The 57,671-nt window shown below is 63.6% G+C and carries 31 protein-coding genes and 1 tRNA gene (1 of these 32 running past the window's edge); 13 read left to right on the top strand and 19 right to left on the bottom strand.

Annotated elements, in window-relative coordinates:
* The 3 genes in view from DSM100688_RS08610 to DSM100688_RS08600 are tightly spaced (each overlapping or abutting the next) and all read right to left on the bottom strand, a layout consistent with a single transcriptional unit that may run on beyond the window.
* Positions 1 to 3,345 carry the 5' portion of a murein biosynthesis integral membrane protein MurJ gene (locus tag DSM100688_RS08610; RefSeq protein WP_239519421.1) on the bottom strand. It extends 624 nt beyond the left edge of the window, so 3,345 of the gene's 3,969 nt are visible here — the first part of the coding sequence; the start codon lies at positions 3,343 to 3,345; its stop codon lies off the left edge, out of view.
* Positions 3,342 to 5,576 (bottom strand): DUF6049 family protein, encoded by a 2,235-nt coding sequence (locus DSM100688_RS08605; protein ID WP_152358692.1) that lies wholly within the window; start codon positions 5,574 to 5,576, stop codon positions 3,342 to 3,344. The genes DSM100688_RS08610 and DSM100688_RS08605 overlap by 4 nt, the downstream gene beginning before the upstream one ends.
* The gene (locus DSM100688_RS08600; protein ID WP_163146933.1) at positions 5,540 to 6,250 is read right to left on the bottom strand and encodes an NUDIX hydrolase; all 711 of its coding nucleotides are present in this window, start codon (positions 6,248 to 6,250) and stop codon (positions 5,540 to 5,542) included. The genes DSM100688_RS08605 and DSM100688_RS08600 overlap by 37 nt, the downstream gene beginning before the upstream one ends.
* An 87-nt stretch (positions 6,251 to 6,337) precedes the next feature.
* On the opposite strand from DSM100688_RS08600, the gene DSM100688_RS08595 reads away from it, so the two are divergent.
* Positions 6,338 to 7,753 carry a CCA tRNA nucleotidyltransferase gene (locus tag DSM100688_RS08595; protein WP_152358691.1) on the top strand — a complete coding sequence of 472 codons (1,416 nt, stop codon included), beginning with the start codon at positions 6,338 to 6,340 and terminating at the stop codon, positions 7,751 to 7,753.
* 212 nt (positions 7,754 to 7,965) lie between these two features.
* On the opposite strand, the gene DSM100688_RS08590 is transcribed toward DSM100688_RS08595, so the two are convergent.
* From DSM100688_RS08590 to DSM100688_RS08560, 7 genes are all read right to left on the bottom strand, one after another.
* Positions 7,966 to 8,619, bottom strand: coding sequence for a LytR C-terminal domain-containing protein (locus DSM100688_RS08590; RefSeq protein ID WP_152358690.1), 654 nt, complete (start codon positions 8,617 to 8,619; stop codon positions 7,966 to 7,968).
* Positions 8,620 to 8,659: 40 nt separating this feature from the next.
* Positions 8,660 to 9,628: a 4-(cytidine 5'-diphospho)-2-C-methyl-D-erythritol kinase gene (locus tag DSM100688_RS08585; protein ID WP_152358689.1), complete on the bottom strand. Its 969-nt coding sequence runs from the start codon at positions 9,626 to 9,628 to the stop codon at positions 8,660 to 8,662.
* Positions 9,625 to 10,506, bottom strand: coding sequence for a 16S rRNA (adenine(1518)-N(6)/adenine(1519)-N(6))-dimethyltransferase RsmA (rsmA, locus tag DSM100688_RS08580; RefSeq protein WP_152358688.1), 882 nt, complete (start codon positions 10,504 to 10,506; stop codon positions 9,625 to 9,627). Before rsmA ends, DSM100688_RS08585 begins: the two co-directional genes overlap by 4 nt.
* 125 nt (positions 10,507 to 10,631) lie before the next feature.
* Positions 10,632 to 12,377: an aggregation-promoting factor C-terminal-like domain-containing protein gene (locus tag DSM100688_RS08575; RefSeq protein ID WP_338070089.1), complete on the bottom strand. Its 1,746-nt coding sequence runs from the start codon at positions 12,375 to 12,377 to the stop codon at positions 10,632 to 10,634.
* Between the two features lie 557 nt (positions 12,378 to 12,934).
* A tRNA-Thr gene (locus tag DSM100688_RS08570) sits at positions 12,935 to 13,008 on the bottom strand.
* Between the two features lie 180 nt (positions 13,009 to 13,188).
* Positions 13,189 to 14,169 carry a DsbA family protein gene (locus DSM100688_RS08565; protein ID WP_152358686.1) on the bottom strand — a complete coding sequence of 327 codons (981 nt, stop codon included), beginning with the start codon at positions 14,167 to 14,169 and terminating at the stop codon, positions 13,189 to 13,191.
* A gap of 141 nt (positions 14,170 to 14,310) precedes the next feature.
* Complete coding sequence (locus DSM100688_RS08560; protein WP_152358685.1) at positions 14,311 to 16,617, bottom strand: serine/threonine-protein kinase; 2,307 nt, start codon at positions 16,615 to 16,617, stop codon at positions 14,311 to 14,313.
* Positions 16,618 to 17,070: 453 nt separating this feature from the next.
* Here DSM100688_RS08560 and DSM100688_RS08555 point away from each other — a divergent pair, with 453 nt between their 5' ends.
* The 3 genes from DSM100688_RS08555 (at position 17,071) to DSM100688_RS08545 (ending at position 21,725) form a co-directional block, all read left to right on the top strand.
* Positions 17,071 to 18,225, top strand: a complete 1,155-nt coding sequence (locus tag DSM100688_RS08555) for a CTP synthase (protein ID WP_239519422.1) — start codon at positions 17,071 to 17,073, stop codon at positions 18,223 to 18,225.
* 379 nt (positions 18,226 to 18,604) lie between these two features.
* Entirely contained in the window at positions 18,605 to 21,133 is a 2,529-nt protein-coding gene (locus tag DSM100688_RS08550) for a glycoside hydrolase family 3 C-terminal domain-containing protein (RefSeq protein ID WP_152358684.1), read from the top strand.
* A gap of 94 nt (positions 21,134 to 21,227) precedes the next feature.
* Complete coding sequence (locus DSM100688_RS08545) at positions 21,228 to 21,725, top strand: GtrA family protein (protein WP_152358748.1); 498 nt, start codon at positions 21,228 to 21,230, stop codon at positions 21,723 to 21,725.
* A gap of 725 nt (positions 21,726 to 22,450) precedes the next feature.
* Here DSM100688_RS08545 and DSM100688_RS08540 read toward each other — a convergent pair.
* Together DSM100688_RS08540 and DSM100688_RS08535 are read right to left on the bottom strand one after the other, a co-directional pair.
* A complete protein-coding gene (locus tag DSM100688_RS08540) occupies positions 22,451 to 23,821 on the bottom strand; it encodes a sensor histidine kinase (RefSeq protein WP_152358683.1) in 1,371 nt (456 codons plus the stop codon).
* Entirely contained in the window at positions 23,821 to 24,534 is a 714-nt protein-coding gene (locus DSM100688_RS08535; protein ID WP_152358682.1) for a LytR/AlgR family response regulator transcription factor, read from the bottom strand. The genes DSM100688_RS08540 and DSM100688_RS08535 overlap by 1 nt, the downstream gene beginning before the upstream one ends.
* An 885-nt stretch (positions 24,535 to 25,419) precedes the next feature.
* Here DSM100688_RS08535 and DSM100688_RS08525 point away from each other — a divergent pair.
* On the top strand, positions 25,420 to 26,547 hold the full coding sequence (locus tag DSM100688_RS08525) for an ABC transporter ATP-binding protein (protein WP_152358680.1): 1,128 nt from the start codon (positions 25,420 to 25,422) through the stop codon (positions 26,545 to 26,547).
* A gap of 357 nt (positions 26,548 to 26,904) precedes the next feature.
* Positions 26,905 to 28,329 carry a DUF4032 domain-containing protein gene (locus tag DSM100688_RS08520; RefSeq protein ID WP_152358679.1) on the top strand — a complete coding sequence of 475 codons (1,425 nt, stop codon included), beginning with the start codon at positions 26,905 to 26,907 and terminating at the stop codon, positions 28,327 to 28,329.
* Between the two features lie 212 nt (positions 28,330 to 28,541).
* Here the strand turns inward: DSM100688_RS08520 and DSM100688_RS08515 are convergent, their stop codons facing one another.
* Positions 28,542 to 29,687 (bottom strand): ATP-binding protein, encoded by a 1,146-nt coding sequence (locus DSM100688_RS08515; RefSeq protein ID WP_152358678.1) that lies wholly within the window; start codon positions 29,685 to 29,687, stop codon positions 28,542 to 28,544.
* 895 nt (positions 29,688 to 30,582) lie between these two features.
* Between DSM100688_RS08515 and DSM100688_RS08510 the strand changes: the two genes are divergently transcribed.
* Both DSM100688_RS08510 and DSM100688_RS08505 read left to right on the top strand, forming a co-directional pair.
* Entirely contained in the window at positions 30,583 to 37,638 is a 7,056-nt protein-coding gene (locus DSM100688_RS08510; protein ID WP_163146935.1) for a Cna B-type domain-containing protein, read from the top strand.
* Positions 37,635 to 41,939 carry an InlB B-repeat-containing protein gene (locus DSM100688_RS08505; protein WP_152358676.1) on the top strand — a complete coding sequence of 1,435 codons (4,305 nt, stop codon included), beginning with the start codon at positions 37,635 to 37,637 and terminating at the stop codon, positions 41,937 to 41,939. The genes DSM100688_RS08510 and DSM100688_RS08505 overlap by 4 nt, the downstream gene beginning before the upstream one ends.
* Before the next feature lie 253 nt (positions 41,940 to 42,192).
* Here DSM100688_RS08505 and DSM100688_RS08500 read toward each other — a convergent pair whose 3' ends face one another.
* Positions 42,193 to 43,263 (bottom strand): helix-turn-helix domain-containing protein, encoded by a 1,071-nt coding sequence (locus tag DSM100688_RS08500; protein ID WP_152358675.1) that lies wholly within the window; start codon positions 43,261 to 43,263, stop codon positions 42,193 to 42,195.
* A 309-nt stretch (positions 43,264 to 43,572) separates the two neighbouring features.
* Between DSM100688_RS08500 and DSM100688_RS08495 the strand changes: the two genes are divergently transcribed.
* A complete protein-coding gene (locus DSM100688_RS08495) occupies positions 43,573 to 44,697 on the top strand; it encodes a phosphotransferase enzyme family protein (protein ID WP_152358674.1) in 1,125 nt (374 codons plus the stop codon).
* On the top strand, positions 44,690 to 46,429 hold the full coding sequence (locus tag DSM100688_RS08490; protein WP_152358673.1) for a UDP-glucose--hexose-1-phosphate uridylyltransferase: 1,740 nt from the start codon (positions 44,690 to 44,692) through the stop codon (positions 46,427 to 46,429). Before DSM100688_RS08495 ends, DSM100688_RS08490 begins: the two co-directional genes overlap by 8 nt.
* A gap of 248 nt (positions 46,430 to 46,677) precedes the next feature.
* On the opposite strand, the gene rlmB is transcribed toward DSM100688_RS08490, so the two are convergent.
* Positions 46,678 to 47,676, bottom strand: a complete 999-nt coding sequence (gene rlmB, locus DSM100688_RS08485; RefSeq protein ID WP_152358672.1) for a 23S rRNA (guanosine(2251)-2'-O)-methyltransferase RlmB — start codon at positions 47,674 to 47,676, stop codon at positions 46,678 to 46,680.
* A 158-nt stretch (positions 47,677 to 47,834) separates the two neighbouring features.
* On the opposite strand from rlmB, the gene DSM100688_RS08480 reads away from it, so the two are divergent.
* Positions 47,835 to 49,145, top strand: coding sequence for an MDR family MFS transporter (locus DSM100688_RS08480; RefSeq protein ID WP_163146936.1), 1,311 nt, complete (start codon positions 47,835 to 47,837; stop codon positions 49,143 to 49,145).
* 87 nt (positions 49,146 to 49,232) lie between these two features.
* Here the strand turns inward: DSM100688_RS08480 and DSM100688_RS08475 are convergent, their stop codons facing one another.
* Complete coding sequence (locus DSM100688_RS08475; protein ID WP_152358670.1) at positions 49,233 to 49,568, bottom strand: type II toxin-antitoxin system PemK/MazF family toxin; 336 nt, start codon at positions 49,566 to 49,568, stop codon at positions 49,233 to 49,235.
* Positions 49,565 to 49,906: an AbrB/MazE/SpoVT family DNA-binding domain-containing protein gene (locus DSM100688_RS11805; RefSeq protein ID WP_163146937.1), complete on the bottom strand. Its 342-nt coding sequence runs from the start codon at positions 49,904 to 49,906 to the stop codon at positions 49,565 to 49,567. Before DSM100688_RS11805 ends, DSM100688_RS08475 begins: the two co-directional genes overlap by 4 nt.
* 446 nt (positions 49,907 to 50,352) lie before the next feature.
* On the opposite strand from DSM100688_RS11805, the gene DSM100688_RS08465 reads away from it, so the two are divergent.
* Complete coding sequence (locus DSM100688_RS08465) at positions 50,353 to 53,349, top strand: cation-translocating P-type ATPase (protein WP_152358668.1); 2,997 nt, start codon at positions 50,353 to 50,355, stop codon at positions 53,347 to 53,349.
* A 70-nt stretch (positions 53,350 to 53,419) separates the two neighbouring features.
* Here DSM100688_RS08465 and dcd read toward each other — a convergent pair whose 3' ends face one another.
* Positions 53,420 to 54,001: a dCTP deaminase gene (gene dcd / locus DSM100688_RS08460; protein ID WP_152358667.1), complete on the bottom strand. Its 582-nt coding sequence runs from the start codon at positions 53,999 to 54,001 to the stop codon at positions 53,420 to 53,422.
* Between the two features lie 507 nt (positions 54,002 to 54,508).
* Between dcd and DSM100688_RS08455 the strand changes: the two genes are divergently transcribed.
* The gene (locus DSM100688_RS08455; protein WP_420837498.1) at positions 54,509 to 55,294 is read left to right on the top strand and encodes an alpha/beta hydrolase; all 786 of its coding nucleotides are present in this window, start codon (positions 54,509 to 54,511) and stop codon (positions 55,292 to 55,294) included.
* A gap of 148 nt (positions 55,295 to 55,442) precedes the next feature.
* Here the strand turns inward: DSM100688_RS08455 and DSM100688_RS08450 are convergent, their stop codons facing one another.
* Positions 55,443 to 57,563 carry a cation:proton antiporter gene (locus DSM100688_RS08450; RefSeq protein ID WP_152358665.1) on the bottom strand — a complete coding sequence of 707 codons (2,121 nt, stop codon included), beginning with the start codon at positions 57,561 to 57,563 and terminating at the stop codon, positions 55,443 to 55,445.
* Between the last annotated feature and the right edge of the window lie 108 nt (positions 57,564 to 57,671).

Raw genomic sequence — 57,671 nt, 5'->3', positions numbered from 1 at the left:
GCTGCCACCGATGTTCGGCTGGCTGTTGTTCAGGAAGTTGATGGCGAGGAACCCGGCGCCGACCACCGCGATGATGCCCACCAGCACGGTGATGATCTTCGTCGGCAGGTTGCCGAGCAGCGACTCGTTTGCGAAGTCCTCCTCCTCGGCGGCCTTGTACGCCTTCACCATGTTGGAGGTCTTGATGGACGGCGGCACGCTGATCGGCGCCTCCTGCTCGGCCTCGGCCTTGAGCGGTGGGATAATCTGCGTCTCCTCGAGCGACGACTCCTGCGGCTTGGCCGCCGCAGCCGCCACGGGCTGCACCACGGCGGTGCGCTCGCCCGCGGTCTCCTCGGGGTGCGGGTTGCGCACGGCCGACACGTTGATCGCCAGCGTCGTGTTGTTGCCGTTGTTCGGTTTCGATCCGTCGAATGCGCGGAACAGATCGCCGGTCATCGGCGTCACATCCACCACGTCGTCGGAGGTCAGTGCGGACGAATACTGCGGCATGCTCATCGACAGCGGCGGCAGCGGTCCGGAGCTGACGATCGCGGACGGCACCGGCACGATGTCGTCCATGTTCGATCGGCGCATCGGCACGGTGATGATCGACTCGAGGCTGTTGATGCCGGGCAGCGCGATGTCGCGGCCGGTCAGCTGCGTGAGCGGCGTCCACGGGCCGAGCAGCGCCTCGATCTCGGCCATCGACGACATCGGCAGGTTCACGTCGCTGTCGTTCACCTTCATGCCGAGGCCACGCTTGCAGATCAGGCGGAATTCGCCAGGCATGTCGCCGGACAGGCGGTCGAACGAATAGTCGGGCATGGTGTTCGACGGCGTGCGCGTGAGCATCGAGTACAGCAGCGACGCCAGCTGACGCACGTCGCGCTGTTCGACGTTGAGGTTGCGGCCGTCGTTGTCGGCCGTGTCCATGAGCATCGTGCTGATCGGCACGGCGGTGAGCTGGATGCCGCTGGCGGTGACGCGCACGGTGTCGGTGCTGATCATGTAGTGGTCGATGCCTCGCGACTGCAGCAGATGGATGATGTCGATGAGTTCGCCGATGACGGATCGCATCGCGTCGTAGGTGAGCACGTGGCGTTCGGAGCCGAGCAGGTAGTCGGTCATCGACATGCCGGCGTCGTCCTGCATGACCACGACGACGATCTGGTCGTCGTGGTGCAGCTGTAGCACCTGCGTCAGGCGTGGATCGCGCAACGACGCCATGAACGACGCGGTCGCGGTGACCTGGGAGAACGCCTTGCGGTCGGTGACGATGAACAGCTGGCAGTCGCGCGACAGCACACGATCGCTGGCCTTCCACGCCAGCAGGCCCGGTTCGTCGCGCAGCGGCGACACCAGCGTGTAGCGATTGAGAATCGTATCTCCCAGCTGAGGATTCATGCGGACTCCGTATTGCAAAGATGGTGATGCCGGTGGTTCCGGCGGTTTCGGTGTCATTCTAGCCGTCGGTGTGGTCGTGGCGGCGGCGTTGGAATCGTTGTCATGACGGCTATCGTATGCAGTCGGTACGGTCGGCGGCGCGGGCGGCTCGGACGTCGGCGTGGGCCGGTCGGCGGCTGATTCGTTGCCGTTGGCGGTGTTGGTCGAGTCGTCCGCATCGGCAGTGTCGGTCGCGTCGGTCGCCGCGACCGGTTTGCGTATGAATCGTGCGATCAGCGGCCGCGACAGTTCGAGCAGTTCCTGCGATCGCAGCAGCCACAGCATGCCAACGTACGCAACCGTGATCACGATCGTCAGCAGCACACACACGCCGACCGCCTGCAGCCAGTTCATCGACACGGCCCGCACCGCCGCGGCTGCGTGGCTGCCGTTGTCTGTGGCCGCGCCCATGACGGTCCGCACGCCCAGCAGCGCATACACCGGCCCACGCAGCAGCAGTCCGGCGACCGTCGCGACGAACGCCGCGAACAGCGCCTTGCCGTACGCCACCGCGATACGCCGCCCGTCCATCGACCCTTCGAACCGTCGCTTCAACGACGGAATCAGGAACGGAAACGCCACCAGATGCGAGATCGGCGAGCCGATCGCGACCAACGTGATCCAGTGCGTCGGCGGCACGAACCGCATGCCCACGAGCAGGAACACCACCAGCAGGGTGTTGTACAGCACCATGAACATGAACGGCGTACGGCCGTCCTCGAACGCGTAGAACGTGCGCTGGATGATGAGATACGCGCTGGCCACCGGCAGCCCGATGCCGAGCATCATCAGCGGCGTGGCGATGAGCGCGGCCTCCTTCGCGCTGATCGACGGCAGCAGGGCGAGGATGATCGGCGCCGGCATCACGATGAACGCGACGGAGAAGAAGATCATGAGCACGCCGACGTTGCGCAGTGACTGGCTCAGCGTGCCGCGCGCATCGGCCACGTCATGCTCCGCGATCGCGCGTGAGATCTTCGGGAACAACGCGGTCGCCACCGACACGGCGATCAGCGAATACGGCAGCATGTACAGCGTGAACGCATTCTGATACGTCGCGTTGCCGGCCACGTCCAGCGTGCTGATGCCGAGCATCTCATGCGCACTGTCCGGCGCGGACGTGTTGATGCGTGTGACGACGATGTTGATGAGCTGGTCGACGATCACGATGGCGATGCTCCAGCCGGCCACCGAACCCATCGACCGCAGTCCGATGCCGGACACCCCCCATCGTGGCCGGTAGCGAATGCCGCAGCGTGCCAACGGCAGGAACAGCACCAGCGCCTGGAAGGCCACGCCCAATGTCCACGTGCCGGCCGTGAGCGCGAGCTTGCCCGGCGTCCAGAACTCCGGCGGCTGGCCCGCGGCCCGCCCGAACAGCAGAATGAACGAAATGAATCCCGCGCAGCTGATGAGGTTCGCCCCCACCGAACTCCACGCGTACGTGCCGAAATGGTCCTTCGCCGCGAGAATCTGCCCGAGCACCGTGTACAGACCGTAGAAGAAGATCTGCGGCATGCACCACAACGTGAACGCGTTGGTGAGCGCCATGAGCTCCGGGCTGCCGCCTACATATAGCATAGTGAGCAGCGGCGTGGCCACGGCCATGATGACCGTCACGCCGAGCAGCATCGTGATCGCCAGCGTGATGAGCTTGTTGAGCCGGTCCTCGGCGTCCTTCTCCTGCAACGTGCGCACGATCTGCGGCACGAGCACGGCATTGAAGATGCCACCGGACACCAGCGAGAACACGGCCTGAGGAATCATCGCGCCGGCCTGATACGCGTTCGCGGCGAGACCGGTCGTGCCGAGCGCCGCGGCGAGCAGGATCGTGCGCACCTGGCCGGTCACGCGCGAGGCCGCCGTGCCGGACGCCATGATCATCGAATTGCGGCCAAGCGAGGAACTGGTGGAACTCATTCGTCGGGATCCTTCTTGCGGTTGAACTGACGCCACAGGCCGAGTATGCCGAGCAGGAACGCGAATCCGATGATCACGAAGCCGCTCATGTCACTGATGCGCAGCACGCTCGTGATCGCGGTGGTCTGCGTGTCGCCGAACTGCGTGCCGTTGCGGTCGAGCAGCGTGATGCGCGCGTTTGTCGAACCGGACGTGGAGACGCGGATGGTGAACGTGACCTGCGCCTCGCCGTGCGCCGGCACTTCGGTCTCGACCTGCCGCGACGTCACGATCTCCATGGAGTCGGTGACCGACTGCACCTTCACGTGTACCGGATACGGGTAGCTGTTGCTGATGGTGACCGGCATCTTCGCGGTTTCGCTGACGACCGTCACCGATTCGGACGGGGTGATGACCACGCCGCCCATCAGCTCGTCGACCATCGACGTCGCCCCGACGTTCATGCGTTCGGCGACTTTCATGTCGCCGCCCAGCGCGTGCAGGGCGATCGTGGACTGCGTGTCGAGCAGTTCCTTGATCCACGGGTCGGCGCGGCCGTCGCCGTTGAGCAGCACGGACGAGGCGAAGCGGGTGATGCCGTTGCGACCGTTCGCAAGCGTTGACAGCGTTTGCTGCTGGAAGCTGGATTGCGCGGCCGTGAGCGACGCGTCGTCCTGCACGAGCTGCAGCGCGTCGTCGCCGGAAACGTACGGATCGGTCGCCGCGAGCGTCGACAGGTCGGTCAGGTTGAGCCACGGCGACTGTTCGACGGCGCGCATGAGCGCGTCGATCGTGGCCGCGTCGGCGGTGGCGCTCAGGCAGACGAGCAGGTTGCGGGACGTGTACGGCTGCTCCATCTGGTAGAACGCGCTCTGCGCGACGAATCGGGCGAGTCGGCCCGCCGCGCTGGTTTCGGCGTCCGCGTCGTCGCTGGTCGCCTTGCCCTGCGCGAGACGGCTGAGTTCGCGCTGCTGCGTGAGCACGGTCACATCGCCCTCGTCGGTCGTGACCGACATGTTGCCGGTGTGCACGGTCGAATCGTCGCCGGTGTCGAATTCGTGGTTCGCGATGACGACCGAATAGCCCTGCTTCTTCGCCTCGGTGAGCGAGGCGAGCGACCAGTTGGCCTTGCCCTGCCACGCATAGACGCCGGTGGACAGGCTTTGGTCGCCCTTGGCCGTGCGGTATTCGCCGAGCGCGGTTTCGGCGTTCCAGTCGTCGCGTTCGACGCCGGCGGCCACGTATGCGCCGTCGTTGTCGTGCGCGTTGTAGGCGGAGATGTCGAAGCCGGCGGGCTGCATGACGCCGCTGAGCGCGATGGATGAGAGGTTGCGCGCCGTCTCCTGCTGGTCCTTGGCCTGATCCTTGGCGGTGTCGTCCTGTTGGGATTGGCTGTGCGACTGCGACGCCTGCTTGGCTTCGCTCGTCAGCAGCGTCGGATCGGCCACGACCTGCAGTTTCGGATGCTTGGCGATCGCCTCGCGGCGCGCGTCGTCCAGTACGGACGCGTCGCCGGCCGTGACGACCTGATCGTCGTCGCTGCTGTTCGTCAGCAGATCGTGCATTGCGTTCTCGTCGATGCTCCACGCCGACGACGTCAGCGGCAGTGCGACCGTCAGGTTGAGCGCCGGCGTCTCGACGAGGTTCAGTCCGTCCGTCGAACGGGTGAGGAACGTGTGCGACCGCGCGCGGGAGACGCCGTCCACGACGTACGTGACGGCCACCGGCTTCGGACCCCAGGTGATGATGCGCGCCAGCGTGTCCTTGTCGGCGGTGAGCGTGACCGACGCGCTGGCGCCGGCGTCGAGCGCGGGCACGTCCGCTTCGGCCAGTCCGTCGAGCATGGGGATGTTTTCGGCGCCGTCCGACCAGTCCTGAATGTCAGTGCGCGAGTAGAACGAATGCTGCACGTTGGTGGCCAGGTTCAGCTTGCCGGCGGGCAGCCTGCCGCCGGTCGGGTTGGTGACGGTGGCGCGCAGCTGGTAGCCGGAGGATGCGGTGACGACCGGCGTGGCCGCGTCGATCGTGATGGTGACGCGCTGCTTGTCGTCGGTGTTCGTGGTGCCGGTCGTGTCCGTGGCGGTGGCGTCGTCGGCCGACGCGGACGGTGCCATGACGGTGCCGGCCGGTGTGAGCCAGCATGTCGTCAGGGCGAATACGATCGCCAGCAGGGCGCATACGGCGCGTGTGATGCGAGCTGGGGGAAGGTTCAACGTCATGCCTGCCTGTTCAGTTTCCGTGCGTAAAGCCATGCGATCTTGCGTTCATTAGGATAGCTGAGCACGCCGTCCAGATCGTCGAAGTCCACCCAGATCGCGTCCTCGGCCTCATGGTCCGGGTCGCCTTCGACGGTGAGCTCGCCGCCGATCTGCCGCAACGCGAAATGATGCACGAGCTTGTGCACGCGCTGGCTGGTGCCGGTGAACCAGTAGTCGATCGTGGCGATCGAATCGACCACCTCGCCGAGGATGCCCGTCTCCTCGTGCACCTCGCGCACGGCGGTCTGCTGCGGCGTCTCGCCCTTCTCGATATGGCCCTTCGGCAGGCACCATTCCAGATGGCCGCTACGCGAATGGCGGGCGATGATCGCGACACGCCCCCGTTCGTCGAACACGAGTCCGCCGGCGGAGTATTCGCGCACCACCGGCAGTTCCTGCGCGTCCAGCGACGCGAACGTGGTGGGGCCGTCCGATGACCGTCGTTGCGGCATGTTCGCAGGCGACGGGCGTGACGGTACGCGCTGCGCCGACTCGTCGTCCTCCGTCTCCAACGTCAGCGAGGCCAAGGAATCCAACGGTTTGATGGTGGTGCTCACCTTCGTCACCGTTTCGGAGGTGTACATCAGTTCGTCCGGCGCCAGCGGATCCAAGGCATGACGATTCGACGCATGGTCGAGCATGCGTGCGAGGTCCGCTGGCGTAATCATGCTAACCACCTTACTCATACTTTGCGCAGGTGGGGTAACGCTATGCTGAGAAGAACAAAAGTTTCCCAAGTCGCGGAAAGGGTACGCGTGAATTTCGAAGTCTGGCCCGAGGCCATTGAACTGGGTCGCATGTTTGCCGAGCAGGGGTATGAGCTGGCGTTGGTGGGCGGTCCGGTGCGCGACCTGCTGCTGCACCGCAAGTCTCACGATTTGGATTTCTGCTCGTCGGCGCGTCCCGAGCAGTTCGAGCCGATCCTGCGGCGCTGGGGGCATGACGGATTCTGGGACATGGGCCGCAAGTTCGGCACGCTCGGCGCGATGCGCCGGCGTCCGGACGGCACCGAGGTCAAGGTCGAGATCACCACGTACCGGTCGGACGTCTACGATCCCGACTCGCGCAAGCCCGAAGTCAACTACGGTGACTCGCTCGAGGGCGACCTGTCGCGTCGCGACTTCACCGTCAACGCGATGGCCCTGCGCGTGCCCGATCTCGAATTCGTCGATCCGTTCGGCGGTGCGAACGACCTCGCCAAGGGCGTGCTGCGCACCCCGGTCGACCCGCGTCAGTCATTCGACGACGATCCGCTGCGCATGATGCGCGCCGTGCGGTTCGTCGCCCAGCTCGGCTTCCGCATCGAACCGGAGACCGCCGAGGCGATCAGCGACATGGTCGACCGCATCGAGATCGTCTCCGCCGAACGCGTACGCGACGAACTCGTCAAACTGCTGCTGTCCGACCGTCCGCGCGCCGGCATCGAAGCGCTCGTCGACTCCGGACTCGCCGACATCGTCTTCCCGGAGATCCCCGCGCTGCAGCTCGAAATCGACGAACATCATCGTCACAAGGACGTCTTCGAGCACACCATGATCGTCATCGAACGTGCGGTCGCGCTGGAAACCGACGATGACGGCCCGGTGCCGCGTCCTGATCTCACGCTGCGGCTCGCCGCGCTCATGCACGACATCGGCAAGCCGAAGACGCGCCGGTTCGAGCCGGGCGGCAAGGTGAGCTTCCACCATCACGACGCGGTGGGCGCGAAGATGACGCGCAAGCGGCTCAAGGCGCTGCACTTCGATCACCACATCATCGACGACGTGAGCGAGCTGGTGAACCTGCACCTGCGCTTCCACGGTTATGTGGACGAGCCGTGGACCGACTCGGCCGTGCGCCGGTACGTGAAGGACGCCGGGCATCTGTACGAGCGGCTCAACCGGCTCACGCGCGCCGACGCGACCACGCAGAACAAGCGCAAGGCGATGGTGTTCTCGTCCGCGATGGACGAGATGGAGCAGCGTGTGCGCGAGCTCAAGGAGAAGGAGGACTTCGACGCGATCCGCCCGGATGTGGACGGCAACGAGATCATGTCGATCCTCGGATTGGCGCCGGGGCCGATGGTCGGCCGGGCCTACAAGCACATGCTCGAGTACCGTTTGGATAACGGTCCGGTCGATCACGAGGTCGCCGTGGACGAGCTCAAGCGCTGGTACGCGTCGCTTGCCTAGCTTGCGCCGTTCTCTAACGGACATACAGCCGAAAACCCCACCCGAATCGGCTGTATGTCCGTTGAGAAGGGTGGGCGGATATGTCTGGGACGTTCCACAACGAATCAGCCCCTCTCCCTCTAACGGACATACAGCCGATCGCAACGATGTTATCGGCTGTATGTCCGTTAAGGGGGTGGGACTGATGCCCTAGTGCCTAGTGTCTGGAATCGTCAGCTGGCTTTGACCGGGTCGTGCGTGATGGCCTTCGGCAGATTGGTCATCTTGTCCGCGGCCACACAGCCCTCGATGCTGGTGATCTCGGTGCCGCTGCCCGGCACCTTATCGCGGTCGACCAAGTCATTGAACGTGCCGCCGAGCACCACGTCGACCAGCAGATCGTCACGGTCGTCCATCACCATCACCGCATCGGTGAAATTCGCGGCGACCGTATATCCCTGGGCGATCGCGTTCTTGCCGAACCGGATCGTCGTGCGTTCCACGTCCTGAATCTGATTGCCCTTGGCATCGAGATACGTCTCGGCCTTCACGTCCGGGAAGGCGCGGTTGTTCTGCAATTCGTCCGCGACGGCACCGGCCAGACCGCCGAACGTCGTGCCGTTGAGCACGCGGATGCTGACATCGCGATTATCGAGGTACTTGACCGGATTGCCCTTGCTGTCGGTGGGCGCGCACGGCGCGGTGACGCCGTAGTTCGGCAGCGTCGCGGCCTGTTTCGACTCGCCCAGACCGAATGCGTGGTAGTAGAACATCAAGGCGATCACCAACACGACGACGAGCAGCGTGCCGGCGATGCCGAACACCTTGCGCTGTCGCCTGCGCATATAAGCCTTACGGGCCTGTCGCTCGTCGTATAGCTCCGTCATAATCACGCCTTCCGAAAATCGATTGGTTCACACATTAGCGTCAAAGGCTGACGCGCGGAACGGCCGGAGCCGTGGCCGAAATGATCCGGTCCACCGACCGCGACGCCGTCCACGCGAGCCGTACTGCGGCCACCGCGTCGTCCGGCACGAACGCGATCACGGACGGTCCGGAGCCGGAGACGAACGCCTGTCGCGCGCCTGCACGCAACGCGTCGGCGATCGCCTCGCCGCTGCGCGGATGCAACGCGACCGCCGCATGCTGCAGATGATTCTCCTCGCCGTCGCCGGCGCCCAACTGGTCGAACGCGGCGTACACGGCGGGCGTGCTCAGCGCATCGTGATACGCGCCGATCAGCACCTGGCCGGCGAATCCGCGGTCGGCCAGCGTGCGCGCCGCCTCGCTGCCCGGCTCGATCGGCTCGATGCGCTCGCCGAATCCGGTGCCGTGCGCGTATCCGCCCGTCAGGCAGAACGGCATATCCGCGCCCAACGTCGCGGCCACGGCGCGCAACCGGTCCATCGGCCAGTGCAGCCCCCACAGCTCGTTCAGTCCGAGCAGCGTGCCGGCCGCATCCGCCGATCCGCCGCCCAAGCCGGCGGCCACGGGAATGCGCTTCTCCAGCCGGATCGCCACATCGGGCGCGTGCCCCGCGGCCTCGGCCAGCGCATACAGGGCCAGCACCGCGTGATTGCGGCGCATGTCGCTGCCGGTCGATGCCAGATCGCCCAGATGGCCGCCGCTCAGGTCCAGTGAGAATCCGGTGCCCGGCTCCTTGCGGGTGACGGTGACCGTGTCGTACACGCCCACGCCGCAGTAGATCGTGTCAAGCGCGTGCCGGCCGCCCCACTCGGCGCGCGGTGCGCCGACGTGCAGCGTCAGGTTCGTTTTCGCCGGCACGTCGACGGTGACAGTGTCGGCGGTGACAGTGTCGACGGTGACGGCGCCCGGAAGCACGGCGTTCGCGGAATGCACAGCGGCGGTAACAGGAGCGGGATGAGGGTCGATCATGCCTGGACCTCCGCGGCCAGCCGCGCGAAATCGGCGATCGTGAGCGTTTCGCCGCGGCGGGTCGGGTCGATGCCGGCGCGTTCGAACGCCGCCTCGGGCACCTCGCGTTTGAGTGCTGCGTGCAGCGTCTTGCGGCGCTGGCTGAACGCCGCGTCGATCAGATGGAACGTGGCGTTGCGGTCGGCGCCACCCGTCATCTCGGCCTGCGCTTCGGGCGTGTGCCGGTCGAAGCGCACCAGCGCGGAGTCCACGTTCGGGGCCGGCCAGAACACGTTGCGGCCGATGTTCCCCACGCGCCGCGCGGTGCCGTACCATGCCAGCTTCACGCTCGGCGTGCCGTAGATCTTGTTGCCGGGCGTCGCGGCGAGACGGTCCGCGACCTCCTTCTGCACCATCACGAGAAACGAGTCGAGATTGTCGAACCGCTCGAGCAGCGTCAGGATGATCGGCGTCGCGACGTTGTACGGCAGGTTCGCGACGAGCGTGAACGAGTCGTCGTCGTTGAAATCCGGGACGTTCTCCGGCGTGACGGTAAGCGCGTCGCGGTTGACGACGCGGAACCGGTCGACCGCCTCCGGCATGAACTCCGCGATCGTGCGCGGCAGACGCTCGGCCACGGGCGGATCGATCTCGATCGCCGTCATCCGCGCGCCGGTCTCCAGAATCGCCAGCGTCAGCGAACCCAGCCCCGGGCCGACCTCCATCACATGCGTGTCGGCCGTCACGTCGGCCTCGCGTACGATGCGCCGCACCGTACCCGGGTCGATCACGAAATTCTGCCCGAACTTCTTCGTCGGGCTGATGCCCGCGTCGGCCGCGATGCGGCGGATGTCGGCCGCGCCCAGCAGATGGCCCTGCTGTTCCTGCTCTTCGCTCATATCAGTCACCTGTTTATCCTCTCACCAATGCCCGTCAGTGTCGCTCGCCCGGCCTGTCCGTCGGTGTCGGTCGTCGGCGGTGGTCGTCAGTTGCGGTTGTCCGTTGCGTCCGTCGGCGGTGGTCGTCAGTACCAGCCCACGGTTTCGGAGTGCTGCCATGCCTTCGACGGGGTGCCGTACCGTTGCGCGATGTAGTACAGACCCCAGTCGATCTGTACGGCGGCGTCGTTCTTCCAATCCGTGCCGAATGTGGCCATTTTATCGCCGGGCAGCGCTTGCGGGATGCCGTAGGCGTGCGACCATGCGTTTTCCGCGTTCCACTGCCAGCCCGATTCGCGCGTCCACAGTTTGAGCAGCGCCGTCCATTCGTCGCCGGTCCAGCCGCGTTGCGCCGCGGCGCCGGCTGCATACGTTTGCGCCTGGGCTGCGGTGGGATGCCAGAGGCGGGCGGTGGTGCTGGAGTCGGTATCGGTGCCTGAGTCGCTGCCGGAACCGGTGTTCGAGTTGCCGTTGCCGGAGTTGTTTGTGTTACCCGAGTCGCTACTGTTGCCGGACGAGGTATTGCCCGAGCTGTTACTGTTGCCAGACGAGGTATTACCCGAGCTGTTACTGTTGCCGTTCCCGGAATTCGTGTTGCCGTTGGATGAGTTCGATCCGTCGCCGTTGCTGTTGGTGTTGCCAGACGAGTTGTCGGAACCGGAATCGGTACTGTTGCCGCCGTTCGGTGTGCGGTCCGTCGTGCCGGATGACGTATCGCCTCCGGTATTACCGGAACCGCTCGTACTGTTGCCTGTATTGCTGTTGCTGTTGCCATCGTTGGCTGAAGTTGATCCGCCGGTGTTACCGTTACCGCTGCCGGTATCGGTATCGTTCGTGCCGGTCTGCGACGATCCGCCGCCGTCGGTCGTGCTCTGCGTGCCGGTCGACCCGGTCGTATCGTTCGCCGAGCCGTTCGTATCGTCCGCGGTGGAACCATCGCCGGTCGCATCGCTATCGTTGTCATTCACCGTATCCTGCGCCGGACCGACCGCGACGATCGTATCGACTGCGATCTTCTTCGTCGTCTCGGATACCAGCGTTTCCGATTCCTTGACGCCGTCCACGTACGTCACATCATACGTTTGCAACGTCTCGCCATCCTCGCCCTCCTGCCGGATCTCGGATTCGCCCGGCTGCAACGTGGGATCGACGATCGTCTGCGTGCCGTGCGGTACCGTCACCGTGCGCGTCTCGCGCTTGGTCGTGACGCGCTGCACGCGCAGGATCGTCTTGCCGTCGCTGTGCTCGACGCTCACGCGATCGTCCTTGCCGACCGTGATGCCCGCCGCATCAAGAATCGACGCGGCCGGCAGTTTGCCGTTCGGCGCTTCGGTGGTTTTGCCATCGGCGATCACCGTGACCGGGCCGTCCTCGTTGATGACCAGTCCGCCGGTCAGCTTGTTGTATACGTTGTCAATGTCGACCGTGACCTTTGCGGCCGCGGCCTCGTTCTGCTCGAAGAAGCCGAGCAGCTGTGCGGCGCTGGTGGCCGTCGTCCAGAACGGCACCCGCTGGCCGTCGATGGTGATGGTGGTCTGGTAGGCGCTTTGCACGGTCACCACCGCGCGGTCGGTAAGCTTGTCGCCGCCTGCGCTGGACTCCACCAGATCGTGTGTTTTGATCGTAATGCCCTGCGAGGCGAGCAGCCGTTGCGCACTCATGGCGTATGTGGTGACCGTGGTGGTTTCGCCGTTGACCGTGATCGCCACGGTTTTGCGCGCGGTGAGGAGGAACATGCCGACGGCCGCGGCCGTTACGATGATCGCGCTGGCGGCGACGCGGATACGGCGCAACATCACCAATCGTTGCGGGGTCCATCGCCTGAGTGGCATCGGCATCCTCTTTTCTGCGTTGCGTGTGGTTTGCTGTGCTGTGCCGCATTGTATCGGGTCAGTCAGGACGGTGGCTGGAAACCGCCCCGACCCGCACGTTTCCCTGACGTGCCGCGTTGCGCCCCCCGCTTCGATCGTCTTTCTTCGATCGTTCCTTGTTGGACGTTCTTCTTTCCCCTAAACGGACATACAGCCGATCTACACCCCGAAATCGGCTGTATGTCCGTTACTGGGAGAGCGCGCTCCCGCATCTCGCCCATCCCTCTAACGGACATGCAGCCGATTCGCCCACCCAAATCGGCTGTATGTCCGTTGAAGGGAAGAGACAAGGCCGGGAGATCGAAATGGGGCGCACAGGATAAAGAAAAAGGGGGCGGGAGAGAAGGGGAAGTTCCCGCCCCCTGAAGGGGCAGAGCCGGTTGGGGGAACGCTCTGCCCGATGCCAGAAGCCACAAGTTGGGGGAAGGCCTCTGGTCTTGTCTTACACAGGGTAAGTTTTGTTATGTGCGCAGTACACTGCGTATACCCATTACTATACGCCGTTTTCCCACGCGACGAGCCTCCTGTCGGGATCGAACCGACGACCTGCCGCTTACAAGGCGGCCGCTCTGGCCATCTGAGCTAAGGAGGCCAAACGTGCTGGACATCGCCCGGCACGGACGAATGACTAGCATACCAGCACGTCTCGAATGTTCAATTCACGCGGCGATACTGCGGTGTTGCTCCATCGATACCGCATGACCACATCGCGACAATACCGCAACAACAGCGCGGCGGTACCATCACGATACCGCCGCGCTGCGAACCGTCGTCACTCGCCGGTCGTCAGCGAAATCGGCTTGCCACTCGCGCCGATCGACGGCAGCTCGCCCGCCGTGCCGGCCTTGCTCGAATCCAAGCCGATCGACTGGAACAGTCCGTCGGTAATCGACACGCCAGCCGTCGACAGATCGTTCAGATTCCAACGCGTACCGTTGATCGTGATCGTCGGCGCCGTGAACGAACCCGCGTACGTGCCGGTCGTATTCAGCAGCTCCGAACGCTTCGGCGTATACACGTTGATCGCGTCCAGCCAATCCTGATAGTCACGGCCGAACGCGGCGTCCGCCACCGACTGCGACACGCCGGCCTTCACGGCCTGCTCCTTGAGCTTGTCGTCGCTCACCGGCTGGTAGTCGCTGCCTTCGGACGGCTGGAAGTCCTCGGCGTACAGGTTCTTGACGAACTCGAGCAGATGGTTCGGATCGTCGTCATGGTCGGCGATGTACAGCGCAGCGTTCGCGGCGCGGCTCGAATATTCGTCGGTCGAGTAGCGGTCCATAAACGACAGGAAGTGCAGCTCGAGATTGATCTGGCCTGCGTTCGTGAGCTTGATGAGCGTCGGGTCGAGCTGACGGTTGACCGAACCACAGCCCGGGCACATGAAGTCCATGTAGACGGCGACGGTCGGGACGTCGCTGACCGACTTGTTGTAGCCGTCTTTCGAGATGAGGATGCCGCCCTTCTTGTCGGCGCGCTCCGGCTTCGGCGACGCCCTTTCGACGGCCGAGTAGGCGTCGCCGACCGACATGTTCGCCTGCGCCTGCTCCTCGGCGGACTTGCGGGTTGCGTTCCAGATGGCCACGCCGGCGACCACCAGCAGCACGACGACGATCGCGACGACGATCGCGCCGATGATGGTCTGCTGACGACGTTCCTTGGCGGCCTTTTCCGCGGCAATGCGCGCGGCGGCCTCCTCGGCGGCGCGGCGGTCGGCTCGCGTCTTGCGTTTGGTGGTTTTGTTCTGTGCCATGATCAAAGTCCTTTCACCCAACAACCTCGCCCATAATAACCGAAACGGCGCGTACGGGGCCGATTTCTCCGGAAGCCGAGCAGCGGCGTGACAGCGCGGCGGATGCACTGCTTCGGGGCGATCGGCACACGCCACGCCGACCTACACCGTGAGAATTCCGCCGATCAGCGGCCGCCAGTCGATCGGATACGACAATGCCAGCGGCACGCAAGCGGCAACGGTCAGCGTGATCCAGATCACCAGCAACGTTGCGTCCCGACGGCCTGCACCGTTCCCGCGCATCGCCCCCGCGCCGAGCCGCAGCGTCGCCGATCGTGGTCCGAGCGCGCATAGCAGCCATCCGATCGCCGCGCCCGCGCCCAACGCCAGCCCGCTGGACGACAGCGGCAGATCGTTGAACAGCGGCACGGTGACCACCCGTCCGAACAGCCGCAGATCAACGTGCATGACCGGCAGCGCCAGCGCCCACGCGGCCGCGCACGCCAGCGCCGTCATCACCGCGCCTATCGTGAGCGCGCGCGGCACCGTCGCGACCAGCGCCTTGACCGCGTGCCACGGCAGACTCGCCGCGCCCAGCAGCATATCGCTGCCCTTGCGCTCGCCGCCGCGCCGGGCCTCGCGCATGAGCTGCGAGTCGGCGGCGTAGCCGAGCGTGGCGAGCAGCCAGGAGGTCGCGGCGGCGGTCGCGGCGGCGACCAGCGGCGTGCTGGCGGCGAATGCGGCCAACGGGATGGTCAGCAGCCACAGCGGCAGGACGCCGCGCGTCAGGTATTGGCTGCGCGTGACGTCGGCGGGATTGACGAAGGGGGCGGGGAACGGTTGGTTTGGTGCTGGCTGCGGCAGTGGTGTCGGTACTGGTACCGGTTGGAGGGGTGACGTGGGGTCCGTCATCTGCTGCGTTGCCGGGATGATGGGCGGTGCGACGGCCGTAGCCGTGACATCGTTTGCCGTGCGTGTGTGTCCTAGGGTTCCTGCGATACGTGATGGCTGCCGATCGGATGCGATGTCGTCCGGCGATGCGTCTGCGGATGCGGATTCCAGGTCCGGTTCGACGCCGGCCAGTCGGCTCAAGACGGAGCGCGGGTTCTGATGCGCCGGCATGGGCGGGATGACGACGGTCGGCACGGCGGTGGTGATCGGTGCCGTTGCGGCGGTTTCTTCGCCGGATGCTGCGGGATCGTGATGGTCGAGGATGCCGGCACCGCCGTCTGAAGGCAGTACGGTGGTCGATTCCGGTGATGCCGCGGCATCACCGGCGTACGGCAATACGGTGGTCGCGGAAGTCGTCGGCGGAATGGTCTCCGTGACGGCACCGGATGATGGCATGGCAACGGTGGGCGCCGCGCCCGGGGTCGGCAGGACCGTCGTTGCGGACGTTGCGGACGATGCGGACGGCAGGATCGCGGTCGCTGGGAGCGCGGTGGTCGGAGTCGGCGGTGCCGGGGGCTCGTTGCGCCAGAGCACGCGTGGATTATCCACGCCGGCACCCTCAAAAGGGCGCACCACCTCCGTTTCGCCGCTGTCGCCGGCGGCATCCTCCCAAGCATGTGGGTTGAGCGCATCCAGTGCAATCGCTTGCAACAGCTGGTCCGGAGTACAACGTTTGCTACGGTCCGGATTGAGCGCCGCGCGGAACGCGGCCATGGTGCCGGCCGGCATGCCGGACAGGTTCGCGTTGCCCGCCGCCGCCCGCTCGAGCACCGCCATCATCGGCTTCGTGCCGAACACGGGCGCTCCGGTCGCCGCGAACGCGAGCACCGACGCCACCGACCACCAGTCGGTCATCGCGTCGGACTCCGCGCCGTCGATGATCTCCGGCGCGATGAACCCCGGCGTGCCCATCACCAGGCCGGTCCGTGTCACATGGCTCTCTCCGCCGGTCATCGCGATGCCGAAATCCACCAATACCGGGCCGGAAACGGACACCATCACGTTCGTCGGCTTGATGTCGCGGTGTACGATGCCCGCCGCATGCACCGCCTTGACGGCGGCGATCAATTTGCGTGCGAGCCGTTCCAGATCGTCGCCTGTATACCGTCCGTTGGCTTTCACGTCGTCGCGCAGATTCTTGCCTTCGATCAGTTCCGTGACGATGAACGCGACCGAATCATCGAGTTCCATGTCAACGATGCCGCACACGCCGGGATGATCGACCTTCTTCAACGCCATTGCCTCACGACGCAAACGTTCGCGTGCGGTGAGCCGTTCGCGAACGCTGTCATCGACCTCGCCGCCTGCATTTGCGTCGCCGTCCGCGTCGCCGGTCGTATCGGACTCGTCGACCAGTGAGTCGCGCAGGATCTTCATCGCGTATTCCTGGCCGCCGTCGTCCCGCGCGCGCCACACCGATCCCATCGCACCGGCCCCCAGCCGCGAAATCAGCGTATACCCGCCGATCAGGTCGCCCGGTTTCAGATTCAACGCGCTCACATCGCTCATGCCTCCCATCCTAGCGAGTCCCCTTGCGCCCGGCTGAATGGGCGTCGTTCCTTGCCGACGGCCAATCTCCGCCGAACAGCCCCCCTAACGGACAACCAGCCGATTGCGACGCGAAATCGGCTGGTTGTCCGTTGGGGGTGATGGATGCGAGCCGTCGGGGAACATGCGGAGGAGTCCCCTCACTTGTCCGTCCTCTCTCCTCAACGGACATACAGCCGTTTTAGACCCACAAATCGGCTGGTTGTCCGTTGAGGGAGCGCGAATCATCGGGGAACGCTTGTACGGAGTGCATCCCGATCACTCGTCAATGCGTCCGAAAAACCGCGACATTGTGGATAACATACCCCCGAACTCACGTGTTATCCACAGCGAGTTATCCACAACACGCCGAAGCCTCACGTCTGCGTCCACATACCCCGGATCCGCTTGCCGTCACCCCGTCGCACCGACGACCATCGAATCATGAAACCGAACAAGGACGTCGAACGACTGGCCGACCACGCCGAACGGCATCGCCGCTGCTTCTATCCGCTCACCAACGCCGAGCAGAAAGCGGTCTCCGCGCGCTACCGTTCCGGCGAACTCGTGCGCCCGCACCGTCATGTCTACGCGCGTCCCGACTACTGGAACTCGCTGGACCCCGATGAGCAGTCGCGCCACCTCGTCAAAACGCTGTCGCGGCAGTACCCGCATCGCGTGTTCGCCGGCCCGTCTGCCGCCGCAACCCTGCATCTGGATGGTCCGTGGACGTTGCATCGCGACAATCTGATATTCGTCGCGACCACCGGTTCGACGTACTCGAAACGCATGCATCCCAAGCTCCGGCTCGTCGGCATGGCGGATGTGCCGGCGCATGTGGTGCGGCATTACCGGGATACGTGCGGCCGTATGCGGTGCGACGTCGCGCCGGTCGCGGAGTGCGACGTAGAAAATGTTACTTGCGACGCCGGTCTGCGGAACGTGCGCCCCGCCACGGAAGACGACGGCGCGCGGTTGGTGATGCGTGACGCCGGGTTCGGCATGGGATATGGCTACGCGCTGACGGATATGGTGCGCGTCACGTCGCCCGCGCGCACGTTGGTGGATTGTGGATTACGGTATCCGTTCGAGCAGGTGCTGCCGATGGTTGATACGGCGTTGCGGCGTGGGCTGACGAGCCGGGACGACGTGTTGGCGATCTGTGACGCGATGTATGAGGATTGCGGTGACGTGCTGCGGCTGTTGCATTATGCCGATCCGTTGAGCGAGAACGGCGGCGAGTCGCTGTGCCGCGCGGCGATCATCGAGGAGGGATTCGTGCTGCCGCAGCTGCAGCGGCCGTTCGTCGATCCCGCGAACGGACGCGACGAGTATCGTGCGGATTTCACGTGGTGTCTGCCGGGCGGGCGGATCGTCGTGCTGGAGTACGACGGCATGCGCAAGTATGTCGATCCGGCGATGACCGATCGGAGAGACGTGCGTGGCGTGGTGGAGCGGGAACGGGCGCGCGAGACGGCGTTGCGCGCTGCCGGCGTGACGACGATCCTGCGCGTCAGTCACACCGAAGTGGTCGAGCGCACGCCGCTCATCCTCAAACTCCAACGCGCCGGCATCCCCCGCGTCTCCTCCTCGTCCTGACGATGTCCCTGCCGCGAATACACCTCAACGGACATACAGCCGATTACGCCGCAAAATCGGCTGTATGTCCGTCGGAAAAGGAGCGAAATCCCTCCGGAAGCGCTCCGAGAAGTGCCTCCCCTCCCCCCATGCGTTCCTCGGCGTCACATGCCTTCCTCTAACGGACATACAGCCGATTGACCCCGGTATTTCGGCTGTATGTCCGTTGGGGAGACCGGTCGACGGAACCGATCGTGCTGGTAAAACGACAGGTTGTGTAAACGGACCGTCACGCCGCGCCGGAACCTGATTGAATCAGACTAGCGACGAATCGCGTGCGGCAACGTGGCATGGCGGATTCGCCGAAGCGGACGATACCAGCCAGTACAAGGGAGAACGTATGGAACTCGAAGAACTTTCGGTCGTCGAAAAAGCGGCGATGCTGTCCGGCGGATCGGAATGGGACTCGCGCGGCAGCGACCGCGCCGGCATCCCCAGCTTCGTGATGAGCGACGGTCCGCACGGCGTGCGCCGCCAGCTCGGCGAAGGCGACCACCTCGGCCTCGGCGCGTCCAAGCCCGCCACCTGCTTCCCCACCGCCGGCACGGTCGCCAACTCGTGGGATCCGGCGCTCGCCGAAGAGATGGGCGAGGCGCTCGGCAAGGAAGCACACGACCTCGACGTCAACGTGCTGCTCGGCCCCGGCCTCAACATCAAGCGCAACCCGCTGTGCGGCCGCAACTTCGAGTACTATTCCGAAGACCCGATCGTCGCCGGCCGCATGGCCGCCGGCCTCATCCGCGGCATCCAGTCGAACGGCATCAGCGCATGTCCGAAGCACTTCGCCGTCAACAGTCAGGAACTGCGACGCCAGGCCAGCAACTCCGTCATCGACGAACGCACCATGCGCGAGGTCTATCTTACCGGCTTCGAAATCGCCGTGCGCGAGGCCGCGCCGCTCACCATCATGACCTCGTACAACGAGATCAACGGCGTGTACGCGCACGAAAACAAGCACCTGCTGCAGGACATCCTGCGCGACGAATGGGGTTTCGACGGCATGGTCGTCTCCGATTGGGGCGGCTCCAATTCGGCCGTCGCCGCGGTCAAGGCTGGCGGCTCGCTCGAAATGCCGTCGCCGGGACTCACCTCGGTGCGCGAACTCGAACGCGCGGTGGAAACCGGCGCGCTGTCCGAAACCGATATCAACAAGCGTGCGGCGGAAGTCGCGAAAATCGCGGCTGCCACGCGACTCGTCGGCGTCGGTCGCGACGATCTGCTCACGGACGCGGACGCCGCTGCCCATCACAACGTCGCGCGGCACGTGGCCGAAGGATCAATCGTGCTGCTGAAGAACAGCGCGCCCACGGCAGACGGCGCGGCTGCGACGGCTGGCGCGACCGCCGCTGCCCCCGTCCTTCCGCTCGTGCCGGGCACGCGCGTCGCCGTCATCGGCGACATGGCGAAAACCCCGCGGTTCCAAGGCTCCGGCTCCTCCAAAGTCAACGCCACGCGCAACGAAAACATCCTCGACGAACTCACCAACGCCGCTGACCGCACCGGCGTCACCGTCACCGGCTACCAGCAGGGCTACGACCGTCAGGGCGCGCCCAACCGCGTGCTCATCGAAGACGCGGTTGCACTCGCCGGCCGCGACGACGTCGACGTGATCCTCGCCGTCGTCGGTCTCGACGAGCGCAGCGAATCCGAAGGCCTCGACCGCTCCACCATGGCCATCCCGCAGACGCAGAACGACCTCGTCGCCGCGCTTGCCAACGTTGGCAAGCCGGTCGTCGTCGTACTCGTCGCCGGCTCGCCGGTCGAACTGCCGTGGTTCGACTCCGTCGCCGCCGCGCTGTACGTCGGCCTGTCCGGCCAAGCCGGCGCGTCCGCGACCGTGCGCGCGCTCGTCGGCGAGGTCAACCCGTCCGGTCATCTGGCCGAAACCTGGCCGCTGCGCTACGACGACTGCCCGTCCGCCGGCTGGTATCCCGCCGCTGGGCGCGACGCGATCTACCGCGAAGGCCCGTTCGTCGGCTACCGCTACTACGAGACGGCCGGCGTGCCCGTGCGTTTCCCGTTCGGTTACGGCCTGTCGTACGCGACGTTCACGTACGCCAACCTGACCGCCGACGACACCGGCGTCGAGTTCATCGTGACCAACGACTCCGACGTGGACGGCGCGACCGTCGCGCAGCTGTACGTGTCCGGACCGTCGCGATCGGCGGCGAATGACGACAGCACTGACGGTGCGAACGTTGGCGTGCTGCGTCCCGCGCGTGAACTCAAGGGATTCGCGAAGATCCATCTCGCCGCGCACGAATCGCAGACCGTGCGCATCGAATTCGACCGGTATACGTTCCGTCACTTCGACACGAAGGCCGACAAGTGGGCGGTCGAGTCCGGTATCTGGACGCTCACGGTTGGTGACAACGCCGAACACCTGCCGTTGAGCACGCCGTTCGCCGTCGCCGGCGACGTGGACGCGAAGCCCGCCGATCCGGCGCTCGGCCACTATCTGACCGGCGACGTGAAGCATGCGACCGATGTCGAAATGGCCGTGCTGTTCGGCCGCAATGGTGTGGCTGCCGACGGCAAGCCGGTCGAGTTCGGCGTGAACGACCCGATCTCGTCGTGGGCCGGATCGCGCGGTTTCGTCGCCCGCACCGTCGCCAACACGCTCATTTCGCGCGAGGCGAAGGTGCGCGAAAAGACCGGTGCGCCCGACCTTAACACGCTGTTCATCCTCAATATGCCGCCGCGCGCCATGAGCAAAATGACGCAGGGCATGGTCGATTCGGCCATGGTCGACGCGATCGTCGCGATCGGCAACGGCCACACGTTCCGCGGCCTCGGCGGACTGATCGCCTCCTACTTCCGCAACCAATCCGCCAACAAGCGCATCGCAAAGGAGCTCAACCATGACTGACGTCACTCGACAGGGCAAGGCCGCGTCGAATGTTTCGGACGTTTCAGCCGCCTCGGCTGCGTTGGCCAAGTCGACCGCCGAGGAACTCGCCGCGATGGGCCCGATCCGCCGCTGGATCGCCACGCACCCCACCATCTGGGAGTTCATCCTGTTCAACGTGCTGTCGAACATCTCCACCGTCTCCCGCTTCGTGGTCACGTGGATCGGCACCGCCGTGTTCGTGGGCGTGCTCGGCCTGACCGCGCCGTTCCACTTCCTCATCTTTAACTACCCCGAGTCGGGCAACGGGCTGGGCGGCTTCCTCACGTTCCTGTTCGCCGAGGTGATCGCGCAGGTCGTGAACTTCTTCGTGCAGATGAAGTGGGTATTCAAGTCCGACTCCAGCTTTGCCGACGCCGCGTGGAAGTATGCGATCCTCGCCGTGGTGATCGTGGTCGTCAACCTCGTACTGCCGGGCTATGTGACCGCGCTGTGCCAAGGGTGGGGGCTGAACGCCGGCATCGCAGGCACCATCGCGTCGGTGGTGAACACGCTGCTCGCCGTGGTGGTGAGCTATCCGATCCTTAAGTTCTGGATCATGCCGAAGAAGTAGGGGTGCGGCGGCTCGTAGCCGGCGAGCTGTCTGTGCTCGTGGTCGCGCATGACCGGTCTGTTCACAGGCGCTTGCGTCGGGTCGTGACCGGCGATGTGTTTTCCTCCCACAAAGGTCTCCGATGAAGTGCTATCTGCTTCGTCGGGGACCTTTGTGCAAACTGAGAGGCAGATTTCGGGCGTTGCGCGAGTCTTTCTCCAAACTGAGAGGCAGCCTTTCTGCGTGCCACGATGTTATATGCCCCCTAAGTGGTGTCAGATGTGGCATTTATCAGTGGGGATTGCCTCTCAGTTTGGAGAAAGACCTGCACAGCCACGAATATCTGCCTCTTAGTTTGGCGAAAGACAATCCGTTGCGTGGTATGCCTGCGCCTTGCCCTCGGTGGCGACAACATCCCTCCGCCCGCCGATCCGCTGCGCGCGTTGTGCCCATCTTGCATGCCTCGCCCCATCGGGACTGGCGGTTTTCGCTCGCTGAGGGACGCGTGAGCGAGCGTTTTCTGCCATGCGGGTGAGGCGGTTTGGCGAGTGGCGGAGGCAGGGTGACGCATGGCGGAGGCGGTTTGGCGCGAAGTGGCGGAGGTGATTTGACGATTGAGAGGCTGATTTTGCGGGGCGTGGCAGTGCGTGGCCTGTTGCGAAACGCGAGGTGACACAGCGTCCCCGCTCGGTGTGTGCTACGTCAGTCCGCCCGCCCGTCGCGGCCCGCTCCCCCCCCGCCCCCGCTCACCGCGGCAGCAGCACCGTGAGCACAAACCAATGGTCCTCCGTGCGGATCGTCACCTCGCCGCCATATTGCGCCGCGATGTGCCGAATCGATTTCACTCCGAACCCGTGCCGCGCCGCATCCCGCTTGGTGGTACGTAGGTTCCCCGCGGCATCGGTGTCCAACGCGGATTCGTAGTAGTTCTCCACGCGGATCACCGTGAACCGCCCTTGCCCATACAGTGCGAGCCGGATGAGCCGCTGCTGCGGGTTGGGCAGTTTCGCCGCCGCCTCGATCGCGTTGTCGATCGCATTGCCGAACAGCGACGCAATGTCCATTGACGACATGCCGGCCAGCAGCGCCCCATCGGCTACGGCGGTGAACGTGATGCCGCGCTCGGCGCAGACGCGTGTTTTCGTGGTGAGGATGACGTCAAGCACCGGGTTGCCGGAATGTTGCTGCGCGCTGTATTCGGCCACCGACTGTTCGAGCTGCTCGAATCCGGCCGCCGCGTGTTCGGGGTCGACTTCGGCGCGCAATGCTGCGATCTGATGTTTGAGATCGTGCGCAAGTCGCCCGATCGACTCGAGGTTCTCCTTGGATGCCAGGTATTCCTGATGCTGGCTTTCGAGCTGCGCGTTGATCGACGCGAGTTCCGCGCTCGCCTCCATGCGTCGCGCCTGCTCCTGCTGTGCGTAGAGGATCGCGAATCCGCAGAAATCCACCAGTGTGCGGATGTAGAAGATCTCCTGCCCGACCGTTCCGGAGAATGGCGTGTTGGTGGAGACGAAGCTGAGGTTGCTCATGGCGAATGTCGCGATGGTGATGCCGATGGTACCGATCAGCAGTTGCCGTGTGGTTGCGGTCGGTTCGGTGTTGCTGAAGTTGCCACGTTCGACGAGCCATGCCGCGCCGATGCACAGCGTGTAGGTGATGATCAGGATCAGCCAGGATTGCCATGACGGCCATGCGAATGCCGCGCCGCCGGTGCTGTCTCCCTCGTTCCCGAGGCCTCCGAGGTGCGAGCCGACGAACGTTGTCAGCTGCCAGTACAGCGAGGCGACGAGTTCGGCGAGCACGAACGCGCGCGCTGTTATATAGAGTCCCTCGCGCCGCCCGGTTCCCGCGCCGATTCGGATGATCGCATACATGCTGCCGAACGCGAGCAGCATGCCGAACAGCCACAGCCACAGCGGCAGCGCACCGGCGGCGTACTGGATGGCGATCAGCACGGCCAGTCCTGCTGCGCCGGTTGCCATCGTTCGCCGTAGCGGCGCGCGGCGGTAGATGACGGCGAGGTACATCACGCAGGCCAGCCACTCGCTGATCGCCGAGTACAGTCGCGGAATATCGGGCAAAGCGTTGGTGATCGTCCCGTCGAGCCCGCCCATCACGCGCCACCCATATAGTCGGTGAGCGCTGTCAGGAACGCCTTTTTGCGCGGCCGGCTCACGCGCAAACGCTCGCCGTTCGACATGATGCAGTCCTGATCCGCCACGCCGGTCACGTGTCGCAGGTTCACCAGGTAGCACGAGTTCGACCGGAAGAAGTCGTGACCGGTGAGCCGTGTCTCGAAGTCCTTGAGCGTGCCGGAGACGGACATGCTGCCGCCGAGCAGGTGGATGATGATCGTGTGGCGGATCGATTCGAGGTAGACGACGTCGGCGAGTTCCAGCCGCTGCTGCCGACCGCCGACGTCGATGAGGATCGCGTCGTCCGCGCGGCGGCGGACCGTGTCGATCGATCGTTTGATCTCCTGTTTGAAGGCGAAGTATGGTACCGGTTTGAGCATGTACGACAGTGCGCCGACCTGGTATCCGGTGATCGCGTACTGCGGTGCGGCGGTGATGAACACGATGATGACGGAGTCGTCGCGCTCGCGGATGCGGCGGGCGGCTTCCATGCCGTCCATGTGCCGCATTTCGATGTCGAGGAGGAGGATGTCATAGACGGGAGCGTATTGTTCGGCGATTTGTGCGCCGTCGTCGAAGACGGAGACGACGAATCGTTCGCCGGTTTCCGATTGGTATTGGTTGAGGTAGTCGAGTACGCGTTGGCATGCGGACGGGTCGTCTTCGACCACGCCGATTCGGATTTCGCGCATGACTGACCTCCCGCGTCCCCGTGTCCGATCCTTCCCGATTCTAGCCGACGCGTCGGAGGGGCGCCGGGCGAGCTCACGTGGAGTGCCCCCCGTTCCCCTCTTCCTTGCCTTATCCATCCTCCCGTTTTCTCCACTCTCCCTACTTTTCCCCTCTTTTCCTCTTCCTCCTCTTCCTCCTCTTCCTCCTTTTCCTTGCGACTGTTCTTGCCCTCAGTCGGCTTCCCCCCTCAACGGACATACAGCCGATTCGGCCACCTAAATCGGCTGTATGTCCGTTAGAAACAAGACGAACATGCGCTGGAAGAGTCTGCGCGAGACGTACCGATCCCCTCTTTCCCGCGCTGTCCTCATAATGCTGCGTTGTCCCCGTGATGCTGCGTCGTTCTCGTGACGCTGCGTCGCTCCCGTAGTGCGTTCCGCACCGGCCTTCTCGTTGACGTTCTTCTCCCCTCGTAGGCTCCTTTCTCCTCAACGGACATACAGCCGATTCGGGCAGGGGAATCGGCTGTATGTCCGTTGAAGGGAGGACCGTTGATGAGGGGGAAGGACGGGGAAGGAGGAAGAGAAAGAGGAAGGGAAGAAGAGAGAAAGGGAACGTCGCCGCGACCACCTGATCGGCGTGTCTTTGTGAGCGCAAACATATTCCAGCAATCTCATCGTTAAGATCAACGGATCGCCCAAAACACGCCGTTGACGCGACCGAGACGGCGTGTATAGTAGAACGTGGCTCAGCGAAGAGGTCTTCAAAGAACCGAAGATAACTGAACGCCGAGGTTTGGGACTTAGCCAATGTGGGAAGTCATGAACCGAAGCACAGAATACAACCAAAAATCCCTTTACAACGGATCGTGAGACACGTACCTGTCTCTGAAAGGATGAACTATCATGGCTGAAGTCGTTTTCGACCACGTCACTCGTATCTACCCGGGCAACGACAAGCCCTCCGTGGATGATCTGAATCTGGATATCAAGGACGGCGAGTTCCTGGTGCTGGTTGGCCCGTCTGGCTGCGGTAAGTCCACCACCCTGCGCATGCTCGCTGGTCTGGAAGAGGTCAACAAGGGCCGCATCCTCATCGGTGGCAAGGACGTCACCACCATGCAGCCGAAGGACCGCGACATCGCCATGGTGTTCCAGAACTACGCTCTGTACCCGCACATGACCGTGGCCGACAACATGGGCTTCGCCCTGAAGATCGCCGGCACCCCGAAGGAAGAGATCCGCAAGCGCGTCGAGAAGGCCGCTGAGATCCTCGACCTGACCGAGTACCTCGACCGCAAGCCGAAGGCTCTGTCCGGTGGTCAGCGTCAGCGTGTCGCCATGGGCCGTGCAATCGTCCGTGAGCCGAAGGTCTTCCTCATGGATGAGCCGCTGTCCAACCTCGACGCGAAGCTCCGTGTCCAGACCCGTACCCAGATCGCCGCTCTGCAGCGTCAGCTGGGCGTCACCACCCTGTACGTGACCCACGATCAGACCGAGGCTCTGACGATGGGCGACCGCATCGCCGTCATCAAGCTCGGCATCCTGCAGCAGGTCGGCGCTCCGACCGAGCTGTACGATCGTCCGGCCAACGTCTTCGTCGCCGGCTTCATCGGCTCCCCGTCGATGAACCTGAACACCCACCCGGTGGTCAACGGCAAGGCGAAGATCGGTGAGGACACCGTGGATCTGCCGGCCGAGGCCGTCAACAAGCTGACTGCTGAGGACGGCGGCAAGATCGTCGTCGGCTTCCGTCCGGAGGATGCCTCCCTGGCCACCCCGGATGATCCGAACGCCTTCTCCCTGAAGGTCGTCAACGTCGAGGATCTGGGCTCCGACGGCTACATCTACGGCAACATCATCACCGATGGCTCCGCCGCCGAGGCTTCCCAGGTCATGTCCGACCAGAACAAGCTCACCACGATTCGTGTGAACCCGCGTGCGCTGCCGAAGGTCGGCGACACCGTCAAGATCAAGATCGATCCGTCCAAGATGCACCTGTTCGCTCCGTCGACCGAGCTGCGTCTGAACTAGTCGATCGGCCATCTTGGCCCGATAGATACTTGGTGCGGGAGATAACCGCACCAACCATTAAACGAGGCATTCTCTTCCTCTCTTAGGCCTCGTTGGAAAGGCCCCGCGTAGTAGCGGGGCCTTTCTTGTTGCCGGTGTGCGTCTCTGTGATCGCATGGCAGGAAACGCTCGCTGAGCGGAGCGTCAGCGAGCGTTTCCTGCCACGCGATACGCGGGCGGTACGGCGACGCGATGCCTGGTGCGCTCCCGGACCGCCGTCTGCTGCAGCCGGCGTCCACGCCACCCATCGGCACCGGCCTCGCTCACCCCTGCCCAACCCCGCAAGCCGTTCCGCCTGTGCAAGTACCATAGAACCTTATGGAAGTAAACGATTTGTCCCAACTGGACCCGCGCGCCCTCAAGGCCACATCCGTCAAAGCCGAGGATGCGTCCGCCGAATCCCACGAGCCGCAGGCGCTGAAGATCACCGCTGCCAGCTCGAACCCGAAGATGTTCACGCTCCCGTGGGAGAAGCCGCTCGCCACGTGGCCGCAGGAGCTGCTCGCCAACCTGCCGCGAGGCATCTCCCGCCACGTCGTGCGTTTCGTGCACGTGGGCGACGAGGTGTACGCGATGAAGGAGATCACCCGTCAGGTCGCCGAGCGCGAGTATGAGCTGCTGCGTCGTCTGCAGAAGCTCGACCTGCCCACGGTCCAGCCGATCGCCGTGGTCACGGGCCGTCATAACCGCGAAGGCGAGCCGCTCGAGGCGATCCTCGTCACGAAGCATCTCAAGTTCTCGCTGCCGTACCGCGCGCTGTTCGCCCGCAACCTGCGCCCGGACACCGCCGAACGCCTGATCGACGCGCTGGCCGTCCTCATGGTCCGCCTGCATCTCGCCGGCTTCTACTGGGGTGATGTGTCGCTGTCGAACGTCCTGTTCCTGCGCGACGCCGACGCGTTCTCCGCGTTCCTGGTCGACGCCGAAACCGGCGATCTGCATGTGAACCTGACCGAGGGCCAGCGCGAGTACGATATCGATCTTGCGCGCACGAACATCATCGGCGAACTCATGGATCTTGCTTCCGGTCGCCTGCTGCCGAGCGACGTGGACGAGATCGAGGTCGGCAACCGGCTTGCGGAGCGCTACCACTCGCTGTGGAGCGCGTTGACGGATACGGACAAGTTCGGCCCGGACGAGATGTGGAAGATCGAGAAGCGCGTCAACAAGCTCAACGAGCTCGGTTTCGACGTGGACGAGCTGGAGATGAAGACCGCGGACGACGGCAAGCGTGTGCTGGTGCGGCCGCGCGTGGTCGATGCGGGGTATGCGTCGCGTAAGCTGCTGCGTCTGACCGGTTTGGACGTGCAGGAGAACCAGGCGCGTCGTCTGCTAAACGATCTGGATGCGTACCGTGCGTCGACGTGGCGTGAGGGCGAGGAGTTGGAGATCGTCGCGACGGACTGGATGCGTGAGGTGTACGAGCCGACGGTGCGTATGATTCCGCGCGAGTACCGTTCGCAGATCGAGCCGGCGCAGTTCTTCCACGAGGTGCTGGATCATCGGTGGTTCCTTGCGGAGAAGGCCGGTCATGATGTGCCGATGGGCGAGGCCGTGAAGAGCTACATCGAGAACGTGCTGCCGCAGTACAAGCTGGATAAGAAGGACGTGGATGCGTTGAATGCCGAGGCCGATTCGGGCGTGGTGGACGACGAGTATACGTACAACGAGGGTTCCGGCGATTATGACGACGATGGCTACAATCCGGACGATGATCCGGATGCCGCGGTTTGGAGCCACTGAGCCGTAGCGTTCGTCCGTGGTGCTCTCTTTCAACGGACATACAGCCGATTGGGATACCGAAATCGGCTGTATGTCCGTTAAGGAGTTGGTGACCGTGACGGGTTGGGGCGGGGAACGTGGCTGTGTGCCGCCTGTGTGGCTGTGGCTTTTTCTTAACGGACATACAGTCGATTTGCCCGGTCCGATCGGCTGTATGTCCGTCAAGAGAGCCGTTACGATTCCGTCGTCATGCGAATGTATGCAGCATGTTCGCGTAGATATTCCCTGAGATACGGTATTGCGAAATCCACCTTGCCGTATCCGCGGTCTTCGATCACCTGCGCTTCGATCAGCCGCATGCGGTAGATGCCCGCGTATTTCACATCCTTGCCCATGCGTTCTGCGATCGTGGATGTCGATGATGGTCCGTCGTCCTGTGCCATCGCCAGCAGATATGTGCGGTCGATCGGTGACAGTCCGTCGAGTTCCGGGCCGTGAACCGTATCGCCGAGCCGGCTGAGGGCGTCGCGCACGCCGGCTTCGGCCTCGTTAACGGATACCGTGAACGATTCGTCGACGTTATGGTTGCGAATGGCGATTCGCCAGATGTGATATCCCACGAGTTGGATCATAAAGGGGTAGCCAGCGGTCGCCTCGGTTGCGATCTGTAATGGTTCGCCGTCGAGTTCCACACCGGTCTCGCGGAAGGTGGAGGTGAGCGCCTGCGAGACTTCCGACAGCGGTACGTCTCCGAGGCGTTCTGGTTGTGCCCGACGCAAGAAGGTCATGACATCGTCATTGAGCCAGCGTGAGGTCATTGACGGGAGTCCGGCGAATACGAACGCCAGATTTCGGTTTTCGCTCGTCAGATGCTGAATTGCGGTGGCGATGGATACCATGTCGTCGCGGTCGGCGGCTTGGGCTTCGTCGATGGTGATCAGCAACCCGTTGCCATGCCGCTCCAGTTCGTCGAGTCGTGTGCTCATGGCTTGACGTAGCGTCAAAGGCATCCGGGAACGTTCATAGTGCAGTCCTCCAAGACTGCCGCCGATGTTCATGACGCTGACGGATGGTTCGAACGATAGACTGAAATTGCCCTTCTGCGGCTGCATGCTGTCAATGAGCCGCTGTGTCATGCCGGAGGATGCCGTTTCGCTGAGCGTCTGCCAGCCGCGTTGTTCGGCGATGCGGCGGAATTCGGTAAGCATAACCGTTTTCCCGACCCCTCGAGCGCCGGTCACGCGCATGAGTCGTCCTGGTGCCCCGGAACCGTTGTCCAGTCCTTCTTCGAAATCGGAGAGGATGATGTCTCGACCGATCAGAGTCGGCGGTAGATGCCCGGCGCTGGGTTTGAAAGGGTTGGTTCTAGTGCGTGACATGGCTCCTCCGATGCAGCTTCGCTGTCCTGTGTTTATGTGTAGTGTATCAAAATCTAAAACAATCTAAAACAATATAAAAATATCTAAAGAAAGGGTGGGGTAGGTGTCTGATTTGGCATTAGACGCTGTGTTCCTCTCTCAGCGGACATACAGCCGAAACAGGTACCGAAATCGGCTGTATGTCCGTTGGGGGTTGGTGACTGTGGGGTGCGGGTTACTGCTGTGATTTGCGTGATCGCAGTTTTCTGTTCCTGACGGACAACCAGCCGATTGGGATACCGAAATCAGCTGGTTGTCCGTCTTTGTTGGTGGCGTATGCGTATGTGAGTATGCGGCTCTCTCCCTAACGGACATACAGTCGATTTGCTTGGTCCGATCGGCTGTATGTCCGTTGGGGGTTGGTGACTGTGAGGTGGGGTGGGGATGGTCGGCTGTATGTCCGTTAAGGAATAGTGATTGTAAGGTGCGGGTGTGGTCGGATGGTTGCTGTTGGGGGAGGGGAGCGCGATGGTGATGCGAAGGTATGCAGTGGATGGGAGTACGGGGGAGTGTGTCGAAGTGATGCGTGACGCTTTGCAATGACAGGATTGCTCGGGAATGCTTACGATTGCGTACGTTTGCTTTGGGGTGATTTCAACTTATTTACCGCGCGTTAATTAGCAAGTTTTGCGAAGGTTTGCAAACGGCCGCGTGTCGGGGGTATATTGGTTGACAAAGGGTCTGTAGATGTCGGCTCAATGACGAATGCGCCGTGAGGAGAGTTATGGACAACCGGAGAGATCAGCAACCGATGCGCTCGGTTATGACAACGTTCGCAAGGTGGGTTGTCGGGTGGCTGCGAGCAGTCGCAATGCGAACGTTCGCGTTCGCAAGCGCCTCCCGGTCGTCCAGTGCAGTGACGTTTGGCAACGCGGAGCCGCCCGTACGCGTGTATGACGAGGCAAACCACGGCACCCGCACCCTCGCCACCAAGGCCACGGCGCTGTTCGTCGCCATCGCCACGCTGCTCGCCTGTGTCCTCGTGGCCCCCGCGGCAAACGCGGCCGCCAACTATGACCTGAGCGGCGCGCAAAGCGGCTGGGTGGATGGCGACGAGACCAAGGTCATCATCGGCGGCAAGGATTACACCCCCGGCATGAGCGTGAACTACGGGGATTCGGTCAAGGTGCAGTTGCACTGGAAGGTTCCCAACAAGGACATCACTATCGGGGAGGGCGACACCTTCACGTACGATCTGCCGGCCGGCATCGCCTTCCAGTCCGAAGGTCCCATCAACATGCTCTGCGGTGACGGCAATGTATGCGGTTCGTTTACCATCAACGGCAACCACATCGTCGCCACGTACACCAGGGCCGATACCTCCGGCGAGAGCGGCGGCAACGTAACGGCGTTCGTCACCGCCAACGGCACCATCACCTCTAAGGCCACAGATGGCAACGACGGCGGCAAAACCGAATTCGAGTTCCCCGGCTACGGCAAGGTCGAAGTCGACATCGCGCCGATCCACCAGCTGAGCGCCTATAAGAACGGCGCCGTGTCCACGGATGATCCGTCCGTGTTCTATTTCGTGGTGGACGTCAAATCCACGGGCACCAACGATAACGTGCGGCTGGACGACACGATGGGAAATCTGCTCAACCTGCAGACCGACCCGCCGCTCGAGATCTACACCGATCAAGAGCTCAGCAAGCCGTACACCGGTGATTGGAGCGTGCTCAAGAAGGACGAGCACAGCTTCAGCGTCAACATCGACCATATGAAGGACGGCGAGCAGCTGCACGTCAAGTACTATGTGAAGGTCGACAGGCAGGCGGTCAGCGACGCCATCAAGGCCGACAAGAACACCGCCTTGGTGAGGAACACGGTCAAGTATTCCAGCGACAACGACACCACGAAGAAGGAGACGTCGCAGTCGATATGGATCAACAACAGCTGGACCGTCGAGAAGAAGGGCTCCGCCAGCACCAACGGGGACGGCACGGCAAGCATTACGTGGACGATCACCGTGGTTCCCGACCCCGGTGCCACGATGAAGACGAAGACCCTGGTTCAGGACATTCTGGGTCAGGGACTGCAGGAGCCCACCGGCGACATCACGATCACGTCCATGCACACGCGGTGGTATGACGGCAATCCCGACGTCACCACCGTGTCGTGGGAGGATCTGAAGAGCGGCAAGGCCACGTTGCCGAACCTTCCGACCGACAATACGAAGCCATACGCCGAGTACCGCATCACGTACACCACGAAGGTCGATAAAGTGCCTGAAGAAGGCAGCGGCGACAAGGACAAGTACACCAACCGCGCGGAAATCACGCCGGGCGACGGCAGCGGCACGTCCTCCGGTTCGGGTTCGGTGACCATCGGCCAAGACGCCGTGAACCTGTCGAAGTCGTATGTCGGCTCTGCCACCGAAAAGCAGACGCTGCAGTGGATGACGACCTTTACGGCCAAGGACAACCTTCCGGCCGGCAAGGTGCTCACCGACACCGTCGATCAGGACGAGAACGGCAAGACGTATGGCGACTACCAGCTGGTCAGTGCCAATGCCGATGACATCACGATCTACCTCGACAAGGACAGGAAGAACAAATACACGGGCAACGTCACGAAGACGATCGCCGCCGACCGCAAATCGTTCAAGATCACGTTCAACGACGCGATCCCCCAAAACACCAAGCTGTACATCTTCTACTCGTCCCAGGTGAAGGTCGGCACCCCCGACGGCACGAAGTTCTACAACACCGTGAACTTCGTGAAGAAGGACGCCGACGCGAACTACAAGCCGGTGATCGACAACCTCAGCAAAGGCAACCGTTACACCGGAGACAAGACCGATGGTAACAAGCTGACGCCGCAGGAACGCAATCTGTTCCGCTGGGAGCTCAAGGTGCATGACATCCCGTCCGGCACCAAGGACGTGACCATCACCGATACGTTGCCGAAGTATGACGACGGAAGCTGCGCGCTGGTGTACGTCTCCGATTCGCTGCGCGCCATGAACAGCAAGGGCACCACGTTCGCCGGCGCCAGCGTGATCGACAACGGCAACTGCACGCTGACGTTCACGCTGGCCAGGAACAGCGCCGCGTTCGCCCAGGCGCAGACCGGCAATGGCCTGTATCTGGTCTACGACACCACGTATGCCGATCTGACCAAGGCGAAGGACAATATAAAGTACACCAACAGCGCGCAGATCTCCGTGGACGGCGCGCTGCAGCTGCCGGATACCAGCACGATCACCGCCGGCAAGGCGTCGTTGGTGAAGAAGGTCGGCACGTATGACAAGAACACCGCGCCGTACATCAACTACACGGTGCAGGTGAACCCGGGCGCGATGACCCTGAACAAGGGCAATACGCTCGAACTCACCGATACGCTTGGACCGGCGCTCGCCCTGCTCATGAACAGCGTGAGCATCGTGGATGCCAACACCAAGCAGGAAGTGCTAGGAGCGACCTATTCGTATGATCCGGCCACGCGCACCACCGTGTTCAAGGTGCCGGACGGCCGCGCGATCACCATCACGTACAAGGCGACCGTGCTGCTCAAGCCGGGCACTGACTTCACGTGGGATACGGGCAGCAACGCCAGCAACGCCAGCAACAAGATCGTGTTGAAGGGATACGGCAACAACGGCGGCTCCAGTGAAACCACGCAGTGGGGCAAAGTCCAGGAAGCCCAGGGCGGCTTCTCGTTCAGCAGCAACGCGTTGCAGATCTACAAGTATGCCGACGGTGACACCACCAAGCCGCTGAACGGCGCGGAATTCACAGTGGAACGACTGAACAACGTCGACATGACCCAAGGCAAGACATGGGAGTCTGACAAGAAACCGACCACGATCGCTTCCGGCCTGACTTCCGGCACCAACGGCTACACGTCGGCCGTGGCGCTCAAGTCGGATACCATCTACAAGATCACGGAGACGAAGGCGCCAGAAGGGTATGTCGATAAAGACCTGCCAACGAAGTACATCGTGTTCCCGGGCAATGACCACAACTGGGAGTTCTACAAAGATGCGACGATCGACGGCAGCGAGTTGTACTCGGTTGTTATTGACGACGACAAGCACACCACCCTGCAGACCTATCTGTGGGCGGTGAGTAACAAGCGCGGCATCGAGAAGAGCTTCACGCTCAACAAGCAGGACGAAAGCGGCAAGCCGCTCGCTGGAGCCGCGTTCGAGCTGACCAAGGACGGCGATTCGTCATTCGCCCCGCAGTACTGGACGGCGAACGACAACGAATCCTCGCATACGTTCGAGAAGCTGACCCCGGGCACCTACACCCTCACCGAAACGCAGGCGCCGAACGGTTACCAGACGGCCAAGCCGGTCACCATCGTCGTGTCGGAGTCCGGCACGGTGATCGTGGACGGCAAGAACGCGAGCGATGCGAATGGCAACAACGTCGTGACCGTTACCGATGCCAGCGCCACCACGAAGATTCGCGCGACCAAGGTGTGGAACGACGGCGACAACCAGGACGGTGGCCGTGGCGTGGTCACGTTCCAGCTGTACAAGACGGTCGGAGGCAAGGAACAGCACCTGTCCAATCGGGACCAGGTGATCCGTCCAAGTGCCACCGGATCCGACCTGACCGTGGAATGGGACGACCTGCCCGTCAAGGAGGGCGGACAGGACGTGACCTATTCCGTCAAGGAGCAGTACACCGCCGCTGTCGGCTTCGACGGGTACACGCAGAGCGGCCCGGACTGCAAGGCGGACGGCGACGGCGTGCAGAACTGCGCATTCACCAACAGCTATACGCCGAAGACCACTCAGGTCACCGTGACCAAGAGGTGGGACGATGCCGACGATCAGGACGGGATCCGCCCCGATTCGGTCAAGGTGCAGCTGTACGCCAACGGCGAGAAGATGGAGGACACCCAGTATGAGGTCACGCTGAACGGAGACAATGAGTGGTCCCACACGTGGACCGATCTGCCGGTCTACCGCGACGGTACCCCGATCTCCTACACGGTGAAAGAGGACAAGGTGCCGAACGGGTACGCCGTGACCGTGAACGGCAACGCCACCGACGGATTCGTCGTGACCAACACGCACCGCCCTGAATCCGCGGAGGTGTATATCTCCAAGCGTGACCTTGGCGGCAACGAGATCGACGGTGCGGTGATGCGCATCACCGGCGTCGAAACGGAATCCGGTGAGAAGATCGAGCCGATCCAGTGGAAGAGCGAGGCCGGCAAGTCGCATCAGGTCAAGCTTGAGCCCGGTCAGTACACGCTCACCGAGATCCTGGCGCCGTCCGGCTACGAGAAGGCCGATCCGGTGAACTTCACCGTCGAACGCGACGAGAACGACGCCGACAAGCTGATCGTCAAGGTCAACGGCCAGCAGCAGTCCACCGTGACCATGACCGATGCGTACACCACGCACACGGTCAAGGTGTCCAAGCAGAGCCTGACCAACGGCGTGGGCGAGATCGCCGGCGCGGAACTGCAGATCACCGGCACCACGTTGTCCGGCGAGTCCATCGACCCGATCGGGTGGACGTCGGACGGCTCAACCAAGTCGGTCAAACTGGTGCCCGGCTCGTACAAGCTGCACGAAAAGAAGTCGCCGAGCGGTTACCAGCCGGCTCCCGACATCACGTTCACCGTCGCGCTTGACGGCACGGTGACCGTCGACGGCGTGGCACAGGATGACGGCAAGATCGTCATGATCGACGCGCCGGATGAAACCAACGTGACCGTCTCCAAGGTCGCCGTCTCCGGCACCACCGAGCTGGAAGGCGCGGTATTCGAACTGACCGGCACGACGTTCGAGAAGAACAGCGTGAGCGAACGTTGGACGTCCTCCGCGGACGGCCCGAAGACGTTCCAGTTGGCGGACGGCACATACACGCTCAAGGAGGTCAAGGCCCCGAAGGGCTATGACCTGATCGCCGACCCGATCGCGTTCACCGTGAGCCAAGGCAAGGTGATCGTGGGCGACAAGGCGCAAAGCGGCAACCTGATCCGCGTCGAGGACGCGCTCAAGCAGTACACGAGAGTATCCGTGCGCAAGCGCTGGGAGGACAGCCGAAACAGCGAGAATCTTCGTGAAGGTCTGACGATCTACGCCATCCTGCAGCGCAACGGTAAGGCGCTCGCCACGGAGGGCGAGTGCACGTCCGGCTCTAACGGCTACTGCGTCCAGCTGAACGACGATAACAACTGGGCGTACGACTGGACCGGTCTGCCGCGCAACGACGACGAAGGCAACCGCTACAGCTACACCGTGAGCGAGACGATCATCGATACGAGTGAGAAGGATGCGAACGGCAAGACCCACAAGGACTACTACCATTCATCGATCGACAAGAACCAGGGCGTCAACGGTGCCGAGTTCACGATCTACAACATCCACCAGCCCAGCTCGGTCGACATCGAACTCGAGAAGGACTGGAAGGACGGTGACAACCAGGACGGTCTGCGCCCGGCCGACGGCATCGGCATCCAGGTATACGGCGACGCGAAGTGCTCGTCGGTCGGCGATGACGGCGAAGCCGTCGAAGCGACCTGCAGTGATCTGTTGATCACCACCAAGCTCAAGCCCAATGCGGACGGCGAGTGGAAGTGGACGCTCGAGAACCTGCCCAAGGTTAACAAGGATGGCAAGGAATACACGTTCCGTGTGGTCGAAGACCCGGTGCCGGGGTACAACGGCTACGATCTGCAGGGGCAGTGCGCCTCCGACGACAAGGATAAGGACGGCAAGCCCGTCTGCACGACCGAGATCTCGAAGACCGATGCCGATGAGCAGAAGGGCGTCAACGAGAAGTTCACGATCACCAATACCCACACGCCGGCTACCACGGCCGTGACGGTGAACAAGGTGTGGAGCGACAACGACAACTTCAACGGCAAACGTCCCGATAGCGTGACCATCTGGCTGCTGTCGAGCATCTGGGACGGCTCGAACGGCTGGCCGGTGCCGCAGAATCGTGAATGTGTGGGTACTAAGGTCGTCGGCGTGAGCTGCGCCGTGCTGACCGTAAAGAATGCCGCGCCGAAGGCGGCTGCGTCCGTGGCGGATGGTTCGGACGGTGGCGCCGGCAGCGGATCCTCCACGGCCGATACCGATCCGAACGTGTGGACGTACACGTTCAAGAACCTGCCCAAGTACTACAAGGGCAAGCAGGTGAACTACAGCGTGACCGAAGAGGCCGTGGACGACTACACGCCGTTGGTCAAGGTCATGAAATCGGCGGCCGTGACCGACGATACGGCCACGGAGACCGCGACCCAGACCGAGAACGGCGGAACCATGCAGGCCAATGCGGCCGACTCTGATACGACCGTGCTGCAGCTCACCAACACGAACACGCCGGAAACCACCAGTGTGCCGGTGCGCAAGGCGTGGGGTGACCACGGCAACGCCACCGGCGTCCGACCGAAGGCGATCTGGGTGCAGATCTACGAACGTACGACCGGCACCACGGGCACGACGCTCACCGAAGCCGCGGGCAATCAGGTCACCGTCAACGGTTCGGCGTTCTCGAACGCCGACCTTACCGGCCTGAAACCGGTCGGCAGCCCGGTCAAACTCGATGACACCAACAGCTGGGCATACATCTTCGGTGCCACCGACGACAAGGACTCCCACGGCGTCCAGCGCACCCTCAGCAAGTACAAGACCTACGAGGTGCGTGAAGTCACCGAGCCGGACGAGAACGGCAAGTACCAGCCCGTCTCGTCGGTCGACGGCTACCAGCCGCCGATCATCACCGGCAGCCAGGACGGCAAGGGCTACACCATCACCAACACGATCATCCCCACGCTGCCGAACACCGGTGGCGAAGGCCTCGCCCGCACGATGCTGTTCGGCCTCGCGTTCATCGCGCTCAGCGGTGCGTTCCTGGCCAGCCAGCTGCGTGACGGCAACGGCATGATGATCGGCGGCATGCGCCGCGGCAAGCACGGCAAGAAGGGAGGCGCCCGATGATCGAGCGCGTCAGGAAGATGGCGGCCGCGCTGATCGGCGTGGCCATGGCGATCAGCGGCGCCGCGGCCACCTCGGTCGCGGCGGCGGCCGACGAGACGAACAAGACCGCCACCACGCAGACGACCGCCGCCACGAAGGCGCTGAACAACAGCGACGTGACGATCATCGCATTCCAGCAGTCGTGGAACACGATCGCGAAGGAATGCACGTCCACGTACGGCCCCGAAGGCGTCGGCTACGTGCAGATCTCGCCGCCCGAGGAATCCGTGCAGGGCACCGAATGGTGGACGGTCTACCAGCCGATCAGCTACTCGCTCAACTCGCGCTTCGGCACCGAGGATGACCTCAAGAACATGATCACGACCTGCAACGCCGCCGGCGTGCAGATCATCGCCGACGTGGTGCTCAACCACACGTCCGGACATGACGTGTCGTGGGTCGAGGACCAGCTTGGCGTGGCCGGCACCAAGTACAACGGCACCTACGGCCGCTACCCGGGCATCGGCATCTACCAGTACGAGGAGAGCGGCAACAACCACCAGTACGGTCTCGCCTCCGGTGACTTCCACGCGTGCCGAGACAACATCGCGGACTACACGGACGTCAAGGAAGTGCAGGAGTGCCGCCTGTTGACCATGTGGGACATCAACACCGGCAGCGAACGCGTGCAGAACATCCAGGCCGAATACCTCGCCAAACTGTGGGAGCTCGGCGTGCGCGGCTTCCGCATCGACTCCGCGAAGCACATCAGCACCAACGATCTTGCGGGCATCAAGGCGAAACTCGCGACGAAGATCGGCGTGGCGACTTCCGCCATCCCGTTCCAGCAGGAGGTCATCTACCATCAGGGCGAAGCCGAGGAGCTCGCGCCGAAGAACTACATCAGCAACGGCGACGTCACCGAATTCTCGTATTCGTATCAGCTGCGCCAGTACTTCAACGGCGACATCAGCAACCTGAAGAACATCAGCAACGGTCTGCTGCCCAGCGACAAGGCTACCGTGTTCGTCTCCAACTGGGATACCGCGCGCGGCTCCGAAACGCTGACGGTCAACTCCGGCTCGCGCTACGAGCTCGCGACCGCGTTCATGCTCGCCTACGACTACGGCAAGCCGAAGGTCATGTCCGACTACTACTTCGCCTCGGACAACTCCGATGCCGGCCCGAACGGCACCACCGACACGAGAACGCCGGACGTGGATTTTGACGCCGTATGCAAGGCAAGTAGCGGCGGAACATCCACGGCGGTCGCCGCCTCCGTGACCGACCGTCAGCAGGGCGACTGGCTGTGCGAGCAGCGCTGGGCGTCCGTGCGCGGCATGATCGGCTTCCACAACGCGGTTTCCGGCACCAAGGTCGGCAACTGGCAGAACAACGGCACCAACAACATCGGCTTCGCACGAGTCGACGGCGACGGTAACGCCGTGGGCTTCATGGCCATCAACAACACGCTGAAGGAGCACAAGGAAACGTATGACACCGGTCTTCCCGATGGCGAGTACTGCGACGTGTACAGCTCCGGCGACACCTGCAACAAGGTGACCGTCAAGGACGGCAAACTCACCGTGACGATCGGCAAGCGTTCCGCAGTCGCGATCTACAAGACCGCGCCGAAACCGAATGACTGGAAGGGCTACAGCACCACCGATTCCGGCTACGACGACCAGGTCGATACCGGCCGAATCGGCGACACCACGAGCACCATCTACTACAGGAACACCGGAAACTGGTCCAACGTGTACATCCAGTACGCGGTCGGCGACACGCTGCTCAACGGCGAACCGGTGAAGATGGATCCGGCGACGGCATCGGTCGACGGCTGCGCCACGGACGGCTGGTATGCGATCACCCTGCCGAAGGGCGTCAACACACAGCGCATCCGGTATCGGTTCACCGACGGCAACGGCAACTGGGACTACCATTCCGGCACCAGCACCGATGCGGCCAACGGAACCCCGTACGAGAATGCGGTGGGTACGGCCATCACCGCGATCGACAACCACGACGAGACGATCGGCGTGCCGTTCACCTGCGCCGTGTCTGCGAAGACCACGTTCACCGTGCACTTCGCCGACGCCACCGCCGCGCAGCAGAACGCGTCTGGCGTGGTCGTCTGGGGCGACGGGCTGAACGAAACGTACTATCCGTTCGACAAGACCGAAGACTCCGACGGCAAGCGTATGACCGCCGAAATCGATGGTGACCACACGACGCTGCAATACCGCATCGTCGCCTCCAAGGCGACCAAGGACAAGCCGGTCGATGGTACGATGCAGTCGTACAGCGCCTCCGTGATCGACAAGACGGACGGCAATGTGGTATCCAAGGTCCGCGGTTCCATCGAGGCATGGGTGGACGGCAGCGACGGCAAGGACTACGACTCGTCGAACGAGGCGCGTCACCCGGCCTCCGTGCCCCAGCCGAACGATGTGAAGAACCCGAAGAAACTCACCATCACCGTGCACTACATGCGCGCGGACGCCAATTACCAGGAATACGACCTCGACTCCGACTCGTGGAAGGGTTGGGATCTGTGGACCTGGTCGGGTGAACAGACCGGTTCCCCGGTGCAGTTCACCAGCCACGACGACTACGGCATGATCGCCACGTACACGCTGACGCAGAACGACAAGGGCAACCGTCGTCCTGAATACATCCTGCGCATGGGCGGTGATTCGTGGAGCGGCAAGGATCCGGACAACAACGACCATCTGATTCCCGAATCGGCCATCACCGTTCCCGCCGGTCAGGTCGAGAACGGTACCGCCGAGATCTGGCTGATCAGTGGAGACCCGACGATCTACACGCATCGTCCGGCCGTGTCCGGCGTGACGTTCAAGACCATGTTCGACTGGAACGTCAGCCCGCAGGCGGTGCCGTACGGCGGCACGGTCGCGGAACTCGACCCGCGTCAGGTGCCGCAGCGACCCGGCTACGCCTTCCTCGGATGGAGCACGAACACGAATGGTCCCGTCAACTTCACGCTGGGCGTGAACGGCACCCCGGTGACCAAGCGGCTCAAGCTGTGGGCGCAGTACGCCAAGGCCAATACGATCACGTTCGACAGCCAAGGCGGCTCCGCGGTCGCCATGCAGACGGTGCAGGACGGCCAGAAGACCGTCGAACCGACTGCACCGACGCGTGACGGTTACACGTTCCGCGGCTGGAGCACCACGAAGGACGGCACGAACGCCGACTTCGTGTTCGGCCAGGAGCTGGACGGCGACTTGACGCTGTACGCGGTGTGGACGATCAACCAGTACACGGTGACGTTCGACAGCCAAGGCGGCTCCGCGGTCGCCCCGGCGACCGTGGACCACGGCAATTCCGTGGACGCGCCGGCCGCGCCGACCAAGTCCGGCATGGACTTCGTCGGCTGGGTGACGGACGACGGCAAGGGCAACCCGACCGACACTCCGTACAACTTCGACGCTCCCGTGAACGGCGATCTGACCTTGCACGCCAAGTGGGTGACGGCCGGCACCAAGGTGCATCTGGTCACGTTCCATCGCAACGACGCCACCGACGCCTCTGGCGATACCGCCGAACCGGTGACGATCTACGTCGAGGACGGCAAGGCCGTGGCCGAGCCGAGCGGCGAATCGACGCGCGACGGCTACCGCTTCGCCGGCTGGACCACCGACAAGGGCGGCGTCACGCCGTACGACTTCTCGAAGCCCGTGGCGGGTAACCTTGACCTGTACGTGCACTGGGTGAAGACGTGGACGGTCTCGTTCGACCTCAATTACGACGGCGCGACGGGAATCGACGCGCAAACGGTTGATGACTCGAACGCCGGTACGACCGGCCATGACGCCGTTGAACCGGCCGAACCAAGCCGCGACAAGTACCGGTTCATGGGCTGGTACGCCGACAAGGCGCTGACTGCGGAGTTCGAGTTCGGCAAGACTCCGGTGACCGGCGACATCACCCTCTACGCCAAGTGGGAGAAGGCCGGCACGGTGTGGACGATCAAGTTCGACCTCAACGGCGGTACGGCTGCTGACTCGTCCGACAGCGCATTCGCCGCGCAGAGGGTGTACGACGGCGAGAAGCTGATCAAGCCGACGAAGAATCCTGCCTCGTGGACTGACGACAAGGGTGTGACGTACACCTTCCAGGGCTGGACGACCGTGCGCAACGACGCCCTCGCGGGTGCCGGAGCCGATGGCTCGTTCACCGGCGGCAGCGCCTTCGGCTTCGCGTGGAACAAGGAGACCAACCGGTACGAGAGCCTCATCCCGATCGACCGCAACGGCACGCTCTACGCCCTCTGGGCCAAGAACACGACCACCAAGTAACGAGGTCGGTTCCGTCCGATACAAGGCGGCGGCGAACGGTTGTCCCGTTCGCCGCCGCTTCGTTTTGCGCCGCCTGCGTTCCGACACCCTTCCCCTTCCTTCTCTTCTTTTTCCTCTCTTCCTTTTCTTTCCTTCCCCTACTTCTCTGTCCTTTCCCTCTAACGGACATACAGCCGATTCACCCACCCGAATCGGCTGTATGTCCGTTAGGGGGAGAAGAGTCACGTCCGCCTGATCGGCCTGATCCGCCTGATCAGCCGTCGTTATCCGTCGCCCGCCGCCGAAACTCAAGCGGCGAGCAACCATACCGCCTCTTGAACGCCGAACAGAACGCGCTCGTACTCCCGAATCCGCACTCCGCGCAGATCTCCCGCAGACTCGCGTATCCACTCGTGAGCATGTACCGCGCCGCATCCATACGCGCGTTCACGATGTACGTGTGCGGCGTGTACCCCGTCATCCGCTTGAACACGCGGATGAAATAGTACTCGCTCATCAACGCCATCCCCGCAAGCTGAGCCAACGGCAGCGGCTCGTGCAAATGACCGGCGATGTATGCTAGCACCTCCTCGACCGCATTGCGACTGCTGCGATCCGCCCGCGCGCGTCCGTCGCCCTTCCCGACGCTCGCATCGCCGCTTATGCCACCGTTCGCACCGCTGCGACCGTTGTCACCGTTGCTGCTGCCGCCGCGTCCGTCGTGTCCGTCACGACCGTCCCCGTCGCCTCCGTCGTTCCCGCTGCGCATGCCGCGCGTGCCGTCCGTACCAGCCAACTCATCCGCATCCGTCGTCCGTTCGTCGGCCGTCGCCATGCATTCCGTGAGGATCTCCGTGATCGCGAGCGACATGCGCGCCTCGCTCACGTGCTGTCCCTGATCGAACACGTCGTACAGCATGCGCATGCGACTGTACGCGTACGCCGACCGCTTCACCGTGATCACCGTGCCGAGCGCCGGATGGATCACATCGAAGTACGGTCGTGCGGCGATGCCGTCGAAATGCATCCAGATCACGTCGCTGTCGGTGAGTGCGCTCGCCTGATACGAGTTCGGCGCGTAGCAGTTGAGCAGGATGATGTCGCCGTCGCGTGCCGTCGCGTTCGCCGTGGCACTGCCGTTCGACGTGCGGAAGCGGAACGTGCCCGACTTGACCATCATGAGGTTGAAGCTGTCGAACGGCGCGCGGGTCAGGCGGTAGCCTTTGCGGTACCGGTACAGGCCGATCATGGTGGGGTACAGGTACGTGCGCAGGGCGGTGCGGCTCGGCCGGTACACATAGTAGTTCGACAGCGCCGTGTCGACGTGATGTTCCAGTGGCTTCATGGCGGTTTCCTACGGTTGCACACGGTGGATGGCGGGTTTGCGTGGGTTTCCTGCGGTTGCTCCGGCGGGTTTCCTACGGCTACCCACGCTTGGGGATGGCCATCCGTGGGTTTCCTACGGTCGCACACGGAACGGCCGGCTGCGGGCGTTGCCTCATCCCACCGTGGGCAACACCCAGCATATCAAAAAATTGCCCTATCGATCACCGAAGTTGCACAGAACCACCTCGCCGCGAACCAGCGCAAAACAAACCGTTTACGCTGGAATAACAACGACGTACCGATCAGCCATACCGATCAAGGAGTGTCCATGTCAGTTATCGATCCCCAACTCGCCGACATCGCAGCCAGCTTCCAGTTCGACGGCACCATCGACAGCATCGAACCGTACGGCGACGGCCACATCAACGCCACCTACCTCGTCGTCACCGGCACCCGCCGCTACATCCTGCAGCGCATGAACACGTCCATCTTCCCCGACACCGTGCACCTCATGCGCAACATCGAACTCGTCACCGCGTTCCTGCGCGAACACGGCAAGGAAACGCTCGAGATCATCCCCACCACCGCCGGCACGTCGTACCTCGAAGACGAGCGCGGCGCATGGCGTGCATACGTGTTCATCGAACACACCGTCTCCTACAACCTCGTGCCGAACGCCGACGTCTTCCGCGAATCCGGCGCGGCATTTGGCGAATTCCAGAACTACCTCGCCGCGTTCGACGCGTCGCAGCTCACCGAAACCATCGCGCACTTCCACGACACCCCGCACCGCTTCGAGGACTTCAAGGCGGCGCTCGCGGCCGACGTGAAGGGCCGCGCGGCCGGCTGCCGTCCGGAGATCGACTTCTACCTTGCGCACGCCGACGAATACGCGACCATCACCAGCGGTCTCGCTGACGGCACGATCCCGCTGCGCGTCACGCACAACGACACCAAGCTCAACAACATCCTCATGGACGAGACGACCGGCAAGGCGCGCGTGATCATCGACCTCGACACCATCATGCCCGGTTCGATGCTCTACGATTTCGGCGACTCCATCCGGTTCGGCGCCTCCACCGCGCTCGAGGACGAGCCCGACCTCGACAAGGTGCACTTCAGCGCCGACCTGTTCCGCGCGTACACGGAAGGGTTCGTCGGTGCGCTGCGGGCCAGCATCACGCCGCGCGAGGCCGCACTGCTGCCGACGGGCGCGCGGATGATGACGCTCGAGTGCGGCATGCGCTTCCTTGCCGACTATCTGGCGGGCGACACGTACTTCGCGACCAAGTATCCCGAGCATAATCTGGTGCGGTCGCGCACGCAGATCAAGCTCGTGCAGGAGATGGAGGAGCAGGACGACGTGATGCGCGCGATCGTGGCCGACGTGATGGCCGCGGGCGATGGTCGTGTCTCGGGCGATACGCAAGAAGGAGGACGTGCTGATGACTGATATCGCTGGAGTTGCCGGAGGACTTGCTGCCGATGGTGCACACGTTACGGTGACTGCGAACGGTGGCGATGCTGCGAACGTTACTGTTGCGGGAACCGACGGTGCGAACGTTACTGCAACGACGACGGACGATGCGAACGTTGCTGTGGCCGCGAACGTTGCTGCAACGGCAAACGGCTCGCTCGATGAAGTATATGCCGCGATCGACGCGCTGATCGATCACGCGCGTATCAAACTGGGACTCGACCCGCGCGACGTCGACTGGACGCGCAATCGTATCTTCTCGATGTTTGACCTGTCGTCGTACCGTCCGACCGGTGCGACTGCGAACGGTCGCGGCGTGGACGAACTGTTGGCGCGGCTACGCGAGACGGCCGTCGCGGCCGGACTGTTCGACGCCGAAGACGGGCCGGTCGTTGCCGATCAGGTGATGGGCGTGTTGTCCGCAGCGCCGTCGGCGATCCAGAACCGGTTCAGTACGATCGAACGTTCCGGCAACACCGTCACGGACGACGATGACGACAACGATGGCATCGCCGCGAACGGTGGCATGGACGCGATGCGCTGGTTCTACGACTACTGCGTCGACAACAACTACGTCAAGAAGGCCGTGCTCGACCGCAACCCGCGCTTCGACTCCCACGGCCTGACCGTCACCATCAACCTCGCCAAACCCGAGTTCAAGAACATGAAGAAGGCCGCCGCCGGCAACGCCGTCACGGGCGGCTACCCGTCCTGCACGATCTGCCATGAGAACGAGGGCTTCGCCGGGCGCAACAAGCGCACGTTGCGCACCGTTCCGATCACGCTCGGCGGCGAACCGTGGTTCTGGCAGTTCTCGCCGTACGGGTACTTCCACCAGCATGGCATCTGCGTGAACATGGAGCACACGCCCATGCACGTCGACCGCGACACGTTCGGGCATCTGCTCGACTTCGTGGACCGCTTCCCCGGGTACTTCCTCGGGTGCAACGCCGCGCTGCCGCGCATCGGCGGATCGGTGCTTGCGCACGACCATTATCAGGGCGGCGGCGAGCGGCTGCCGATGCACCGCGCAGCCACGTGGGCCGGTTTCGCGGTGCCGGGATACGATGACGTGACCGTGGAGATCCTCGACTGGCCGGGCACGGCGATGCGCGTCGTGTCGCGGTCGCGGCAGTCGATCATCGACGTGTGCGACCGGATCCGCGAGGCATGGGTCGACTATGACGACGCGGCGGCCGGAATCGCCAGCCACGACGCCGACGGCAACCGCCAGTCCGCGCTGTCGCCGAACGCGATCATCACCGAGCGTGGGTACGAGATGGGCCTGATCCTGCGCAACAACGCGGTGAGCGAACAGTATCCCGAGGGCGTGTTCCACGCGCATCCGGAGTACTGGGCCGTCAAGCAGGAGCCGATCGGGCTGATCGAGGCGATGGGCCTGTTCATTCTGCCGGGGCGGCTCGTGGAACAGCTGGGCGAGATCGAGGACGCGCTGGCGGCCGGGGCGACCGAGCTGCCTGACAACGTTCGCGAGTTCCAGCTGGAATGGGACGAGTTGATCGCCACGCTGGACGGTGGGGCTGCGAACGATGGCGGCGCCGGCACGCGTGATCGCGAGGCGATCCGCGCCGCTGTGCACGACGAACTCGGCAGCATCTGCGAACGCATCCTCGGCAACACCGCCGTCTTCAAGACCAAGGATCAGACCCGAGCGTTCCTCGAGGGCCTCGGCTTCGTCGCCATCTAACCCCTCAACGGACATACAGCCGCACTTTGGCGAGATAACCTGACGGACATACAGCCGAAAACGGGGGTCGGATCGGCTGTATGTCCGTTGAGGGGAAGAAGCCAAAAAGTCAGTCATACGCAGATCCCGCAAACAATAACGGACATACAGCCGATTTGCATACGTAATCGGCTATATGTCCGTTGAGAAAAAACGCGATGTGACGTGACGGAAGAGACGGAGACCGGGACAGAGAAAGCCCGGCGTCGCTACTGCTGTTCCGCCGCCGCGGCCTCGCGACGCGCGCGGGCCACCGCGTACAGGCTGATGCCCGCCGCAACCGACGCGTTCAGCGACTCGACCATGCTGGTGATCGGAATGCCGGCGATCGCATCGCACGACTCGCGCACCAGACGGCTCAGCCCCTTGCCCTCCGAACCGAGCACCACGACCAGCGGATCGGTCTCGAACCCGGTCTCGCCGACCATCTTGTCGCCGCCGCCGTCCAGACCGACCACGTAATAGCCGCGCTCCTTCAGGCTCTCGATCGCCTTCGTCAGATTCACCACGCGCGCCACCGGCATGTGCGCGGCCGCGCCGGCCGACACCTTCCACGCCGCCGCCGTCACCGAAGCGGAACGACGTTCCGGCAGAATCACGCCGTTCGCGCCGAACGCCGCCGCCGAGCGGATCACCGCGCCGAGGTTCTGCGGATCGGTCACGCCGTCCAGCGCGATGAACAGCGGACGCGCGTTGATGCGCGCCGCCGCCGAATTCGCCGCCTCCATCGCGCGAGACTTCTTCTCCGCGCGCTCGACCAGCTCGGCCAGCGACGAATACTCGTACGGCTGTACCTTGAGCACCACGCCCTGATGGTTCGACGAACGGGCGATGCGGTCCATCTCCAGACGGTCCGCCTCCAGCAGATGCAGGCCGTTCGCGCCCGCCAGCTTCACGATCTCGCGTGTGCGGTCGTCATGTTCGATGCGCGCCGCGACGTACAGCTGCGAGCTCGGAACGCCCACACGCAGCGCCTCGAGCACCGCGTTGCGGCCGATCACCAGATCGTCGGAATCCGAAGTGAACTTGGCCGCGCGGCGGCGTGCGGCCAGACGCGGGTCGGCCATCTGCCGGCGCTGGGCGATCTTCTTCTCGCGATATGCCTTGTGGTACACGCGGTCCTCGGCCTTGGGCGTCGGCCCGTGGCCGCGCAGTGCGTTGCGATGTTTTCCACCCGACCCCTTGGTCGGTCCTTTCTTAATAGCCATAGGCTTTATTGTCCTAAGAACGGACGACACGCCGGGCGACTGATCACGACACGCTTGATACGACCCGCACATCGCCGGAATGACGCCGTTCTCCGGATTGCATCATGCGTGTCGTGCACACCCGCCCGGCGTGTCGCCCGCAGAGTAGAGTATCCACAGTGAAGAAGCAACGAGAGATTTTCGGACTGCCCCTGCTGTTCTGGGGGTTGTGGCTGGCCCTGCTGATCCTGTGGATGGGCCGGTTCGTCATTTCGTTCATGTCGATGTATCTCGTCAAGGACCTGCACGTGGACGCGGGCGTCGCCGGCACCATCGTGTCGATGTACGGTTTTGGCGGCATCTTCGGCTGCCTGTTCGGCGGGTCGCTGTCCGACCGGTTCGGCCGCCAGTCGATGATCATCGGCGGCGAGATCGGCGCGGCGGTCATGCTCGTCATCCTCTCGTTCATCGACGATCCGTTCGTCATGGGCGTGGCGCTGCTCGTCTACGGTGCGATCTCGTCGATCCCGACACCGGCCATCGCCGCGTACATCGCCGACGTCGTACCGATCCGCGCGCAGAAACGCGCGTACACACTGCAAACGTGGGCAGTCAACTTCGGCTTCGCGATCGGGCCGATCATCGCGAATCAGCTCGTCAAGATCTCGTACACGCTGATGTTCTACGCGGAGGCCGTCATTCTCGTCGTCGCGACGGCCATGCTGATCGTCTTCTTCCACGAGGCGCGCAGGCTCACGGCTCGTGATGATCGTCGTGACAACGTTGCCGGTGCTGCGAACGTTACTGACGACGTGCCGGCGGTTGCGAACGTTGCCGCAAACGACGGCGTCGCGTCCGCCGAACCGCGCGTCTCCATGCTCGCGAACTACCGTCGCGCGCTCACCGACTGGCCGTTCATGTCGATGGTCGTGCTCATGTTCGGCTATACGATCGCGTACTTCCAGCTGACCAGCGGCCTGCCGATCGCGCTCACGCAGCTCGGCATGGGCACAGACCAGTATTCCGTGCTGCTCACGATCAACGGAGGCATGCTGTGCCTGCTGCAGATCCCGTCGCTCGCCGTGTTCAACCGCATGAGCAACACGCGCGTGCTCGTGCTCGGCATGCTCATGACGGCCGTCGGCTACTCGTTCCAGATCGGCGCGACCACGTGGCACGGCTTCGCGATCGCCGCCGTGCTGTGGACGTTCGGCGAGCTCGGCACGTTCCCGATCGCCGCGACCACGGTCGCCAGTCTCGCGCCGGCCGATGCGCGCGGCACGTACCAGGGCCTGTACAACCTTGTGTGGTCGCTGTCGAACGGCGCCGCGCCGCTGGTCGGAGGCTGGATCATCGGCGGATTCGGCAGCCGCACGCTGTGGATCTGCTGCACGGTGATGTTCCTGCTCGTCGCGGCCGGCCTGTACGCGACCAAGGGCGCGCGCGAACGTGCCGTCACGCGCAACCTGCGTGAGGCCGACCTGTCGTAGGCGGGCAGGTAGATAGCGGGCGGATGATCGGGCGCCGGTGATCGGCGAGCCTCCCGCCGCCGTCGGTTCCGCTCGGATTGGTTCCGTTCAGATCAGGCATGCCATGATCGTCTCGACGACCGTATCGGTCTCCTCTTGTGGCAGATAGCCGACGATGTCGGCGTTCCGGGCGACGAGATCGAGTGATTTCATCTGTTCGATCTCTACGAATCCTTCGATGTCGTACGTTGATATCGGATGGACCGGCAGATGCAGAGGATATCCGTTGTCCGTCGACGTGATGGGGCATACCCAGGTCAGGTTGCAGAGGCGATTGAAGTGTTCGTTGCCGACGACCAGCAGATAGCGTCGTTTACGCTGTTCGTGGCCGAGCGTGGGGTCCAGATCCGCGGCGACGACATCGCCTCGTCGGTATCCGTTCACAGTTCCTCCCGTCCGACCGCTGCTGTGAATCCGTCTTCGTGTGGTGCGTAATCGCCGTGATAGTCGGCGAACAGCGTACGGATATCGGGGACGATGTATCGGCCGACGTGTGTCGTTCGCGGTCGGATCGGGGTGATGATGATGCGCTCGCCTTCGACTTCGATGGAGACGCGGCTGCCTTCGTGGAGTCCAGTCCGTTCTCGTATGTCTTTGGGGATGCGGATGCCCTCGCTGTTGCCCCATTTGTTCACGATGCCGTCTGCCATCACCCCTCCTTGGTTAGATATACAAAGTATATCCCGAGTTGGCGGTGGAAGGGCGGTTGTGATGTTGTTCATGTTCGGTGCCTTTCTGTTGGATTGTCGACGACGGTAGCGGCTGTGGTCGGAACGTTCGCCGTGACCAGTCATTTGTTCAAGCATGTGCGGCGCCGGGGGAATTGTGCAAGCCGAAACGGGGTATGTGGTCGAAAGGGTGGGGTTGTCCACACTCGGCGTGTCTGTCCACATTTTTTGTGGATAAGTCGGATGGATGGTGTGTCGTCGGCGTCGCCGGCGCGACATACAGCGGCTTTTTGCAGGTCGTGACCGATAACTGGGCGACTCGCCCGGCGGTGTTTCGCTCTGCGGTTATCGGGTTATGGAATAATGACAACCGTACGCATCGGCAGCAGTTGCGCCGGTGCCCATAACCGCGCAGCTTTATCGCGGCCGGCCGGGGGAGGGGACAAACCCGTCGGGTTCGTGAGGGCTGACTACTCCGCGGCTATACCAAGGAGAACACCATGGTTGATCGTACGAAGGATCAATCCACAGCGTCCGCAGCGAACGAGGACGCGATTTCAGAGGAAGTGCGCGCCCAGCAGGCGCTGTTGAACGATACCGATCCGAGCCTGACCGACGCGGATGCCGTAGCCAAGGCGTTGAACGTCGACACGGCCACCGGTCTGAGCTCCGACGAGGCCAAGCGTCGCCTCGAGAAGTTCGGCCCGAACCAGCTGGCCAGCGCGCCGCCGGTGCCGAAGTGGAAGAAGTTCCTCGCCCAGTTCGAGGATCCGCTGGTGTATCTGCTGCTCGTCGCCACCGCGATCTCGGTGGTCGCATGGTTCATCGAACGCGCCAACACGCCGGGTGCCGGCGAACCGGTGCCGTTCGACGCGCTCGTCATCGTGCTCATCCTGATCGTGAACGCCGTACTCGGCTACATTCAGGAAGCCCGCGCCGAACAGGCCGTCGCCGCGCTCGCGCAGATGACCGCGCCGCAGACCGCCGTCCTGCGCGACGGCAAGGTCGTGCACATCAACACCACCGACGTCGTCCCCGGCGACATCGTCGTGCTCGGCGAAGGCGACACCGTCTCCGCCGACGGCCGCCTGTTCGCCGCCGCGTCCCTGCGCATCGCGGAGGCGTCGCTGACCGGCGAATCCGTTCCGGTAGGCAAGAAGCCGGAAACGCTCGCCGCAGCCAAGGCGCTCGGTGACCGCGCGAACATGATCTTCAACGGCACGTCCGTCACGCAGGGCACCGGCCGTGCCATCGTCACCGGCACCGGCATGAACACACAGGTCGGCAAGATCGCCGACATGCTCGCCGCCACCGACGACGAAGCCACCCCGCTGCAGAAGGAGATGGCGCACGTCTCCAAGATCCTCGGTCTCGCGGTGTGCATCATCGCGGTGGTCGTGCTCGCCGCGCTCGCGCTCACGCAGGGCTTCCACTCGGTGCATGACATCATCGACTCGCTGCTGCTGGCCGTCTCGCTGGCCGTCGCCGCCGTGCCGGAAGGCCTCGCCGCGATCCTGACCGTCGTGCTCGCGCTCGGCGTGCAGCGTATGGCCAAGCACAACGCGATCGTCAAGAAGCTGTCCTCCGTGGAGACTCTTGGTTCCGCGTCCGTGATCTGCTCCGACAAGACCGGTACGCTGACCCGCAACGAAATGACCGTCGAGCGCGTGGTGACGCCGTCCGGCGAAGTGCAGATCACCGGCACCGGCTACGCGCCGGAAGGCCGCATGGTGATGGTCGACGCCGCGGACGGCGACCTGGCCGTGCCCGCCGGCGTCGAGGCCGAAGTGATGGCGACGCTGGGCGCCGGTACGCTCGCGAACGACGGCGACCTGCGCGAAAGCGAATCCAAGGCCGGTACGTGGGAGGCGATCGGTGATCCGACCGAGGTGTCGTTGATCGTCGCCGCCCGCAAGGTGCACGCCGACAAGAAGTACGCGAACTTCGAGCGTGTGGCCGAGGTGCCGTTCACGTCCGAACGCAAGCGCATGGCGATCGTCGCCAAGGACAACGCCGACGCCGGCAACCTGACCGTCTTCGCGAAGGGCGCGCCGGACGTGCTGCTTGCGTACTGCACGCGCATCGCCGTGGGCGGCGCGGTCCGTCCGCTCACCGAAGGCGACCGTCAGACGATCCTCGCGACCGTCGAGAAGCTGTCCGGTGAGGCGTACCGTACGCTGGGCGAGGCGTATCGTCCGCTCGGCGTCTCCTCGCTGGCCGAGGTTCCGGGCATCGTGACGAACTCGGCCGGTCAGATCACCGATATCTCCGAGCAGTCCGATGTGATCGAATCCGATCTCATCTGGGCCGGCATGGTCGGCATCATCGACCCGCCGCGCACCGAGGTCCGCGACTCCGTGGCCGAAGCGCATCGCGCCGGCATCCGCACCGTCATGATCACCGGCGACCACCCGCTGACCGCGGCGCGCATCGCCTCCGACCTCGGCATCATCGAGAAGGGCGGCAAGGCGCTCACCGGCGACCAGCTCGACGCGCTCGACGAGGCCGGTCTCGACAAGGCGACCTCCGAAGTGTCCGTGTACGCGCGCGTCGCGCCGGAGCACAAGCTCAAGATCGTCGAATCGCTGCAGCGCCAGGGCAACATCGCCGCCATGACCGGCGACGGCGTGAACGACGCGCCGGCCGTCAAGTCCGCCGACATCGGCGTGGCCATGGGCATCACCGGCACCGAAGTCACCAAGGAATCCGCGAAGATGATCCTCGCGGACGACAACTTCTCCACCATCGTCGCCGCCGTGCGCGAAGGCCGCGTGATCTTCGACAACATCCGCAAGTTCCTGCGCTACCTGCTCAGCTCCAACGTGGGCGAGGTGTTCACCGTGTTCGGCGGCGTCATGCTCGCCGGCGTGCTCGGCATCACCCAGCCCGGTTCGCAGGGCGTGACCGTGCCGCTGCTCGCCACGCAGCTGCTGTGGATCAACCTGCTCACCGACGCCGCGCCGGCGCTCGCGATGGGCGTCGATCCGCAGACCGACGACGTGATGGCCCGCAAGCCGCGCAAGCTCACCGATCGCGTGATCGACAAGGACATGTGGATCGACATCGCGTTCATCGGCATCATCATGGCCGCCGTGACGCTGATCGGCATGGACATGCACCTCGCGGGCGGTCTGTTCACCGACCGTTCCGTGGACGCGCTCGGCCACGATGCGCAGATGACCGAGGCCCGCACGATGGGCTTCACGATCCTCGTGTTCGCGCAGCTGTTCAACGCGATCGCCTCACGTTCGGCGCGCCAGTCCGCGTTCGTGGGCCTGTTCAGCAACAAGTGGCTGTGGGGCGCGATCGGCATCTCGATCCTGCTGCAGGTCGTGGTGATCTACGTGCCGTTCCTCAACGACGCGTTCGGCACCACGCCGCTCGACTTCGTCGCGTGGTTCGAATGCATCGGCCTGGCGGCGATCGTGCTGGTGGCTTCCGAGATCTACAAGGCCATCATGCGCGCCGTTGACAAGCGTCGCGGCGTGACCGCATAAGTGCATGTGACTGAAGTGGCTCCCCTCAGTGAGGGGAGCCACTTCAGTATAGGGATTTATATTAGGGACGTCAGTCGTCGACGTCGGCCTTATAGAAGTTGATGTAGGAACGGCTCGGGGTCGGCCCGCGCTGGCCCTGATAGTGCGAGCCGGTCTCCTTGGAACCGTACGGATGCTCGGCCGGCGAGCTTAGCTGGAAGAAGCACATCTGACCGATCTTCATGCCCGGCCACAGCTTGACCGGCAGCGTCGACACGTTGCTCAGCTCCAGCGTGATATGGCCCTCGAAGCCTGGGTCGATGAAACCCGCGGTCGAATGCGTGAGGATGCCGAGGCGACCGAGCGAGCTCTTGCCTTCCAGACGCGCCGCGATCGTCGCGTCGAGTTTCACATACTCCCACGTCGAACCAAGCGCGAACTCGCCCGGGTGCAGGATCCACGGCTCGTCGGAACGCACTTCGAACTGTTCCGTGAGCGCGCCTTGGTTTTCGGCCGGATCGACGTACGTGTACGCGTGGTTGTTGAACAGGCGGAAGAATCGGTCGAGCCGCACGTCGATCGACGCGGGCTGCACCATCTCGGGAGTCCATGGATCGAGCGAAATATGGCCGTCGGCCTTGGCGGCAAGAATATCGCGATCGGACAGCAGCATGGTCGCTCCTTATGTTGACTGGTGTTGATTCGGGTATCTCTCACCAGTGTAGCGTCAGTCGGCTATGTACTTGTCTGTACTCGGCGGGCGCGTTCATCGTCGGCGGCGACGATGATTTTCAGGAAGTTCTCAGACAAACACATTATTGCGTCAAGGAACCGGTGGTTTCATAATAACTGTCAGCAAGAGCTGAACAGGAACAGCAGCAGTTCCCGACAATTGAACCCCTTTCTTCTTCTCTCTCCTTTCTCTCCCCGGCGGCACCCCCGCCGGGGTTCTTTTTCTCGTTGTTTTTGCTCTCTTCTCCCCTTCTTCCAACGGACATCCAGCCGATTCCGCGGCGCAATCGGCTGGATGTCCGTTAAGAGGAAGCGGAGAGGGGGCGGGCGACATGTCCGACATGTCCGGGAAAGGGGCTGGCCGTGCGGCGATGCGGGCGAAAACGGTATATTGGGCGATATGAGCGAAGACGCAACGGTTGATGTGCACGGCGATGGCGGACAGTCGATGACGATCAGGCACGCGCTGTACTCGCGCGGCGGCGGCAATGCCGCGCCCACGCATCCGATCTTCCTGTGCCTGCACGGATGGGGATCGAACGAACGGGACATCGCCGACATCATGCGGTACATCGCGCCGTACAATGACTACGTATCGTTGCGTGCGCCGATCGTACTGGAACCGGGGCCCGACGATCAAGACGAGCGAGATGACCAAACCGACTCGTCTGACCAGACGAATCGCGCCGATCCCGACGCATCCGACACCATTGACGATTCGCCGTACCGCAGTCATCCCGCGTACGCCGAACCGGGCGTATACGCGTGGTTCCGTGAGACGGTGCCGTCCGGCGACGATCTTGACCGTGCGGCGTTCGCGGCGGCGACCGCGATCGACCGGTGGGTCGCCGACAATGTGCCGTTCGACCGTGACATCGTGCCGTTCGGCTTCTCGCAGGGCGGTCTGCTCGCCACGCATCTGCTGCGCATACATCCCGAACGATACCGCGCCGCGATCAACCTGTCCGGGTATCTCGCGCCCGGCAACGTGCCCGGCACCGCGCCGGCCGACGATCGGCTCGCCGACTTCGATACGCCCGTGTTCTATACGTACGGCAAGAACGATGCGGTGATTCCCAAGTACGAGCTGTTCGCGGCGGCGGCGTGGCTCGAGGAGCATACATGGCTGACGACGAAGAGCTACCGCGCGTTGGGGCATGAGGCGAGTCTTGAGGAGTTCGCCGACCTGCGGCAGTGGCTGATGCTGCACGACATCACGTCGGGCGTGCTGTGACGAATTCCTGATCACGAACGGACATACAGCCGATTACATGGCCCGAATCGGCTGTATGTCCGTTAGGGGTGTGCTCAGCCGGAGGGCATGCCCCAGCCGAGGACGCGGCCCCGAACGGGCATGCCCCTGAAGAGCGAGGGAAACCGCGTCAGATGCTCGAGTCGGCGTCGACGCTCATGACGTACACATTGCGGCGCAACGCCTTCGCCTGCGCACGCGTGATGTCGCCCGCCTCGACCATGTCCTGAATCACGCCGAGCTCGATGCCGTAGCTTTCGCGCTTCACGTCCTCCGCCATCGCGATCGCCTGCGCGCTGCCGCCCATGTTCGGCCGCGCGCGCAACGCCGACTCCGCACGACGGTAGTCGAGCAGCAGCGCCGAACAATGCTCGGTGTTGTACTGGTCGCGCGTCATCTCCTCGTACAGCCGGTCGATCACGTGGTCGAACGCGTCGAGCTGCACCATACGGGTGTGCGCGAAGATCTCGTCGTCACTGAACAGCGGCGTGGTGCGGCGGATGCGGCTTGACGTGCGCCGCACCAGCGTGAGCGTACGACGTTGCAGCGCGCGCAGCCGTCCCTTGATCTGCCACATCGCGCGTCCGGAGTTGCGATCGGTGTCGATGTGGCGCAGCGAATTCATGATCTGGTCGAGCAGTCGTTCGCACGCCTCGATCTCGAGGTCGCGGTCGTGCGCGGACCGCGTCGCCCCGGCGGTCGCGTCGCCGGCGGACGTCGTCACGCCAGTCGCCGTGCCCTGTTTCGTATCGATCAGCCGCTGCTTGACGTAGTCCTTCTCCCAGCCGAGCGCATCGATCTGCAACTGCGCGTAGCCCTGCGGATCGAGCTCGCCGACGCGTTGCTTGAGTCGCGTGATGCGTTTCGTATACGAGTCGATCACCATGAGGATCGCACGACGGTTCTCGTTCGTCACGCGACCGGTTAACTCCTCGACCGTACGACGCAGCACCTCGATCGTGACCTCCGTCATCTCCAACGACGTGTCCTTCGACCGGTTCGGTGCAAGCAACGGCAGCAGGAAGTTCGCCAGCAGCAACGTCACGATGATCACGCCGGATGCGACGAAGATCAGTTCGTCACGCATCGGGAACCAGTGGCCGTCCGCCAACGCATACGGGATCGTGAACATCAGCGACAGCGTGATCGTGCCCTTCGCGCCGCCGAACGTCATCACCGCCGCCGAACGCAGACGTTCCGGCGTCATCTTGCGGCGCAGATGCGTGGTCTGGTCGCGCGCCACACGCAGCATCGCGCTCACCCACACGAACCGCATCACGATCACGACCAGCGACACGAGCAGGATCACGCCGATCAGCAGCGTATTGCTCACGCCCGGATCGTCCCAGCTCGTGCCCATCGCGTCGGGCAGCAGCATGCCGAGCAGAATGAACACCGCGCCGTTGAGCGTGAACGACAGCACGCCCCACACGCTGTTCGACACGATGTTCGTACGCGCCACGTTCGGGCCGACGCCGGTGCGGTCGAAACGGATGAACAACGCGGACGCGACGACCGACAGGATGCCGGACACATGCGCCACGTCCTCGGCGGCCAGATACAGCAGGAACGGCAGGAACAGCTCCATGAGGATGCGCGTGGTGGTCGTCTCCCAGCCGAGCGAACGGATCGTTTCGAACAGCCAGTTGGCGATCATGCCGATCGCGAGGCCGAACAGTCCGCCGCCGATGAACGACATGACGAATTCGCCGGCCGCCTCGCCGACTTCGAATCGGCCGGTGGTCGCCGCGGCGATCGCGAACTGGAAGCCGACGATGCCGGACGCGTCGTTGAACAGCGATTCGCCTTTGAGCACGCCCATCTGACGGCGGGTGAGCGCCGCCTCCTTGCCGAGGGAACTCACGGCCACCGCGTCGGTCGGGCCGAGCGCCGCGCCGAGCGCCAGAGCCGCGGCGAGCGACACGGCCGGCCAGATCGCGTGCAGGATGAAGCCGACCGCGACCATCGTGGCGATGGCCAGTCCGATCGCGAGCGACAACGACAGTTTGATGGTGTTCAGCAGCTCCGATTTGTCGATTTCGTGCGCCTCGAGATACAGCAGCGGCGCGATGAACAGGACCATGAACAGTTCCGGGTCGAGGCCGACGTCGGGGAAGAACGGGAGCTGCGAGGCGATGGCGCCGAGCGCGATCTGCACGAGCGGGGTCGAGACCTTCGGGATGAACCGGCTGATGAACGAGGACAGTACGACCGCCGCGATGATGCACAGGATGAGCTGAAATACCGCCACGGTCTCCTCCTTTTCGCGCGGCCGGCCTTTGCCGTGTTCAGCCTATCAGCTGGAAGGGCTGCGACACGTTACGTTTCTCGCTGAGCGACGGGGCGCGGGGTGGGGGAT

Origin of the sequence: Bifidobacterium ramosum (assembly GCF_009299505.1) — a bacterium.
GTDB lineage: Bacteria > Actinomycetota > Actinomycetes > Actinomycetales > Bifidobacteriaceae > Bifidobacterium > Bifidobacterium ramosum.
This window is presented reverse-complemented; position numbering and strand designations above follow the sequence as displayed.

Excerpts from the sequence above, each read along its gene's own strand:
- DSM100688_RS08605 (WP_152358692.1), bottom strand. The coding sequence starts at position 5,576 with ATGGCTTTACGCACGGAAACTGAACAGGCAGGCATGACGTTGAACCTT.
- DSM100688_RS08600 (WP_163146933.1), bottom strand. The coding sequence starts at position 6,250 with ATGATTACGCCAGCGGACCTCGCACGCATGCTCGACCATGCGTCGAAT.
- DSM100688_RS08590 (WP_152358690.1), bottom strand. The coding sequence starts at position 8,619 with ATGACGGAGCTATACGACGAGCGACAGGCCCGTAAGGCTTATATGCGC.
- DSM100688_RS08585 (WP_152358689.1), bottom strand. The coding sequence starts at position 9,628 with ATGATCGACCCTCATCCCGCTCCTGTTACCGCCGCTGTGCATTCCGCG.
- rsmA (WP_152358688.1), bottom strand. The coding sequence starts at position 10,506 with ATGAGCGAAGAGCAGGAACAGCAGGGCCATCTGCTGGGCGCGGCCGAC.
- DSM100688_RS08575 (WP_338070089.1), bottom strand. The coding sequence starts at position 12,377 with ATGCCACTCAGGCGATGGACCCCGCAACGATTGGTGATGTTGCGCCGT.
- DSM100688_RS08565 (WP_152358686.1), bottom strand. The coding sequence starts at position 14,169 with ATGGCACAGAACAAAACCACCAAACGCAAGACGCGAGCCGACCGCCGC.
- DSM100688_RS08560 (WP_152358685.1), bottom strand. The coding sequence starts at position 16,617 with ATGGGAGGCATGAGCGATGTGAGCGCGTTGAATCTGAAACCGGGCGAC.
- DSM100688_RS08555 (WP_239519422.1), top strand. The coding sequence starts at position 17,071 with ATGAAACCGAACAAGGACGTCGAACGACTGGCCGACCACGCCGAACGG.
- DSM100688_RS08550 (WP_152358684.1), top strand. The coding sequence starts at position 18,605 with ATGGAACTCGAAGAACTTTCGGTCGTCGAAAAAGCGGCGATGCTGTCC.
- DSM100688_RS08545 (WP_152358748.1), top strand. The coding sequence starts at position 21,228 with ATGGGCCCGATCCGCCGCTGGATCGCCACGCACCCCACCATCTGGGAG.
- DSM100688_RS08540 (WP_152358683.1), bottom strand. The coding sequence starts at position 23,821 with ATGGGCGGGCTCGACGGGACGATCACCAACGCTTTGCCCGATATTCCG.
- DSM100688_RS08535 (WP_152358682.1), bottom strand. The coding sequence starts at position 24,534 with ATGCGCGAAATCCGAATCGGCGTGGTCGAAGACGACCCGTCCGCATGC.
- DSM100688_RS08525 (WP_152358680.1), top strand. The coding sequence starts at position 25,420 with ATGGCTGAAGTCGTTTTCGACCACGTCACTCGTATCTACCCGGGCAAC.
- DSM100688_RS08520 (WP_152358679.1), top strand. The coding sequence starts at position 26,905 with ATGGAAGTAAACGATTTGTCCCAACTGGACCCGCGCGCCCTCAAGGCC.
- DSM100688_RS08515 (WP_152358678.1), bottom strand. The coding sequence starts at position 29,687 with ATGTCACGCACTAGAACCAACCCTTTCAAACCCAGCGCCGGGCATCTA.
- DSM100688_RS08505 (WP_152358676.1), top strand. The coding sequence starts at position 37,635 with ATGATCGAGCGCGTCAGGAAGATGGCGGCCGCGCTGATCGGCGTGGCC.
- DSM100688_RS08500 (WP_152358675.1), bottom strand. The coding sequence starts at position 43,263 with ATGAAGCCACTGGAACATCACGTCGACACGGCGCTGTCGAACTACTAT.
- DSM100688_RS08495 (WP_152358674.1), top strand. The coding sequence starts at position 43,573 with ATGTCAGTTATCGATCCCCAACTCGCCGACATCGCAGCCAGCTTCCAG.
- DSM100688_RS08490 (WP_152358673.1), top strand. The coding sequence starts at position 44,690 with ATGACTGATATCGCTGGAGTTGCCGGAGGACTTGCTGCCGATGGTGCA.
- rlmB (WP_152358672.1), bottom strand. The coding sequence starts at position 47,676 with ATGGCTATTAAGAAAGGACCGACCAAGGGGTCGGGTGGAAAACATCGC.
- DSM100688_RS11805 (WP_163146937.1), bottom strand. The coding sequence starts at position 49,906 with ATGAACAACATCACAACCGCCCTTCCACCGCCAACTCGGGATATACTT.
- DSM100688_RS08465 (WP_152358668.1), top strand. The coding sequence starts at position 50,353 with ATGGTTGATCGTACGAAGGATCAATCCACAGCGTCCGCAGCGAACGAG.
- dcd (WP_152358667.1), bottom strand. The coding sequence starts at position 54,001 with ATGCTGCTGTCCGATCGCGATATTCTTGCCGCCAAGGCCGACGGCCAT.
- DSM100688_RS08455 (WP_420837498.1), top strand. The coding sequence starts at position 54,509 with ATGACGATCAGGCACGCGCTGTACTCGCGCGGCGGCGGCAATGCCGCG.